Raw genomic sequence first — 56,757 nt, forward strand, 5'->3', positions numbered from 1 at the left:
GTATCCTTGCACAGAATCAGCACGAGAGAGATTATACCGGCAAAGTATCCGCTGGTCTTAGATAGCTTTCCAGACTATCGTTAAATTAAGGATGTTGTGATGCTTCGGTCTCTAAAAAATATATTTATTACAGCTGCACTGTATCTGCTTATGACGGTAACCAGTCATGCTGCCAACACCGGGAATACCATGATCAAAACGTATAGTACTTATAATTACCAGCAGACCAGAGAGCATCTCATTGCTGCCATTGAGAGTCATAATCTTGTTTTTTTTGGCGAATTTGATCATGCGAAAGAGGCTAAAAATGCTGGACTAACCATGTTACCCACAACCGTCATTATTTTTGGCAATCCTAAAGGTGGCACACTATTAATGCAGGCATATCCTGATATGGCGCTCGACCTTCCCTTTAGAGTATTGATTCGGGAAGAGTCGGATGGACGTGTAGTCGTTGGATATCACCCGGTTGAGATATTACAGACTTATGGACCAGATACTGCGGCAATTCAACCCTTAAAAAATCTGGAAAAATTAGTTCAGAAAGCCATTCAGTGACCTGGCGACCAGGGTTCATCTGACGAGGCCTGGTCGTCACCCCCTCATTAAATAGATGTTAGTTTTTTACAATTACATAAAAATTCTGATAGTATACCCCCCTATAGTATATGGAGGGCGTATGCCGCATTCACCCGAAGATAAAAAACGCATTCTCACCCGTGTACGCCGTATTCGCGGTCAGGTTGATGCGCTTGAGCGCGCACTGGAATCTGGCGAACCATGCCTGGCGATCCTGCAACAAATTGCCGCCGTACGCGGCGCATCCAATGGTCTGATGGGCGAAATGGTTGAGATCCACCTGAAAGATGAACTGGTCAGTGGGGAGACAACACCAGACCAGCGAGCTGTGCGCATGGCTGAGATCGGCCATCTTCTGCGTGCTTATCTAAAATAACACCATCACCTTGCAATAATGGGAAGAGACAAATGAAATCACGTGCAGCAGTTGCATTTGGCCCCGGCCAACCGTTAAAAATTGTTGAAATCGACGTCGCACCACCAAAGAAAGGTGAAGTGCTGGTTAAAATTACCCACACCGGCGTGTGCCATACTGACGCTTTTACGCTCTCAGGCGACGATCCGGAAGGCGTGTTCCCGGCGGTACTGGGCCATGAAGGCGGCGGCATTGTGGTTGAAGTGGGGGAAGGCGTCACCAGCCTGAAACCGGGCGATCATGTGATCCCGCTGTACACCGCAGAGTGCGGCGAGTGCAAGTTCTGTAAATCGGGTAAAACTAACTTGTGTCAGGCCGTGCGGGCGACACAGGGCAAAGGTCTGATGCCTGATGGCACAACGCGCTTCTCGTATAACGGCGAGCCGATTTATCACTATATGGGTACCAGTACCTTCAGCGAATATACCGTTTGCGCAGAGATCTCGCTGGCGAAGGTTAACCCGCAGGCTCCGCTGGATAAAGTGTGTCTGCTGGGATGTGGCGTGACCACCGGTATCGGAGCGGTCCATAACACCGCGAAAGTGAAGGAAGGCGATACCGTAGCCGTATTTGGTCTGGGCGGTATTGGCCTGGCGGTGATTCAGGGCGCGGTGCAGGCAAAAGCCGGGCGTATTCTGGCTGTTGATACCAATCCGGAGAAATTCAAATTGGCTGGTGAAATGGGCGCGACCGATTTCATCAACCCGAACGATTACGATAAGCCGGTACAGGACGTGATTGTTGAGCTCACCGACGGTGGCGTGGACTTTAGCTTTGAGTGTATCGGCAACGTTAACGTGATGCGTGCGGCGCTGGAGTGTTGCCATAAAGGGTGGGGCGAAAGCATCATCATTGGCGTGGCGGGTGCCGGTCAGGAGATCAAAACACGTCCGTTCCAGTTAGTAACCGGTCGCGTGTGGCGTGGTTCCGCGTTTGGCGGCGTAAAAGGGCGCACTCAGTTGCCGGGTATGGTCGAAGAAGCAATGAGCGGAAAAATTCAGTTAGATCCGTTTATTACGCATCGCCTGCCTCTGGAGCAGATTAACGAAGCGTTCGATTTAATGCATCAGGGTAAATCCATCCGTACCGTTATCCATTTTGGTGATAACTGATTCATTGGCCAGCGGATTTCACCGCTGGCACTTTCCTGAATTTTTTAGAATTATGTTGTGAAAGTGTGACGAATCCGGCGCTTTTCACGGTAAGTAAACTTCCCGGATTGCCGATGACTATCTAACGGGCGTGTTTTCACGCATAAACCCTACAAGAGAGTCGACGGTCATGGACAACACTACATCGATGCAAGCCCTGCATAAACTGGGCTTTCTGCATCAAATCCGACTGGTTCCGCTGTTTTCCTCCATTCTCGGTGGCATCCTTCTGCTATTCGCCTTAAGTTCCGGGCTGGCAGGTTATTTTCTTATGCAGGCCGATCGCGATCAGCGCGATGTAACCGATGAGATTCAGGTCCGGATGGGGTTATCTAACAGCTCTAACCACTTACGCACCGCGCGTATCAACATGATCCATGCTGGTGCGGCGAGCCGTATTGCTGAAATGGATGACATGAAGGCCAATATTGCCGAGGCAGAAAAACGTATTAAGCAATCGCAGGACGGTTTCAATACTTATATGGCTCGTGCGGTGAAAACTACTGCCGGAGAGGCGTTAGACGCTGAACTGAGCGCCAATTTCAAAGCCTATATCGATGGCTTACAGCCTATGCTCAAGTACGCTAAAAACGGCATGTTCGAGGCGATCATCAACCATGAAAATGAACAGGCCAGACCGCTGGACTCTGCTTACAACAAGGTATTGTTAAAGGCGATCGATATTCGTACCGCCAGGGCGAATCAGTTAAGCGAACAGGCGCACCAACGTACACAGCTTGGCATGGCCTTTATGCTGGGGGCATTCGTTCTTGCGCTGGCACTGACCGTGATGACGTTTATTGTTCTGCGCCGTACCGTTATTCATCCTCTGTTACGTGCGGCCCAGCGCATTGAGCAAATTTCAGAAGGGGACCTGACAATGCCAGAGGAACCCACCGGGCGCAGCGAAATTGGGCGCCTGAGCCGTCATCTGCAGACAATGCAACGGTCGCTGGCGAAAACAGTGGGCACGGTACGTCAGGGCGCGGAAGAAATCTACCGCGGTACCAGTGAGATTTCGGCGGGTAATACCGATCTGTCTTCACGTACCGAACAACAGGCCGCGGCGATTGAACAAACGGCGGCCAGCATGGAAGAGCTGACGGCTACGGTGAAGCAAAACGCCGACAACGCGCATCATGCGAGTACGCTGGCGGAAGATGCATCCGGCAAGGCCAGCCGGGGCGGTCAGATGGTCTCTGGTGTGGTGAAAACCATGGGCAATATCTCAACGAGCTCGAAGAAAATCTCTGAAATTACCGCCGTTATTAACAGCATTGCCTTCCAGACCAATATCCTGGCGCTGAACGCGGCGGTTGAGGCGGCGCGGGCAGGAGAGCAGGGGCGTGGGTTTGCAGTGGTGGCTAGTGAGGTCCGTACGCTGGCAAGCCGCAGCGCTCAGGCGGCAAAAGAGATAGAAGGATTGATCAGCGAATCAGTCCGACTGATTGACCAGGGTTCCGGAGAAGTCGTCGCGGCGGGCAATACGATGACGGATATTGTCGATGCGGTAAAACGCGTGACCGACATTATGCTGGAAATTGCGGCGGCCTCTGATGAACAAAGCCGGGGCATCGTCCAGGTAAGCCAGGCGATTTCAGAGATGGATAAGGTCACGCAGCAAAACGCCTCATTGGTTGAAGAAGCATCGGCTGCTGCGGCCTCTCTTGAAGAGCAGGCCGCACGCTTAACGGAAGCCGTCGGCACATTCCGTTTAACCGGGACAAGCGCAATAAAACGCGTTCCGGTAACTACTACGCCGGGTCATTCACGTCCGCAGGCGGCAACGGCCAGCGGCGATAATTGGGAAACGTTTTAATCATCAATAAAGGGACCATCTGGTCCCTTTATTTTTGGCATCAAAATGGTACGGTTTTGCGTATTGCGGCGATAAGGATCTGCGCGGCCTGAGAGAGTTGCACATCGACACGAGTAAGAATCCCGATGGGTTCACCCGCCCCGTGGGTAGGTATCGGCAACGATACCAGCGTCGCCTGGCGTAAATCCTCTCTAACCGCACCTGAAGGGACAAACCATACATAGTCGTAATCAACCGTCAGTTGGCGGGAGAGCGATGCTGAAAGTGTTTCAATGCAGCCTGGCGGCATTTTACAACCCTGACTTTGCAACAATGCTTCTGCGTGCTGGCGAGGCGCGGTTCCTTTTGGCGAAACCACCACCGGCCACTCCATTACCCGGCTTAATGTGATGGTTTCCTGCAACAACGGGTGGTTAGGGCGCACGACCAGTTTAAGTGATTCCAGAAACAACAATTCATAATTCAGACCGACCATCAATTCCGGATCGGCCATGCGACCAATGCCAAGGTCGATTTCCCCGGATTTTAAACCTGCCAGAATCATCGGATTGCTCATGGTGGCGACTTGTAGCGTGGTCTCCATTTGCTGCTTGTGGAAAGGACCAATTACCGCAGGCAGAATGCCCAGTGCCGCGGTGGGTAAGGCCCCAATCCGTACGACATCAGTCTGCGATTCTTCGCGCTGATTTAACGCTTGCCCGGCAGTGTTGAGCGCATCCAGCACTCTTACCGCGTGGGTAAGAAACTGCTCTCCTGGCAGCGTTAACTGTGCGCCAAGGCGGCCACGCTCAAAGAGCCGGGTCCCGGTCAGTTGCTCCAGTTCATTTAGCGTTTTGGAGAGAGCCGGTTGACTCAGGTTAAGGGTCTCAGCCGCGCGCCCCAACGTTCCCTGCTGTGCAACGGCGACAAAAGTATGAAGATGGCGCAAGCGAATGCGCTGATTGAACAGAACATTTTTTTCCATAAGCGATGTTAAAAACAGAGCCGTATCGGTGACAAGTAAAGTTGTTTGTTTTTGATAACCTGATAGCAAAATATTATTAACATTTATCATGTTTTACTTACAACTGATTTATTTTGCTTATGTTTTGTACAGCGTTGCTGGGTGGTGGGATCATGGAAGGGAGTATGTTCAGTCGTTATACTTTGGTTATTGTTTACTTTTGAACGATTTCTCTTCACAAGGCACTGATGAATGATACATGTAATAGGGCACCTTAATCCCGATAGCGATGCCATCTGCACCGCCGCAATGACGGCTCGTTGGCTTAGTTTACGTGGCCAGCAGGCGACGGCATGGCGTTTGGGCGAGCCTAACCGCGAAACGCAGTTTATCTTTGAGCATGCGGGGCTGACGATGCCTGAACGGTTGACGTTTGAACTGACCGATCGTGATGTCTGGCTGGTCGATTTCACCGAGCCTGCCCAGGGGCCGGAATCGTTGACAGAAAGTAACGTGGTGGGAATTATCGATCATCACCGACTTGGTGGGTTAGTCACCCGTCTGCCACCGGAAGTGTGGGTGAAGCCCGTCGGCAGTAGCGCAACCCTGCTGTGGCAACTGATGACGGAAGATGAACGCAACCAGTTATCTTCCGCTGAGGCTATTTTACTGCTCGGTGCCGTATTGAGTGACACTGTCACGCTTCGTTCACCAACGACCACCACTGACGATCGCCTGGCGGTTGATGCGCTGGCCCAAAAAACCGGAGTGGATCTTGACGCTTTCAGTCGCGACCTGCTGTCAGCCAAAACAAGCGTGGAAGGGATGAGCGCCCGCGAACTTTTGCAGAAAGACATTAAAACCTTCACCATCCATGGACATTCAGTCTGTGTAGCGCAGCTTGAACTGTATGCGCTGCAACAGGTGGATGCGGTGCTGGACGATCTCCGTCAGGAAATGGGGCGCTATGCAGAGGAAAAGAATGCTGCGTTGGTCGTGCTGATGCTCACCGACATCAATCTGGGTGACACCAGCCTGTGGTTTGCTGGAGCAGAACTTTCAGACATCCCGCAACCCTGCAAGGTAGAAGGTATGCTTAGCCGTAAAAAACAGATGCTCCCCTGGCTGGAAAGTCATTTGAAACCCCGTCAGTAGGTACTGTTCATCGTTTATATGGGTGGGAAGTTTACGCGGGGTCACACTTTGTAAATTCTTCCCACCGGAGTCAGCGGTGTTTTCTACACTCCAGGTAATATTCACTGGAGGCATGACATTATGGCGAACACCATCACGACAGATGAGATTCGGGAACAATTTTCGCAGGCAATGTCAGCAATGTACCAGCAGGAAGTCCCGCAATACGGCACGTTGCTGGAACTTGTCGCTGATGTGAATCTGGCGGTACTGGAAAATAATCCGACGCTGCATGAAAAACTGGCGAATGCGGATGAACTGGCCCGGCTAAACGTTGAGCGCCATGGCGCTATTCGAGTGGGTACCGCGCAGGAGCTTTCTACGCTGCGCCGAATGTTTGCCGTTATGGGCATGTATCCGGTGAGTTATTACGATCTCTCCCAGGCAGGCGTCCCCGTACATTCCACAGCCTTTCGTCCCATCGACGATGCCTCGCTATCGCGCAACCCGTTTCGGGTATTCACCTCGTTATTACGGCTCGAACTAATCGAAAACGCCGCGCTGCGGCAAAAAGCCGCTGAGATCCTCGCGAAACGCGATATTTTCACTCGCCGTTGTCACGAGCTGCTGGATGAATTTGATGCGCAGGGCAGTTTTACATCTGAACAGGCGCAAGAGTTTGTGCATGAAGCGCTGGAAACATTCCGCTGGCATCAGCACGCCACGGTCGATGAAGAGACCTATCACGCATTGCATAACGAACACCGGCTGATTGCTGATGTAGTGTGTTTCCCCGGTTGCCATATCAACCACCTGACGCCGCGTACGCTGGATATCGACCGGGTGCAGTCGATGATGCCGGAATGCGGCATTGAACCGAAAATACTGATTGAAGGGCCGCCACGCCGCGAGGTGCCCATTTTATTACGTCAGACGAGTTTCAAAGCGCTGGAAGAACCGGTGTTGTTTGCCGGTGAAATGCGCGGCACTCACACGGCACGTTTCGGTGAAATCGAACAGCGCGGTGTGGCCCTGACGCCGAAAGGCAGAGCGTTATACGACGAATTGCTGAATAAAGCGGGAACGGGGAAAGACAATCTGACGCACCAGTTACATCTTCAGGAGGTGTTCAAGGCGTTCCCGGACAGTGAGTTTCTGCTGCGCCAGCAGGGACTCGCCTGGTTTCGTTATCGACTGACGCCATCAGGCGAAGCGCATCGCCAGGCAATCCGTCCGGATGACGACCCGCAACCGCTCATTGAGCGAGGGTGGCTGGTTGCGCAACCCATCACTTACGAAGATTTTTTACCGGTGAGCGCCGCAGGGATTTTCCAGTCCAATCTGGGGAATGAAACGCAGGCTCGCAGCCACGGGAATTCCAGCCGCGACGCGTTTGAACAGGCGCTGGGTTGCGCGGTTTATGATGAGTTTGCGCTGTATCAGGAGGCGCAAGAGCGAAGTAAACGTCGGTGTGGTTTACTTTAATGGAATTTACATGGGATTCGGTCTGTTCCCATCGACATAAAATATTTTCGATTTTGTACAGATAATCGGCGACCAACAATTGGATTATTAATGAATTTTGTCTAGAGTGAGCGGTCAGAAATGTGCACTCTCTTGCCGCTGATTTTGACCGGCGCGGGACCATTTACACGACCAGAAGGACTCACTTTCAGGCATGAATCGCAGACGATTTATTAAAGGTTCAATGGCAATGGCCGCCGTGTGCGGAACCAGTGGTATTGCATCACTCTTTTCCCGCGCCGCCTTTGCGGCAGAGTCTGACATTGCAGACGGAAAAACCGTACGTTTTGATTTTTCCGTTCTGCAATCGATGGCCCATGACTTAGCACAGAAACCCTGGGGCGGCGCACCGCGCGCGTTACCGGACACGCTGGCGAAACTGACGCCGCAGGCCTACAACAGCATTCAATATGACGCAGAGCAGTCTCTGTGGAACAACGTTGAAAATCGTCAGCTTGATGCGCAGTTCTTCCACGTGGGAATGGGTTTTCGTCGCCGTGTACGTATGTTCTCGGTTGATGGCAGTACGCATATGGCGCGTGAAATTCACTTCCGTCCGGAACTGTTTAAATATAACGATGCGGGCGTGGATACCAAACAGCTGGAAGGGCAGACTGACCTCGGATTCGCCGGGTTCCGTGTTTTTAAAGCGCCAGAACTGGCCCGCCGCGATGTCGTTTCTTTCCTGGGGGCCAGCTATTTCCGCGCCGTGGATGACACCTATCAGTACGGTTTATCGGCCCGCGGTCTGGCGGTAGATACCTACACCGACAGCAAAGAAGAGTTTCCTGATTTCACCTCTTTCTGGTTCGAGACGGTTAAACCGGGCACAACCTCCTTTACCGTGTATGCACTTCTCGACAGCCCAAGCGTAACCGGTGCATTCAAGTTCGTGATCCACTGCGAGAAAACGCAGGTGATTATGGATGTACAAAACCACATCTATGCGCGCAAAGACATCAAACAGCTCGGCATTGCGCCGATGACCAGCATGTTCAGCTGCGGCAACAATGAGCGTCGGATGTGCGACACTATTCACCCGCAAATTCATGACTCCGATCGTCTGGCGATGTGGCGGGGCAATGGCGAGTGGATCTGCCGCCCGCTGAATAACCCGCAAAAGCTGCAGTTCAACGCCTATACCGATAACAACCCGAAAGGGTTTGGCTTGCTGCAACTCGATCGCGACTTCTCCCATTACCAGGACATCATGGGCTGGTATAACAAGCGTCCAAGCCTGTGGGTCGAACCGCGCAACCAGTGGGGCAAGGGGACCATCGGCCTGATGGAGATCCCGACGACCGGCGAAACGCTGGATAACGTTGTCTGCTTCTGGCAGCCTGAGAAGAAGATCAAAGCCGGCGATGAGCTGGAATTCAAATATCGCCTGTACTGGAGTGCTCAGCCGCCGGTGCGTTCACCGCTGGCTCGCGTGATGGCGACCCGGACAGGCATGGGCGGTTTTCCGGAAGGATGGGCGCCGGGCGAGCACTACCCGGAAAAATGGGCGCGCCGTTTTGCCGTTGATTTTGTTGGTGGCGATCTAAAAGCTGCTGCGCCGAAAGGCATTGAACCGGTGATTACGCTCTCAAGCGGTGAAGCGAAACAGATTGAGATCCTCTACGTGGAACCAATCGACGGTTATCGCATTCAGTTTGACTGGTATCCGACCTCTGACTCAACCGATCCGGTAGATATGCGTATGTTCCTGCGTTGTCAGGGTGACGCCATCAGCGAAACCTGGCTGTATCAGTACTTCCCACCAGCGCCGGATAAACGTCAGTACGTTGACGACCGCGAGATGCGTTAATCACTCTCTTTACGGCTCTCCTGATGGGGAGCCGTATCTGCATTCATCCTCATAACGATTCTGTACACTATTTACTCGATCCTGTTCGCATTTTTCTGTATGGCAAATGGGTACTCTGTGAGTGTGTATTTCTTATACACGTTCTTGTCCACTAACAGGGAGAAAGTATGTTTCCAGAATACAGAGACCTTATTTCCCGACTGAAATCCGAGAACCCTCGCTTTCTGTCCTTATTCGAAAAACACAACAGCCTTGATCATGAGATCTCCAGACTGGAAGGTTCGGATGGTCGGGGGTATAGCTTGGACATTGTTCGTCTTAAGAAACAGAAACTCCACCTGAAGGAAGATTTGCTCAAAATTTTGCAAAGAGAGAGTGTCAGTGAGAGCTAAGTAGAATGGCGCTTGCTGTGTAAAAGGGCTTCCAGCGAGAAAAGGAAGCCCTTCCTGTTTTAGGTGTTAATCGACCATCACGCGTTTGTTCGTCGCCCCCCAGAGGATCGACATTTCAGTGAACAGCGCGCCGCTAATTTCTTCGACTTCTTCTGCGCTAACCTGCGCATTTCCCTGTTTACCGAACAGTACCACTTCATCTCCAGATGCAACCTGCGGTAAATCGGTCACATCGACGATCACGGTATTCATGGATGTTTTACCCAGGACCGGAACCCGCTGGCCGCGGATCAGCACGTGTCCCGCGTTACTGAATACACGGCGATAACCATCGGCATAACCTGTCGGGATATTGGCCAGAACGGAATCACGTTTAAGGGTATAGGTTCTGTCATATCCGACGGTGTTTCCTTTGGGGTAATGGTTTACCGACGCGATGGCGGATTTAAATGTCATGACGCGTTTGTATTCGGTGCTGGCGATGGTATCGCCATAAAAAATACCGCCAACACGGACCATGTCGAGCCAGGATTCAGGAACGGTCAGGGTGGCGAACGTATTCGCGACATGCAAGGTGACATCTTCGCGTTTAAGCCCGGTAATTTTCAGTACCTGGGCCGATTGTGTATTGAAACGGGCCAGATCGCGTCTAACCACCGCAGCATCTTCTTCCGGGAAATGCGACATGATGCCAACAATTTTCAGGCCGGGTAATGCGGAAATGGCGCGGGCTTCTTCCAGACCTGCAGCGGTACTGACTTCCAGACCGTTACGCGACATACCGCCAGAGTTCAGTGCCAGATGAATACGAATAGTTTTACCTTTCTCCTGAGCAATGGCACTCAGACGCTTAGCCATATCCAGATTACCGATCAGCTCTTCGGTATCGAAGTCCGCTGCCTGGCGCATCTCTTTTTCCGTCGCGTTGCGAACGCGCATGAGCTGTGATGTATAGCCTGACCGGCGAACGGTTCTAATCTCCTCATTGCTGGCGATGCCAATACATTGCACGCCGTTTTGCATCATCACCGGTGTTACCAGTGAGAGATCGTGGCCATACGCGTCTCCTTTAAGAATGGCGCACATCCGGGTTTTATCTGCCAGCAGTTGCTGAACTTTATGAATGTTATATTCCAGTGCGCTACGGGAAATTTCCAGCGTGGTATTATCCACGACCTGTTGCTGATTGACTGCAAAGGGAACGGGGCCTGCTTGAGTGGAGGAAACGGGTTGGTGACAGGCGGTAATCAGTAAAAGCGGAATAAGTGCTAAACGACCCAAAGGTGCTGCCATGCTTGCTCCTTAGCAATAAAGTGAAAGTGTTATTGTCATCATTACGGTCTATCCATGAAGGGATACCCGGATCACCAGAGTAACGGGTTCCACGCCAGAGATTCTTTCTAAGTGATTGCTGTTACAGCATAAAAATAAGACTTCCCCGACTCTAAACAGAGTAATATCGGCTACTGCCAGTCAGAAATGCCCCGTTTACGATTGCGAAGGAGATAAACATGTCAGAAATAATAATCGTTAGTGACGCGCTGGAACTGCGTGCCGTCGAAGAACAACACGTCACCCCTCTGCATCAATTGGTGCTTAAAAATAAAGTCTGGCTCCAGCAGTCGCTGAACTGGCCGCAGTTTGTGACTTCTGTGGAGGACACCCGCAAGAATGTGCAGGGCAATATGATGTTGCACCAGCGCGGCTACGCCAAAATGTTCCTTATTTTCGAACAAGGGGAGGTGGCTGGCGTTATCTCGTTTAACCAGATAGAACCGCTGAACAGAGCCGCTTATATTGGTTATTGGCTGGACGAAGATCACCAGGGCAAAGGTATTCTGTCTCAGGCGCTACAGGCATTGATTCAGCATTATGCGCAGCGCCAGGAGATTCGCCGCTTCGTGATTAAATGTCGTGTAGATAACGTCAAGAGCAACCAGGTGGCGTTGCGTAATGGCTTTCAACTGGAAGGATGCTTACGACAAGCGGAGTTCCTCAATGGCGATTACTATGATGTGAATCTCTATGCCCGCATCATTGATGACTCTTCAGAATAAACCGGCGATAGGGGTGCGCGTAATACGTTGTTCGCCGTTGATCACTTTTGGCCCGCGCAGATGGATCGCATCGCCATCAAAGGCTTCAACTTGGGCCTGACCGGTTATCTCAATATGATGCTCGATCAGCACTTCACCCAGAATACAGGCGTGGCCTTCAATCAGGATGTGCCCATCCAGCAGAATTGGGCCGCCGCGTAATTTTGCATGCCCCCCGACCAGCACATGGTGTTTCAGCACACAATTACCTTCAACCTCCGCGTGTTCCGCCACCTGCGAGCTATAGCGCAGGGTAGGAATGGCGTCTTCATCAGTTCCGGCGATGACACGCGCATGTCCATAGACTTTAGCGCAATCGCAGATCCAGACATTATTCTCTTCGTTACCTTCTACCCGTGCAAAATCAAAAACTTCAGCCCGATGTTCTATAAAGGCATAGTTAATCATCGCATCACCATAGATCTGCACCTGATGCACCACGCGTGAATTGCTGACTGTCGCCCGATCGTAAATTTGCAGGAGCTGGTCGTTTTCACGAGTTAGTCCTTTGGCGGCGATAATTTCAGAGTCACACACAACGCGCGCATCACCGCAGAGAAGGCACTCTCCGCGAACAACAGAATCCCGAATGGTGACGTTGTCACGTATTTGCGCGTTATCGCTGATTTCTGCTCGGTCAATCCAGGCGGCATCACCAATCTGCGCGCCATCTCTGACCACGCTTGCCTGTGTAATACGGGCATTTCCGGATATCGTCGCGCCGGAAAACGCGAGCGCATTCTCATCGTAAATCCAGCAATCACCACTTTGCGAAAGCACGCTTTCATCATCAATCCAGCCACCGAGCGTACCGGCTTTAACATCATTAAAATCAATGAGCGCAATTATCTGGCGTAGTAATACGCTCTTTTTATTGCCATTATCCTGGTAACTAAAGGCGCGAGGTTCATCGCCCAGACGATATTTGGTCATAGCTCATTTCCATGTTGCGCACCTTAGTTAAACGTAGCAAAGTTTTCCGTACTGGCTAAATTCGTGGAAATTCCATAAAATGCATTTCAAATATACTTTAAAAAATAAACAAAATGAGTAAGAGCAAGCAAAGTGAGCGAGTCCTCAATCTTCCGGCCGGTTATTTTGGCATGGTACTGGGCATCATCGGGATGGGGTTCGCGTGGCGATATGCCAGCCAGGTATGGCCTGTAAGCCACTGGATTGGCGACGGTTTAGTGATCCTTGCGATGGTCATCTGGGGATTGTTGACGCTGGCCTTTATTAGTCGTTTACTGCGTTTTCCTCATAGCGTACTGGCGGAAATTCGTCATCCGGTGATGAGCAGTTTTGTCAGTCTGTTTCCGGCTACAACGATGCTGGTCGCGATTGGTTTTGTCCCGTGGTATCGACCGCTGGCAATTGTGTTGTTCAGCATCGGCGTGGTGATACAGCTGGCGTATGCAGCCTGGCAAACGGCTGGATTATGGCGTGGCGAGCACCCGGAAGAGGCCACCACACCGGGCCTGTATCTGCCAACCGTTGCCAATAACTTTATCAGCGCCATGGCCTGTGGTGCGCTTGGCTTCAACGATGCCGGGTTGGTGTTTTTGGGCGCAGGGGTATTTTCCTGGCTCAGCCTCGAGCCGGTTATTCTGCAGCGTTTACGAAGCTGCGGCGAGCTGCCAACGGTTTTACGGACTTCACTTGGTATACAACTGGCGCCTGCGCTGGTCGCCTGTAGCGCGTGGCTTAGTGTGAACGGTGGCGAGGGAGATACGTTAGCCAAAATGCTGTTCGGCTATGGTCTGCTGCAACTTCTGTTTATGCTACGCCTGATGCCGTGGTATTTGTCACAGCCGTTTAATGCGTCTTTCTGGAGCTTCTCGTTCGGCGTATCGGCACTGGCGACTACGGGGCTGCATTTAGGGCACGGCAGCGAGTCAGGTTTTTTTCATACGCTGGCGATCCCGCTGTTTATTTTTACCAATTTTATCATTGCGCTATTACTGATACGTACGTTTGCATTGCTGATGCAGGGAAAACTGCTTATTCGCACCGAACGTGCTGCATTACTGAAATCTGAGGATAAATAATGATCCGTTGTGACGAAAACTACTTTACTGAGAAATATGATTTGACCCGCACGCATTCCGATGTCGTCGACGCGGCAAAAATTGTTGCCCCGGGCAAAACGTTAGATCTGGGCTGCGGGAATGGCCGTAACAGTCTGTACCTGGCGGCCAACGGTTATGACGTTACCGCATGGGACAAGAATCCGATGAGCATCGCCAATCTGGAACGCATTAAAAACGCGGAAGGGCTGACTAATCTGCACGCTGAGGTGGCGGATCTCAATGCGCTAAACTTTGACGGTGAATACGATTTTATTCTTTCTACCGTGGTGATGATGTTCCTGGACGCGAAAACCATCCCGGGCCTGATTGAAAATATGCAGCGCTGCACCAACCCAGGTGGGTATAACCTGATCGTCGCGGCAATGGATACCGATGATTTTCCGTGCACCGTTGGGTTCCCGTTTGCGTTTAAAACAGGGGAGTTACGCCGCTACTACACAGGTTGGGATCTGCTGAAATATAACGAAGACGTAGGTGAACTTCATCGTACGGATGAGCACGGCAACCGAATTAAACTACGCTTTGCAACAATGCTGGCGCGTAAAACGGTCTGACCTGCCCATTTGTGATAACTCTTTCTACGTTCAGCATTTTTTTCGTGCTGAATATTAAGAAAACGTTAAGATAAAATTGTGCGGGCCTTACCATTTTTAGTTCATCCAAAATGATTTCCTTTTGCTATTATTTCAGATGCATATCTGCAAATACTAAGGGATCGTTCCATGCGTGCTCAAACTTTATTTAAAGTTGCAGTGCTTACGGGTTTACTGGCGTTATCAGGCTGTGCTTCAAAAATTACGCAGCCTGATAAATATTCAGGTTTTTTAAAAGATTACTCCGGCCTGAAGGAAACAAAATCTGCAACCGGACAGCCGGTGCTGCGTTGGGTTGATCCCAACTTTAATGAGTCTAAATACGATAACATCGTTTATAACCCGATCACGTATTATCCGGTTCCTAAACCAACCACCCAGGTCGGTCAGCAGGTTCTTGATAAGCTGTTGAGCTATACCAATACCCAAATGAAAACTGCCCTGGCAAAACGTAAACCGCTGGTTACGACGCCAGGCTCGCGCAGTCTGATTTTCCGCGGGGCAATCACCGGTGTTGCTACCAGCAAAGAAGGGCTGCAGTTCTATGAAGTGGTCCCGGTTGCACTGCTCGTTGCGGGTACGCAAATGGCGACGGGGCACCGTACCATGGACACGCACCTCTTTTTCGAAGGTGAGTTGATTGATGCGGCAACCAATAAACCTGTCATTAAAGTTGTACGTCAGGGTGAAGGTAAAGACCTGAACAACGAAAGTACGCCGATGGCGTTCGAAACGTTGAAGAAAGTTGTTGATGACATGGCGACTGATGCTTCCATGTTTGACGTAAATAAAAAACAATAATAACGAAGAACGCACCATCCCTGGATGGTGCGTTTTTTTATGCCGCCCGGCGACGATATACGAGTTTACCCATCAGCGTTTCTGGTCGGGCAAACATCACCAGATTCCCCAGCAAAATCAATACTAATCCCACAATCGCATTAACCTGCCAGACATACCCTTCATACAACGTAGACAGCGTTAGCGCCACCAGTGGAAAAAGAAGTGTACTGTATGCCGCTTTACTGGGACCAATGCGTCCGACCAGCGTGAAATAGGCGCCGAAGGCGATTACCGAACCAAAAATAGCCAGATACAACAGCGCACTGAGATAACTGAAGGTCCACTGTGGCGTGAAGCTGTCGCCGCGCACCAGCGCAATGGTAGCAATCAACACGGTGCCGTACAGCATCGCCCAACTGTTGGTGGTCATCACCTCGAGACCTTTTTTCTGATGACGCAGACTTATCATATTGCCCAGTGAGAAACCAAAAGTGCCGAGGGCGCTTAAACCAATCCCCAGCAGCAGCGAGTGATTCAACCCGCTGTTGACCAAATCCTGCCAGAACAAGGTGACGATACCTGTCAGCCCCAGCCCGGCGGCAATATAAAAGCGTCCTGGTGGTTTTTGACCAAAAAACAGGTAGCTATTAACCGCATTGAACAGGACCGCCATCGAGAAAATGACGGATTCGAGACCAGTATTGATCCACGCAGCGGCAGTGTAAAAACACCAGAAGTTAAAGCAAAAAACGCATCCACCTTGTAACAGACAAAACAGATGGTCGCGTCCGGAAAGCTTACGCAATTTCCCGCTGATCAGCAGGATGGCTATCATCACGGTGCTGGCGATGGCAAAGCGCCAGAAGATGGAAACCGGCGCCGCAACCGGGCCTTGTTGCAGGTAAATCGCAATCCATGTCGTTCCCCAAATCACCACCACCAGGCAGTACAACAGTCCGTTCATACAACTCTCTCTTTTTGGTCTTCAGGCGCACACTGTGCCACGTCGGGTAGCAGGGGGCTTTCATCGGCTTGCGGTGGACTTGCAAAATCTTGCGCTTTTTTTAGTGTAAAGGTGAAAAGGAAGCTGTTAACGATATGTAGCTGATATAGACTGAAAGCCTGCTAACTTATTTTGAATGTGATGGTATGTCTCAGCCCTACGGTGCCTTTGAAAACTTACGCAAACACAATGCCGTGCTGCATGAATCAGTTGCGTTACATTCGGGGATCCAACTGGCTGCCTGGTCAAACAAGCGCGACACCATTACCCAGTATTGCGATCACCACACGCTCAGTTTATACATCGCGGATGGCTACGAGAGTTATCACAAAACGGCGGGAGGCTGGAAGAATGGCGGCGGACCGGATCGTTTTTGCCTGATGCCAAAAGAGAGCGAATCCAGTTGGGATATTCGCGACGATCTTTCCTTTGTTCATCTCTATTGTACTGACGCTCACCTGCGCGAAGTGGGTGAAAAAGTCTGGGACAAAAGCCCCTATAGCTTCACGCTGGACGAGCATACTTTTGGCAGCGACCCGGGGATCACGGCGGTTTACCGTCAGTTTTTGCTTGGTAACGACTGGCTGCAACCCGCTAATCACCTCACGCTTAGCGCGGCATCTTCACTACTGTTAACGCATCTGATCCAGCATTACAGCAACGTTCAATGGCGACTTCCCGTTGTTACCGGAGGGCTTGCACCTGCCACCTTGCGCAACGTGCTGGCCTATATTGAAGCACATCTGGCGTATCCCATAACGTTGAGCGATCTGGCTGGTGAGGCAGCGCTAAGCGAATTCCATTTTGCCAGAATGTTTCGCCAGTCGATGAATATGGCGCCGCATCAGTACGTCATGCAACGCCGTATGGCACTGGCGCAGCAACTGGTCTGTTATTCATCACGCAGCCTGTCGGATATTGCAATGGCCTGCGGATTTAGCTCGGCGAGTCATTTCAGTAACCGGTTTAAACAAGTGACAGGTAAAACACCAACGCAGCTACGCGCGGCGAAATAACGTCAACACTGCGTAGCAAATACCGCCTACAACCAGCCCCCAGAATGCAGACCCAATGCCAAATACCGTCAGACCACTGGCCGTAACCAGAAAAGTCACGATGGCCGCATCGCGTTCAGCTTCATTATGTAAGGCTTGATATAAACTACCGCTAATCGTGCCGAGTAATGCAAGACCAGCAAGCATCTGGATCCAGCTTACGGGCAGGGCTGCCATCAGTCCTGTAACCGAACCGCCAAACACCCCAGCCAGAAGATAGAAGACGCCTGCTGCCGCTGCGGCGAGCCAGCGCCGATTTGCATCCGGATGCGCTTCAGGACTTTGGCAAATTGCGGCGGTTATGGCGGCGATGCAAATGGAATAGACGCCAAAAGGTGAAAATAGCAGCGCCAGTAGACCCGTAAAAACTATCAGAGGGGAAACGGGTAACGAATATCCTGATGCTTTCATGGTCGCAATACCGGGGGCATTTTGCGAAGCCATAGTGACCAGAAATAACGGTAGTGCAATGCTGATACTGTGGGCTAATGAAAAGTGCGGGGTAACAAACGCTGGGATAACCGGTGACAGATTAACATCATTAGTGACAATGTCACCTTTCATCAAGGCGATGGCAATACCCACTAACATCGCAGCGATAACGGCATATCTTGGGGCAATAACTTTTAGCACCAGCCATGCCACCAGCATACTACCGCACAAAATAAGCTCACTGTTCAGGCTATTAAATGCCTGCAAACCAAAACGCAGTAAGATCCCAGCCAACATGGCTGATGCCAGCGAGTGGGGAATGATTTTCATCAGGCGGGCAAACAGTCCGGTTACGCCGCACAGCACAATCAGCGCGTTAGCCACGATAAAAACGCCGATGGCATCCTGAATAGATACCCCGTGCAGGCCCGTCACCAGCAGCGCGGCACCGGGCGTTGACCATGCGGTAAGTACAGGAGCGCGATACCACAATGTCAGCACCAGCGTACTGACCCCCATTGCTAACCCCAGTGCGGTCATCCAACCTGCAATTTGCCCGGTAGTCGCACCTGCGGCGAGTGCCGCTTGCCAGATAATGGCCGCCGAACTGGCATAGCCAACCAGGACCGCCACAAAACCCGATAATACAGTGGGCAGGGGGATGGAGAATGCACGCATATTCACTCCGTGTGCGTTATAACGGTCAATCACTGTAGCACTGTGCGTTATAGCGTACAAGTGCTAAACTGTAGCCCCGAGTAAGGAGAGCGACGAAGGAGAAAATGGACAACTTAACCCACTATCTGGCCACAACGCTCAGGACATTACGTCACCAGCGGGAATGGAGTCTTTCGCGTCTGGCGGAGGAAACTGGCGTCTCAAAAGCGATGCTGGGGCAGATTGAACGTAATGAATCCAGTCCAACGGTGGCGACATTGTGGAAAATCGCCACTGGGCTGAACGTCCCGTTTTCAACGTTTATTTCACCACCAGAGTCAGACGGCACGCTAACATTCGATCCCCAGCAGCAGGCAATGGTCGTCACGCCGTTGTTCCCGTGGGATCCTCAACTGTGCTTCGATCATTTTTCGATACTATTGGCGCCCGGCGCGCTCAGTGAATCTACTCCGCATGAGACCGGCGTAATAGAGCACGTGGTGGTGATTAATGGTCTGCTGGATATGTGTATTGAGGGGCAGTGGCGCACCCTTAAATCTGGTGAGGGTGTCCGTTTCGCCGGAGATATGGCACACAGTTACCGTAACAGCAGCGAACAAACGGTGCACTTTCATTCGCTGATCCATTACCCGCGCAGTTAATCGGGAAAACTATTCCGAAAAGCTGCGCTTGTGACTACAATAGCCGCCATTTTTACCGCTTGTGGATGGTAACAACTGTATGCGCCAGCAGCCTCATCACCTTGAATTGTTAAGCCCGGCTCGGGATACCGCCATTGCGCGCGAAGCCATTTTGCACGGCGCAGACGCCGTTTACATTGGTGGACCGGGTTTTGGCGCGCGCCATAACGCCAGTAATAGCCTGAAAGATATCGCCGAACTGGTGCCTTTCGCCCATCGCTATGGGGCGAAAATCTTTGTGACGCTAAATACTATCTTGCACGATGATGAACTGGAACCCGCGCAGCGGTTAATTACCGATTTGTATCAGACCGGTGTTGATGCTCTGATCGTACAGGATATGGGGATTCTGGAACTGGATATTCCCCCGATTGAACTGCATGCCAGCACCCAATGTGATATTCGCAGCGTTGAGAAGGCGAAATTTCTTGCTGATGTCGGATTCACCCAGATTGTCCTTGCGCGCGAACTGAGCCTTGAGCAAATTAACGCCATCCATCAGGCTACCGATGCGACCATTGAGTTTTTCATTCACGGCGCGCTGTGCGTTGCCTATTCAGGTCAGTGTTATATTTCACATGCGCAAACCGGACGCAGTGCTAACCGTGGCGACTGTTCCCAGGCTTGCCGTCTGCCGTATACCCTGAAAGACGATCAGGGACGCGTGGTGTCCTATGAAAAACACCTGCTGTCGATGAAAGACAACGATCAGACCGCCAACCTCGGCGCATTGATTGACGCAGGTGTGCGTTCCTTCAAAATTGAAGGGCGCTATAAGGACATGAGTTATGTAAAGAATATTACCGCGCATTATCGCCAGATGCTCGATGCCATCATTGAAGAGCGCGGCGACCTGGCCCGTTCATCAGCGGGACGTACCGAACATTTCTTTACCCCATCCACGGAGAAAACCTTCCATCGTGGCAGCACCGATTATTTTGTGAATGCCCGTAAAGGGGATATCGGCGCATTCGACTCACCAAAGTTTATCGGTTTGCCGGTCGGCGAAGTCCTGAAGGTGGCGAAAGATCATCTCGATGTTGAGGTAACAGAACCGCTGGCTAACGGGGATGGCCTGAACGTGCTAATCAAACGTGAGGTTGTTGGATTCCGCGCCAACACCGTGGAAAAAACGGGGAACAATCGTTATCGGGTATGGCCGAATGAAATGCCTGCCGATCTGCACAAAGTGCGTCCACATCATCCGCTGAATCGCAACCTCGATCATAACTGGCAGCAAGCGTTAACCAAAACCTCCAGTGAACGCCGTGTTGCGATCGATATTGAGCTCGGCGGCTGGCAGGAGCAGTTGATTCTGACGCTCACCAGTGAAGAGGGCGTGAGCATCACCCATACGCTGGATGGCCAGTTTGAGGAAGCGAACAATGCGGAAAAAGCGTTGAGTAACCTACAGGACGGACTGGCAAAACTTGGGCAGACGATGTACTACGCCCGCAATATTCAGGTGAATCTGCCGGGCGCGCTGTTCGTGCCAAACGGTCAACTAAATCAGTTACGACGTGAAGCCGTTGATATGCTGGATACAGCGCGCCTGCAAAGCTATAAGCGCGGCAGCCGCAAACCAGTATCCCAGCCAGCGCCGGTTTATCCGCAAACGCACTTGAGTTTCCTGGCTAACGTCTACAACCAAAAAGCGCGTGAGTTTTATCACCGTTATGGCGTTCAGTTGATTGATGCAGCTTATGAAGCGCATGAAGAAAAGGGCGAAGTACCGGTGATGATCACCAAACATTGCCTGCGCTTCGCCTTTAACCTGTGTCCGAAACAGGCGAAAGGGAATATCAAGAGCTGGAAAGCGACACCAATGCAACTGGTTAACGGCGATGAAGTCCTGACGCTGAAATTTGATTGCCGACCGTGCGAAATGCACGTGATCGGCAAGATGAAACATCACATTCTGAAGATGCCGTTGCCGGGTAGCGTCGTGGCTTCGGTCAGTCCGGAAGAACTGATGAAGACACTGCCGAAGCGTAAAGGTTAATCGTTAGCTCAGATGCGTATCGGGTTTGCGTGATTTTTGCCAGTGATGGTGTTCACGAAGATCGGCGGCGGATTCTTCCGCCGTCACTCGCAGCTCATCACTGTCGGCCGTGTGTCGTAGTAAATGATCGGCATCTTGCACCTGAAGATATTCATGTCCCTGATTAGTAGCGAAAAGTTGACCGGAAAAAAGCGCGCTGGCCAGCAATAACACTGTTAACCCTTTCTTAAACATCATGCACCCTCTGGTACGTTAGCTGCGGAATTGGCGATAATTTCGCCTGGTGACTATTCAATATTTTAATCGGGATAATGACAATCTCTGTTTTGTCATTTCGATGTTTTTTACATTTTTGTTTAGTCGATGTTGGGTTTTGTAACACCCGGGCAGTGCAGCGCTGCCCGGGTGTTATCACGGAGAGATTCAGGACTTAAATCCGGCGGCCGTCATCAGGAGACGAAAGAACATGCCAACAGCGGCGAGGGCCAGCACGCTGCCGCCCCAGAGGATCACCAGCCACATCAGGCGTTTCCAGATTGTTTGTTGCATCAATGATACCCCTCACCATGTTGAACTTTGCCGCGGAAAACGTAGTAGCTCCAGAAGGTGTACACCAGGATTATCGGGATAATCAGCAGTGCGCCAACCAACATAAAGCCCTGACTTTGTGCCGGAGCCGCCGCTTGCCAGAGCGTAATGGACGGCGGAATGATGTGTGGCCAGATACTGATCCCCAGTCCGCTAAACCCGAGGAAAATCAGCCCCAGTGTCAATACAAAAGGCAGCGTATGGCAGTTATGTTGCCCCAGTGAACGCCACAGCCAGATACTGATAAGCGCAACCAGCAGCGGAACCGGCATCAGGAACCACAGGTTGGGCAGACTAAACCAACGCTCGGCAATCGCGCTATGCGCCAGTGGTGTCCACAGGCTGATAATGGCAATCACAATCAACATTGCCAGCAGCAGTTTTTTGGCCACGCGACGCATTTTATCCTGCAACGGATTTTCACTTTTCATCACCAGCCATGTCGCCCCCAGCAGGGCATAGGCTACAACCAGGCCAACGCCGCAGAACAACGTGAACGGGGTCAACCAGTCGAAAGGACCGCCGCTGTAGCTGCGTCCGGTAACGGAAAATCCGTTGAGTACGGCACCCACCACCACGCCCTGGGTGAATGTCGCCAGGATTGAACCGCTGAGAAAGGCTTTATCCCAGAATGGTCGATGCGCCGGCGTGGCCTTGAAGCGAAACTCAAACGCGACGCCGCGAAAAATCAGGCCGATTAGCATCAGGGTCAACGGGATCGTCAGCGCATCGACAATCACCGCATAGGCCAGCGGGAACGCGCCAAATAACCCGGCCCCGCCCAACACCAGCCAGGTTTCATTCCCATCCCATACGGGAGCGACGCTGTTAACCATCACATCGCGGTCATCAGCGTCCTGAATCGCGGGGAATAAAATGCCAATCCCGAGATCAAAACCGTCCATCACGATATACATCAGCGTGGCGAATACGATAATCACAAACCAGATAACTGATAAATCGATACCCATTAGCGATGAGCCTCCGGTTGAGAATCAAGGACGGCAGCCGAAAGCGGCCGGGCAGGCGTGCCGGTTGGCGGAATTGTTGGGTCATCTTCATGTGGCCCCTTGCGGATCAGGCGTATCATGTAGCTGTAACCCACACCAAACACTGAGCTGTACACCACAAAGAAGGACAGCAGGCTGATGCTCATATGTAAATCACCATGTGCGGAAACCGCATCCGCCGTACGTTGCAGACCGTAAACCACCCACGGTTGACGGCCAACTTCAGTGGTCACCCAACCGGCAAGGATGGCAATCAGACCTGAGGGGCCCATCCACAAGGCAAAGCGCAGGAAAGGGCGCGAGGTGTATAAACGCTGCTTATAGCGCAGCCACAGGGCAAAAGCGCCCAGCAGGATCATCAGCATGCCTAGCCCGGCCATTATGCGAAACGACCAGAACACCATAGTTGAGTTAGGCCTGTCTTCTTTAGGAAACTCTTTTAGTGCCGGGACCTGTTTGTCCAGGCTATGGGTCAGGATCAGACTGCCCAGCGCCGGGATTTCCAGCCCATAGCGGGTGCGTTCCTGCTCCATATCCGGCCAGCCGAAGAGTAGTAGCGGGGTCGGTTCGCCGGGCGGATTTTCCCAGTGCCCTTCAATCGCAGCAATTTTTGCCGGCTGATGCTTTAGCGTATTCAAACCGTGCATATCGCCAATCAAAGCCTGCAGCGGGGCGACGATTAACGTCATCCATAGCGCCATTGAGAACATCGCGCGAATAGCCGGGGTGTTATTCCCGCGCAATAAATGCCATGCACCTGACGCTGCGACAAACAACGCGCTGCTGAGGAAAGCGGCAACGGACATATGCAGTAAACGATAAGGGAATGAAGGATTGAAAATAACGGCGAACCAGTCAACGGGAACGACCTGGCCGTTAACTATTTCATAGCCTTGCGGTGTCTGCATCCAGCTGTTAGAGGCGAGGATCCAGAAGGTTGAAATAATGGTACCCAGTGCGACCATGCAAGTGGCAAAGAAGTGAAGCCCTGGGCCAACCCGGTTCCAGCCAAACAGCATTACCCCGAGAAAACCGGCTTCAAGGAAGAAGGCAGTGAGCACTTCATAGGTCAGAAGCGGCCCGGTGATGCTACCGGCGAACTCGGAAAAACCACTCCAGTTGGTACCGAACTGATAAGCCATCACCAGCCCGGAAACTACACCCATACCAAAGTTTACGGCGAATATTTTCGACCAGAAATGGTATAGCGAACGCCAGGTGGGATTTTTCGTCTTTAGCCATAACCCCTCAAGTACTGCCAGATAACTGGCGAGGCCGATGGTAATGGCCGGAAAGATGATGTGAAAGGATACCGTAAACGCGAACTGGATCCTCGCCAGGTGAAACGCGTCAAGACCGAACATGCTTAACTCCGCAGGCAAAATTGATTTGGCGCAATTCTAAGCCTGAGAAGCAATGCGGGGCAGAAACAGAACAGTTCTTTTTAACCATAACAGTTGCAGTGCTGTTATAGGTTGTACACGCTGATATGAAATCTGGAAGCTGGATTCCTGTTATTAAATAGCGTCCTCCCCACGTTAGTGATTTTGCGATATTAATAGCAAGGTAATTAAAAGGTAATCATAAATGTTTACTTTGTGTGTATAATAGACGACAGGGAGGCGCAGTGAAGCAAAGTGAGTTTAGACGCTGGCTTGAATCTCAGGGAGTTGCTGTTACAAACGGCTCAAATCATCTGAAACTGAGATATCAGGGAAGGCGTAGCGTTATGCCCAGACATCCAGGTGATGAAATAAAAGAAGCCTTGCGAAAAGCGATTATTAAGCAGCTTGACTTACAGTAATCATCATCACTACAAGGTTGATTATATGAGAGATTTTGAAAATCCTATGCGTTATCCTGTTACTCTAACACCGGCAGTGGAAGGTGGGTTTGTGGTTTCTTTCCCGGATATTCCGGAAGCATTAACTCAGGGAAATACTCGCCATGACGCTTTGCAGGCCGCGCAGGCGGCATTGATTACCGCTTTTGAATTCTATTTCGACGACAACGAGGCGATTCCACTCCCTTCGGCGGTTAGCGCTGAAGATGACTACGTAGAAATACCGCTGAGCGTTGCGTCTAAGGTTCTTCTGCTGAATGCCTTCCTTGAATCAAAAATCACCCAGCAGGAGCTGGCGAACAGGATCGGCAGACCTAAGCAGGAGATCACCCGTTTATTTGATTTAAAGCACACGACGAAAATTGATGCCGTGCAGATTGCTGCGCGCGCCTTAGGCAAAGAGCTGGCGTTAACGATGTTGTAAAACTGTTAACTATAACAGTTATAAAAAACACCCTGATTATGTAAACTGATATACACAGTGATTGTCACCGACACCGGTAATCGGGATCAAAAATGAAAAAGTACCAGCGACTGGCAGAGCAAATTCGTGATCAAATTGCGTCTGGCGTATGGCAGCCAGGCGATCGCTTGCCTTCCTTGCGTGAGCAAGTGGTCAGCAGCGGAATGAGTTTTATGACCGTCGGACACGCATACCAGTTGCTGGAAAGCCAGGGGCGGATTATCGCCCGGCCGCAGTCTGGTTATTATGTCGCCGCGCGCCCCGAACGTGAACTGGCAGCGCCGCAGGTGCAGGTCACGCGCGACGAAGCGGTGGATATCAATACCTATATTTTTGATATGTTGCAGGCCAGCCGGGATGCGTCAGTGATGCCCTTTGCCTCCGCATTCCCCGACCCGCGTCTGTTTCCACTTCAACAGTTGAACCGCTCGTTGGCACAGGTGAGTAAAACCGCCACCGCCATGAGTGTGATTGAAAACCTGCCGCCGGGGAATGCTGAGCTGCGTCATGCCATTGCCCGTCGCTATGCTCAACAGGGGATGACGATTTCACCGGACGAAATCGTCATCACCACCGGCGCGCTGGAAGCCCTCAACCTGAGCCTGCAAGCAGTCACTGAACCGGGTGACTGGGTGATTGTCGAAAACCCCTGTTTTTATGGGGCGTTGCAGGCCCTGGAGCGATTACGTCTGAAGGCGCTGTCGGTAGCCACCGACGTTAACGAGGGGATCGATCTTGCCGCGTTGGAGCAGGCGTTACAGGAGTACCCGGTAAAAGCCTGCTGGCTAATGACCAACAGCCAAAATCCGCTGGGTTTTACGCTCAGCGCAGAGAAAAAGGCGCGTCTGGTTGCCTTGTTGGAAAAATACCACGTAATGCTGATTGAAGATGATGTTTACAGCGAGCTGTACTTTGGCCGCGAAAAACCGCTACCAGCCAAAGCCTGGGATCGTGCAGACAGCGTTCTGCATTGTTCGTCTTTCTCGAAGTGTCTGGTGCCAGGATTTCGTATTGGCTGGGTGGCAGCAGGGAAACATGCCCGGCGTATTCAGCGACTCCAGCTAATGAGCACCTTATCTACCAGTTCGCCCATGCAGCTTGCACTTGTTGATTATCTTTCAACCCGGCGCTATGACGCGCATTTGCGACGCTTGCGTCGGCAACTGGCTGAACGTAAACAACAGGCCTGGCAAACGCTGCTGCGTCATCTTCCGGCGGAAGTCAAAATTCACCACAACGACAGTGGTTATTTTCTGTGGCTGGAGCTGCCGGAACCGCTTGATGCTGGTGTGCTCAGTACCCATGCGCTGGCACACCATATCAGCATTGCGCCGGGGAAAATGTTCTCGACCTCGGGAAGCTGGACACGTTTTTTTCGTTTTAATACTGCATGGCACTGGGGAGAGCGCGAAGAGCAGGCCGTAAAACAGCTTGGCAAATTAATTCGTGAAATGATGAAATAAACCATAACGCGCTATTCAATATAAATGAATAGCGCATTCTTATTTTCGAAATAGTGAATGCTGAACCACGGTATTATTTATATCGGGTGCGGCCATACAAAATATCAATAGTTAATACTATTGCCACCTCTGCGTCTAACTCCTTGTCTATACTCCAGAAGATTACCCCCTTGGTCAGAGTCTGTAGCGTAATGAGCGTTAGCTCACAACCTGATTAAATTTCCTTGCACCAGCAGGAACGCTTACCACACCCCGACTATTTTTAGAAAAGGACATATATTTACGGCAAGGCTGCCGCTCAATATTTTTTCGACAGGAGTAAGACGTTATGAGCAAGCAACTTGCCCTCAGTAGCCTGTGTGCCTTCAGCATGACGCTGATGACTGCGCAGGCAGCCGAACCCCCCACATCATTAGATAAACCGGAAGGCCGCCTGGATATTATTGCCTGGCCGGGTTATATCGAACGTGGGCAAACCGATAAACAATATGACTGGGTCTCGCAGTTTGAGAAAGATACCGGCTGTGCGGTCAATGTAAAAACGGCGGCCACCTCTGATGAGATGGTCAGCCTGATGGCTAAAGGCGGTTACGACCTGGTAACCGCTTCTGGTGATGCCTCACTGCGCCTGATAATGGGAAAACGCGTTCAGCCGATTAATACTGCGCTTATCCCTAACTGGAAAACCCTTGATCCGCGAGTGGTAAAAGGGGAGTGGTTTAACGTTGGCGGTAAAGTTTACGGTACGCCATACCAGTGGGGACCAAACCTGCTGATGTATAACACCAAAACCTTCCCAACGCCGCCGGACAGCTGGAACGTGGTATTCGTTGAACAAAATCTGCCTGATGGGAAAAGCAATAAAGGTCGCGTTCAGGCTTACGATGGCCCGATCTATATTGCCGACGCCGCATTATTCGTTAAAGCCACCCAGCCGCAGTTGGGTATTACCGACCCCTATCAGCTCACTGAAAAACAGTATCAGGCGGTGATCAAAGTCCTGAGCGATCAGCACGCGTTGATCCATCGCTATTGGCACGATACCACCGTGCAAATGAGCGATTTCAAAAACGAAGGCGTAGTGGCGTCAAGCGCCTGGCCTTATCAGGCTAACGCCTTGAAAGGCGAAGGTCAGCCAATTGCCACGGTCTTCCCAAAAGAGGGGGTTACCGGATGGGCTGATACCACCATGCTGCACAGTGAAGCGAAACACCCGGTTTGCGCTTACAAATGGATGAACTGGTCATTAACCCCGAAAGTACAGGGCGACGTAGCCGCCTGGTTTGGTTCTCTGCCAGTGGTGCCTGAAGGTTGTAAAGCCAGCCCGTTACTGGGTGAAAAAGGCTGTGAAACCAACGGCTATAGCTATTTCGACAAAATTGCCTTCTGGAAAACGCCAATTGCCGAAGGTGGAAAATTCGTTCCTTACAGTCGCTGGACGCAGGATTACATCGCCATTATGGGTGGTCGTTAATTCCGCTGGGGGTTTTATGACGTACGCAGTGGAGTTTCATAACGTCTCGCGTTTGTATGGGGATGTTCGTGCAGTGGATGGGGTGAGTATTGCGATTAACGACGGTGAGTTTTTCTCTATGCTGGGGCCATCCGGCTCCGGCAAGACCACCTGTCTGCGCCTGATTGCCGGGTTTGAGCAACTGTCAGGCGGCGCAATCACTATTTTTGGTAAACAGGCCAGCGAATTGCCGCCCTGGGAACGGGACGTCAATACGGTATTTCAGGATTACGCGTTATTCCCGCACATGTCGATCCTCGACAACGTAGCCTATGGGCTGATGGTTAAAGGTATTGATAAAAAACAACGCCACGCGAAAGCACGTGAAGCACTGGATAAGGTCGCACTCGGTTTTGTTTATGAACGTAAACCGTCGCAGCTTTCCGGTGGGCAACGTCAGCGTGTGGCTATTGCCCGGGCGCTGGTCAATGAACCGCGCGTCCTGCTGTTGGATGAACCGCTCGGGGCATTGGATCTCAAACTGCGTGAGCAGATGCAGCTGGAGCTGAAAAAATTACAGCAATCCCTTGGCATCACCTTCATCTTTGTCACCCACGATCAGGGTGAAGCCCTGTCGATGTCCGATCGGGTGGCGGTGTTTAATAACGGTCGCATCGAACAGGTGGATTCTCCGCGTGAACTTTACATGCGTCCGCGGACGCCGTTTGTGGCAAGTTTCGTCGGAACGTCAAATGTCTTTGATGCGACGATGTCGGCGAACGTTTGTGGGCTACAGGGTATGTTCTCCCTACGTCCCGAACACATTCGCTTGAATGATGCCGGAGGAGAAGTCCAGGCCCGGGGTGTTATTCAGGCGGTGCAGTATCAGGGGGCGGCGACGCGGTTTGAGCTGAAACTCGCCGGAGGGGAAAAACTGCTGGTTAGCCAGGCGAACCTGACGGGAGAAATGCTACCGTCAACGTTGTCGCCGGGTCAGCAGGTGATGGCATCGTGGTCCCGCGACGTGATGGTACCGCTGGTTGAGGAGAGGTGAATGGCTATGAACGTCTTACATTCGCCTCCACAGTCGACAAGCCTGAACCGGATCTCAGGTTACTTCTGGCGTAATCCGGGGATGGGGCTGTTTTTGCTGCTCCTTGGACCACTGATGTGGTTTGGCATTGTCTACTTCGGCTCATTACTGACGCTGTTGTGGCAAGGTTTTTATACCTTCGACGATTTCACTATGTCGGTCACGCCGGACCTGACGCTGGCGAATTTGCAGGCGCTGTTTAATCCTGCTAACTACGACATCATTTTGCGTACCCTTACGATGGCGGTGGCGGTCACCATTGCCAGCGCGATTCTGGCGTTTCCGATGGCGTGGTATATGGCGCGCTATACCAGCGGCAAAATGAAAGCCTTTTTTTACATTGCCGTAATGTTGCCAATGTGGGCCAGTTACATCGTTAAAGCCTATGCGTGGACGCTGCTGTTAGCTAAAGACGGTGTGGCGCAGTGGTTTTTAACCCATCTTGGGCTGGAGCCGCTACTGCTTTCGTTCCTGACGCTGCCTGCGGTAGGCGGCAATACGTTGTCGACTTCAGGCTTAGGGCGCTTTCTGGTGTTCGTCTACATCTGGCTGCCGTTTATGATCCTGCCGGTACAGGCCGCGCTGGAGAGACTTCCGCCGTCACTGTTACAGGCCTCCGCTGATTTGGGCGCGCGTCCGCGTCAAACCTTCCGCTATGTGGTCCTTCCGCTGGCAATACCCGGTATCGCTGCGGGATCTATCTTTACCTTCTCTCTGACGTTGGGCGACTTTATCGTGCCACAGCTGGTGGGACCACCAGGCTATTTCATCGGCAACATGGTGTATTCGCAACAAGGGGCGATCGGCAATATGCCGATGGCGGCGGCATTTACTCTGGTGCCGATTGTGTTAATCGCACTGTATCTGGCGTTCGTGAAGCGTCTGGGAGCTTTTGATGCACTCTGAACGCGCGCCCTGGTTACTCAAACTGGCGGCATGGGGTGGGGTTATTTTCCTGCACTTTCCCATCCTCATCATCGCCACCTATGCTTTTAATACTGAGGAGGCTGCTTTTAGTTTTCCACCGCAGGGATTAACGCTGAAGTGGTTTAGCGTTGCGGCGCAGCGTAGCGATATCCTGGAGTCTGTGACGTTGTCACTTAAGATCGCTGCGTTGTCGACCGCTATTGCCCTTGTTCTGGGGACGCTGGCCGCGGCCGCGCTGTGGCGAAGGGACTTTTTTGGCAAAAGTGCAATATCGCTGTTGCTACTGTTGCCGATCGCGCTGCCGGGCATTATTACCGGCCTTGCGCTGTTGACGGCGTTTAAAACCATCAACCTGGAACCGGGTTTTCTCACGATCGTAGTGGGCCATGCGACGTTTTGCGTGGTGGTGGTGTTTAACAACGTTGTGGCGCGTTTTCGCCGTACCTCATGGAGTCTGGTTGAAGCGTCTATGGATCTTGGCGCCAACGGCTGGCAAACCTTTCGTTACGTCGTGCTGCCCAATCTGGCATCGGCACTACTGGCGGGCGGGATGCTGGCGTTTGCCTTGTCGTTTGATGAAATCATCGTGACAACGTTCACCGCCGGACATGAAAGAACACTTCCTCTGTGGCTGCTCAATCAATTGGGCCGTCCACGGGATGTGCCGGTCACCAACGTTGTGGCATTGCTGGTAATGCTGGTGACAACACTGCCAATTTTAGGGGCCTGGTGGCTAACGCGTGAAGGCGACACTCTCGCCGGAAACGGTAAATAAACGACGATATGGGAAATTGCTATGCAACATCAATTACTGATTAATGGCGAGCTGGTCAACGGTGAAGGTGAAAAGCAGCCAGTCTATAACCCTGCCACTGGTGAACTCATTCTGGAGATTGCTGAGGCGTCAGCCATGCAGGTTGATGCCGCGGTGCGTGCGGCAGACACCGCGTTTGCCACCTGGGGGCAAACCACGCCGAAAGTCCGCTCTGAACTGCTGCTGAAACTGGCGGACGCTATTGCCGATAACGCGCAAACCTTCGCTGAGCTGGAATCACTTAACTGCGGTAAGCCACTGCACTGTGTCCTCAACGATGAAATTCCAGCTATTGTCGACGTTTTTCGCTTCTTTGCCGGGGCGGCTCGAACTCTGCAAGGACAGGCGGCCGGAGAGTATCTGGAAGGACATACGTCGATGATTCGCCGTGATCCGCTCGGCGTGGTGGCCTCTATTGCTCCGTGGAACTATCCGTTGATGATGGCGGCGTGGAAGCTGGCTCCAGCGTTGGCAGCGGGAAACTGTGTGGTGATTAAACCATCAGAAATTACCCCGCTGACGGCGCTTAAATTGGCCGAATTTGCCAAAGATATTTACCCGGCTGGCGTTATCAACGTCCTGTTTGGTCGCGGTAAAACGGTGGGCGATCCGCTGACCGGCCATGAAAAAGTCCGCATGGTTTCTCTGACTGGCTCCATTGCAACCGGTGAACACATTATTCAGCACACCGCGCCGTCAATTAAGCGCACACATATGGAACTGGGCGGCAAAGCCCCGGTGATCATTTTTGATGATGCCAATCTGGATGCGGTAGTGAGCGGCGTGCGGACCTTTGGTTATTACAATGCCGGGCAAGACTGTACCGCCGCTTGTCGAATCTATGCCCAAAAAGGCATTTATGACGCGTTGGTTGAGAAACTCGGCGCCGCGGTTGCCAGCCTGAAAATTGGTGCGCCGAACGACGAATCGACGGAACTGGGACCGGTAAGTTCGCAGGCACATCTTGATCGCGTGACTAAAGCGGTCGATGAGGCCAAAGCCCTGGGGCATATCAAAGTTATCACCGGCGGCAAGAAAGTGGATGACGCAGGCTACTACTTTGCCCCAACGCTGCTGGCCGGGGCGAAGCAAGAAGATGCCATCGTGCAGCGGGAAGTTTTCGGCCCGGTGGTCAGTGTGACCGTATTTGATGATGAAGACCAGGTGCTGGCGTGGGCAAATGATTCGAAATACGGACTGGCATCTTCCGTCTGGACCCGGGATGTTGGGCGTGCGCATCGCTTTAGCGCTCGCCTGCAATATGGTTGCACCTGGGTCAATACCCATTTCACGCTGGTTAGCGAGATGCCGCACGGTGGGCAAAAACAGTCTGGGTATGGCAAGGATATGTCGGTTTATGGGCTGGAAGATTACACGATTGTTCGCCATGTCATGATCAAGCATGAGTAATCTTTTAAGCGCGAGCGGTAAATGGGGCACGGATAGCTAAATCTCGGCAAACGTGTGCCTATACTATTCGCGCCACTGGCCTCGTCGCCATCGGACGGCGGTAAGTTGGAAATATCCGCGAGGTCAGGCTAATTGATAAAATAAAGCCCCAGCATATTGCCGGGGCTTTGTGCTTTCAGGAGCGCCATCGGGTTTATCAGCGGCCCAGGCTGCAAAGCCAGGCGAGTAGGGCACAGACGCTCAGTACTAGCCCCAGTTGTTGCACCATGCCTGCAAATCCCAGCATCATTCCCAGCAACAGGTAATAGCTTAATCCAAACAATGCCCCCGCGGCTCCGGCCTGTTCACGATAATGACGCAGCGCCTGACTCAGCACATTGGGAATGGCGATACCATAGGCAATCACCACGCCGAATACCGGAATCAGGATCCACGCAGAGTGCTGTAAGCACCACGCTACGAGACCTGACAACGCTGCCAGCGCACAGGCATAACGTACCAGTTGCTCCGGCGTCAGACCTGTCGTTAACAGTCTTTGGTTCAGCAGGCTACCCGACAGAGAAGCAAACGCAAGTAGCAACCCCGTCAAGCCAAAAGCTCTGGAACTCCATCCCAGTTGCCCAAAAAGAAACGGCGCCAGGCTGTAATAGCTAAACAGCATGGTGTTCAGTAGAGCAACCAGCATGGCGTTTTTCCACAGCTCATAGTCACGCGCCATGCGGGAGAGTAGCGCAGCAAGCCTTGGTCTGAGCGTATGTTCGGGCCGGGTTTCTGGCAGCATGGTTATGGTCAGCATCAGCAGTAGTAGCGCCAGCAGCACAAGGGCAACAAATACCCCGGTATGACCATACAAACTGACCAACCATCCTCCGCTTAGCAGACCGAAAACCGGACTCAATGCCAACGCGGCGCCCATCACAGAAAAGACGCGGGATAGCGCAGTTGATTCATAGCTGTCCCTTAGCATGGTCTGTACCACTACAGATCCGGCAGCCGCTCCAATGGCCGAGACCATCCGTGCCAGCAGCAGAACGCTGAAATCAGTGGCAACAACGGCCATGAGGGAACCCGTGGCGTAGCACAGGAGTCCAGCCATCATCGCCCGGCGTCGTCCGATGCAGTCGCTCAGCCATCCCCACATCGCCACGCCGACGGCGAAGGCAACAAAATAAACGGAGAGTGTTTGAGCCGCGCGCTCACTGCTGACGTGATAAGACGTCGCAATACCTGGCAATGCCGGGCTGTAAATGGTTTCCACCAGTTGTGGAAACATAATCAGGAGTGTGAGAAGCCACAGCGGCGGTCGATGAAGTGTGTTCATAGCAATATCCAGAGAAACAGAAAACAGGCGGGCATTATTGCTGAAAGGAAAATGTCGCATTACCATTATCAAGACTTTAAATGTCAAATATCGGACAGAAGATGAAAATTGCCCCGGATGATGCTTTTGATGCGGACAGCTTTGATAAACCGGTAATCGGGATTGCTTCCGAGATGGGCGTACACGATTCAGGACGGCACAGCCATCTTCGTCATCAGCTACTTTATTCGGCAGCGGGAAGCATAACGATTGAGCTGGAACAGGCGTTGTGTCTGCTACCGCCACGTCGTGCGGTCTGGATCCCAGCCGGTACGGTACATCGCGCCATAATGCGCGGCGTGATGGCTTATCGTTCTTTGTACTTCTCAACCACGTTGCCGTTATCTGATTTACCGCTGCAGATAGTCGACGTTAACCCTCTCTTTTTTGAGGTGATAGAACGTATGTCTTTCTGGTCATGGGAGATGCCTGCCGCGCAGCAGACCAGTCTCATAACCGTATTTTGTGAGGAAATGCGTGCCGCCCACAGTGAAAACTGGACATTGCAGTATCCCTCAGATCCGCGACTTAACGTGTGGCTTGAAGGATTACGCATGGGCGAACTGCCACCACGACTGAATCAATTGTCCCGACAGGTTGGGGCATGTGAAAGGACAATAGGTCGAATATTTACCCGGGATACCGGGATGAATTATCAGGACTGGCGGCAGCAATTTAGGCTGTTAAAAGCCATGGAGATGTTGGCTGACGGATGCCATATCAGCCAGGTCGCGCAATATCTGGAGTTTGTCAGCGACAGTGCTTTTATTGCTTTCTTCCATCAGCATACCGGCACAACGCCAGGCCGTTATTCAGGCAATATAATGCCGCAGAAGGATTAGGGGTATTACATATTAAGGATAATTTACCTGGTGATGGCAGAGTGGGAAGATCGTTTACTGATGGCAGAGAGATGAACCTCTCTGCCAGCGGACGCTGCAATTAATCAAGAAGAGTTACATCAAGCAAACCAGCCGAACCTTGCGGAAATCAGACTGAAAAGTCCTACAGCAGCAAATATATTTATCAGCACCACCGTTTTACTGGAAACATTCATTTGTGCCACCTTTCGTTTTAACCCATATGGGTATAGTACGGGTTATAACTATCCGCAATAGTACGAATTCTGAACATAATGAAAATGGGTTGTTTTACAGCCGCTTTTCTTAAATTAATTAATAAAACTTGATGTAAGTCATAAAAAAGAGCATATTGCGCGCGATTTCACCTTTCGGCCCGGATGCCTTACATGTCTTTGTACCAAAAAATGTTGGTTTTTTATGCGGTGATGGCCGTTATCACGGCAATCATCACCTGGTTTCTTTCCCGCGATAAAAAGCGAATTCGCTTTCTCAGCGCGGTATTAGTCGGTGCGACCTGGCCGATGAGTTTTCCCGTCGCGTTAATGTTCTCTCTCTTCTGATGACGGCGTAAACACCGCTTCAGGCGGAAAGCAGGGCATCTAATCGCTTTTTGTCGACTTCGCTGACATCCTGTGGATGCTGATACCCCACGTTCTCATTCGCACGGGTATACAAAGCGACCAGCCAGTCGTATACGTAGCGGCTTGCGCCGTGCGAAGGTTGTTCATCCAGCTTCGTCAGGCGTAACATCGGCTGTTGCTTCGGCGCGCTAAAAATAGCCGATCCTTTCAGGATCCTGCTGGCAGGCCGCTGCTCCTCAGCAACGTCGGCAAATCCAAGCCAGGTAATAAAATCACCGATATCGGCGTATACCTGCGCGGCACAGACGTTTTCGCGCTGCATAATGCGCTGTAAGCGTTGCGGCATCTCCAGGCGATAGCTGGTGGTGACGAGGATGTCGGCAACCTGTCTTAACGTACGGGGATCGAGTCGTAAACGGCGGGCATTATTTTCATCGCGACACCACTGGCGCACGTGGTTAATCCACATTTTGTGAGCCTGATATCCGGTCTCCTGGCTTTCCGGTGAGTGCATTGTGTCACGCACCTCGGCAAACAGGTCAATCTCTTCATTAAATAAACCACTTACCTGCTCCTCGCGCGGTTGCTGAATACGCAGCAGCGATTCAAAAATGCGCATCGGCGGGAGCAAACCATCCAGCAGTTCGCCATGCTTTGCCGCCTGAGCCTGTAGCTGGCGGATCACTGACTCATTGCTTGCTGATTCGGTCTCAACGGGATTAATCCAGCCGATTAGGGTTTCGCGTACGCGCTGCTGGTGCTGTTCACGCAGGGAGGTCAGCCTGGCCTGGCGCTGCTGTGGTGAGGTTGCCTGAGTCAACCATTCGACGAGGCGTTGTAAGCTGTGTTTATCCAGCGCCTGCAGCGTGCCCCAGTGCAGTCCGGGTTTGCCCATTAATTGCTGCACGGATTCGTCAAGATTTTGCTGGGTACTAAAACGCGCATCCTGCGGGGTAATGGCCCAGACCACGCCTGGCAATGCGGCGTCGTGGACGGGTTGAGTATCGTTAACCCAGCCCAATAGCTTGCGGGTGATGGTGGGCGTCTGGGCGCGGGTAGAGACAGCGTTGCAGATTAAGAGCACATCCGGTTGCAGGTGTTGGCGGTAATGTTCCAGCATCCAGCCTAATTTTGCCTGCCACAGTGGATGCGGGTGAGTATCCGGGGCGAGGGGAATATCGAGCAGATCGACATTCTCCAGCACCGCGTCTTCAACCGTCAGGACCAGTTCGCGCGTGAGCAGCGCCAGTGACGACAAAGAAAGGCTGACTGCATTGAGCAACTGATGATTTTCAATCGGATGAACCACCAAATCGCTTTGCGCCTCATTATTGCCGGTCAATGCCACCTGGGTCAGGAAACTTTCGGCAGGTAAACCAAAATGATCAACCAGCAGACTCAGCGGGGCCGCTAATTCTTGCGCGTGTCCGGTTTGTTGCAACGTGTGCGCCAGAGTCAGCCACTGCTGCGTCAATTCTGGTTGTTCTCCCCACAGTAGTGCCCAGGCGTTTGCCCGGGTAGTCAGATCCAGTGCGGGCAGCAACGTGGCAAACTGGTGCCATAGCGCATCGTCAATTTGCTGCTGGTTTGCCGGTACGCAGGAGCGCCAGAAACGACCGATTGCCGCAACATCATGTGCGGTAATGCCCGGCACAGGGTGACGCTGACGCAGCGTTTGCCATTTTTCCAGGCGCGCCTCAATAATCGATTTCTCGACCTGCCGGTTATCCGGGAGCGCGCTGAACTGGGTGATAAATAGCTGTACCAGTTCCGCTTCACTGAGTAACCGCAGACGCAACGGCCATTCGCTATCATGCTGATTTTCATCGCGCGTAAAGCGGATCACCATATTGGTTGGCGCATGGCCAGGATTAATATGCGAGAAATAATCAAAGCTGCGATCCGGAGTAACAATATTCACTTTGCCAGTGGCATTGCTGCACAATGCCGCAAGCAGATGTGCTTTTGCCGATTGTGAATGTCCGTATAACCCTATACATCCTTGCGATGAAAAGGTTGTCTCCAGCGCAGATTCACTCACTGCGGCTAGCGTAAGCTGTGCCAGCAGGGCATCCGCTTCATCATCAAGACGCGCCGCACGTTGACGGGTATCTACCACCCACTCGATGGCGGCCTGCGCGGTATTTAACATCTTACTCATTTCAGGTACACGCTCCCGCTATCGATCCAGTAATGGCTTCCGCTATGGCGACGGTCTGCCAGCGTATTCAGTTTTAACGTTAAGGCATTGGCGGCAACGGGGGTGCCATCCTGTAACCAGGCATCGCTTAGGACGAAGAATTCTGGGCCACTCTCTTTGCTGCCGCCGCGTAGCTGCAGCCGTACATTCAACACGCCATCTCCGGCGATGGTTTTTGCCAGTTCGGCGGAATTTATGCTGAGCGTATACAGCGGCGTGGCAGGCCAGCGGCTGTTTGCCAGTTGCCGGAATCCTAACGTCACGTTGCCACGTAACGGGAAGTGCAACCGGGCATCCAGCTTCGCACCGGGTTTATCCAGATCAATATCGTGATACCAGATGTTCTCATCGCGCAGGGTATTGACCGTGTTATCCAGTACGCCAAGATAACGTACGGTCGAGTAAGCGCCGATATCGGCAGCTTTAAAGTTAAAACGCGGCAAACGCAAATCTAGCGCCAGGCTACACAGCATGGCGCCGACTGCCGCGGTGGATTTGGGATTACCAATCCGCCCTTGTTGGCTGAACGGATACCACTCATGCACGCGGTAGTTATCCATCCAGATCATACGGTTAACCGGAACAGGTTGCAGATGGCGGATCAACGCCTGCACGCCCGGTAAACAGGCGGGCCTGCCGGTCACTAATAAAATATCGCAGCGATAATGTGAAATAGCCTCACAAACCGCGTGCAGCGGGGAAGTCAGGGTAAATTGCCCCGCTAACAGAGCTTCTTGTAACTGCCTGAACTGTACCTGCAACGGCACGCTCAGAACATCAAACGCTGGCGAACCTGCTGGCAACGCATGGTCGATAGCCTGCTGGATGTAGTTCATCACGTTGCGCGTTGGTCGTTGGCTCAGGAGTTCTCCGAATGTGGCATGCAGACCAGCGACCGGATCGTTAATATCGCTTTGTTCCCAGGCACTGAGTACCGCATGACCGAGCGGCATAAAGAGCTGCAATGCCGTTTGTTGACGCAAAATCGCCTGGGTATCGATGCGACCGGAATCGCCAAACAGCGTGGCCAGTAATGCAGCGGCATCGGTCACGCCAGCTTGTTGTAAGCGGGTTTGCAGCGCAGGCAACACGCAACGCTGAATCACGTCCAGAAGCATGTCATCGCCTGCCACCTTAAAACCCTCACGGAACAGCAAATGCGGGGTAATTTTAACGTTCGCGCCGACGCCGTCATCAAGCTGATAATGGACGACGGCCATATCCGTTGTCCCGCCGCCAATGTCGATCGATGCCACGCGCAGCGCCCGACCTTTAGTCTCACCGGGTTCCGGCAAACGGTCCGGGCGGGCAAGGGCGTTAAAGAATGATTCGGTGTGGCCATCGTAGTGAGAGATAGCCTCGTTATACAGCCACACCAGTTGCCCGCAACTGGCTTCATCCCATTCCATCTGAATTTCAGGTACGGGAACCACACTCTTTTCCTGCTGTTTACGGGTAGTGAAGTCTTCATCCTGCGGGTGCCAGCCCATTGCTTTCCAGACCAGGGCAATAGCTTCAAACATGCGCAGGCGGAAAATCTCGCGTTCCTGTTTGGGCATCGCCGACGGTAGGGTCAGGATCAGCGTCCGTAACTGACGAGGAGATGCCGGGAATCCGAGGCGCAAACGCGTCGCTACGCTGTTAATTTGCCCCAGCGCCTGGGCCAGTATTTCGCATAACATATGCGTCATCAGCGTACTGCGGCTGTATTGCGGTGAGAATACCGGCAGACGATCGTCCTGCGGCAGGCTGAACAGCGGTTGCCCGTCATCGTTCATCAGGTTCATCAGTGGGAAGGCGGTAGCCAGCGGTTCGCGCTGGGTTTTTCCATTCATCTGGCTAAAGCGCCAGTCATGTAACACCGGCGTTTCATCCCACAGATAACGGCGCGGGCTGGAGATCCCACTATTGCCCTCGGTGCCCATACGCTGCATTGCCAGCTTACGGGCTTCATCACCCACACGCACAATCGACGGCCAGATAAAGGCGTCATCACGTCCGCTCTCAACGGAAAAATGCTGCTTACCAAAGCGAGCTTCGGAAAACTCCAGCCGACTGGTGAACAGCGGATCGTTGAGGAACTGCGGCTCGCTTAACGAACGGACCTGCAATTCAGCGGTCTGACGCAGCCCGTCATTGGCATCCCCGTGATCTTCAATCAGGACGCCACAGGTATGGGTATTACCGATATCTAAAATAAGATCGACGGGAATAGCGGGTGTGCTAAGGGTATGTGTAACCAGTTTCACTTCCGGGACAGAAAGCTGCTCGCCTAACAGGGTCAGCACATTCAGCCAGTGCGCCTGGTATTCAAAGTTACGCAGCGCCAGCTGGATCTCTTGTTCTGAGCGATTCTCATGTTGGGTGACATGGTGCATAAAAGATTCGCGCAACCAGCCGTCAATCCAGGTCTGGTCAAGGAAATCAGCAATTTCGCTGTCATGCCAGGCCAGCGCGAATCGTGTCCCGTTGAGCAGGTCGTTTTCATTGGGCGTTAACGCTGCAGGGGCATTTTCAGTGAGCTGGCTATCCAGCGCCACGGTAACGCGGTGGGTGTTGCCCGCGCTGTCGGGTTGCGCCAGTTTTCGTACCTGCACGCGCGCCCAGTTATCCGGGCCTTCAACAAACGTGCGCGGTGGGTTAAAGCGCAGAAACGGCAGCGGCAGCCAGACACCGTCGAGGACATCCAGAGAATAATGCAGCGTCTGGGTACTTTCCGGTTTCACCACTTCGGGCTGACCGCCAGTGCTGCCAGGCAAGGTATAGCGACCCGTTGCCAGATCGAAATCCAGCCGTAGCAGGGGACCGTTTGCCGTTTTGCGCACAAAGCGGCCATGGTGCGCAGATTCCTGCGGCGTCAGGCCAAAATCCAGGAATTGAACACCGCTATTGGCGATGAGCGTCACGCTCTGCTTGTAATCACACAGATTCACCAACATAGAATCAGGCACCTATCTTTTTGATTGTCAGAGGGATTTCCGCGTGATCGTCATAACGCGCGGTACAGGCGGCGACGTCGTTGGTTCCCGCTTTGCAGGTAATTTCAGGCATCGGATAACGTGACCCGTCTGTACAACGGGCATTGCCGCGACTCTTAATCATTAATTCACCCGACTGGTGCAAACCGGAGAAAATCTCGGCACGACAAACAATATTGTCACCATGAACCACGCGAGCAGTGCCTTTATTAGCCTGGATCTGATAGCGCAGCGACGGCGCTTTGCCGCTCACCGGATCTTTAACATCGACCAGGACGCGCCAGTTACCATTGAGGAAACGCGTCGTTCCTGCCTTCATCTGATTGGCATCCATCACCAGCGCATCTTTTGGAATCGCGGCGATCACCACCGGTCCTTCTACAGGTTTCTCTTTCTTCGCAGCTGGAGTCACTTCAGCACGATGCAGGGGCAGTGCAGATGCCAGTGCTGGCAGCGGTGCCATATCAATCTTAGCGACTTCAACAGCGGCGGCTGCGGGTACGGGCTGGGTGGTCTGTACCCGCAGCAGCGGCCCAACGATGGCGGCAATGATGACTGCGGCAACGGGCAGGCTCCACAGAGGCAGGCGGCGCGCAGGTTTCTCTTGTGCCAGCGGCGGTGTAACCTCCGGTTCGTTAACTATAACCGGTGGCTGTGGTTCGGGTTCAGCCGGTTTAGCCAGCTCGACGACTGGCGTCAATAAAGGCGCATCAGCCTCGGCGAAGGTGATTTCCGGGGGGATTTCTTCTTCCTGTTCCGGCTCTGCTACGGTAACGACAGGAGGAATATCGGCAAGTCGCAGGCAATCGAGCACATCGTCGCGGGGATTTTCATTCAGATTGACGAAGCCCCAGAACGTAATAACGGGTTTGCCATCAACCAGAAACACGTGGTTTTCACCGGGAAACTGGATGGCTTTTTCGAGCAGAGAGCCAAACAGCTGTAGGGAGGTTTTTCCCGACTGCAGGCTTTTACGGCTCAGAGCCGCCGCATTTTCCAGCGTGCTCCCCAGATAGCGCAGCGCACGAAAACGTGCTTCTTCATCAGCGGCTTTCCACGCCACGGCTTTCCCTTCTATCGGGGAATACCAGTCAACCCGATCGCCGTTGTCGTTAATTTGTGGGATCGCCAAACAATCCACCATCGCCTGCTGTTTACGCAGACGAAGCGTTTCACGTATTTGCAATGCTGAATCAAACACGGCCTGACCACCGCCGCCCACGGCCTGATAGTCATCCAAATTGCCGCTGCGCAAGAGAGTTTTTGCCACGTTGTTACCCCTTAGACTTCTTCACGTATCTACTTTACGTTTTATAAAAACGAGCAAACGGAGAAAGAGAGGCAAAAAGGGGCTAATTTTCATGGCATAGAGTGCCGGGAAAAATCTTGACGTTTTGAAAAAGACTTAAGGGAAATTAATTCGCTTAGGGTGATGAATTATTCAGCGAAATACACCTGATTAGAATAACCTGATAGTGATTTGTTATTGGTCAGTTTTTGTCAGCTATGCTCTGATATCTCGGTTAATAATAAAATAAGAAGGCTTATAACCATGATTGCAAGGAAAACGTTACTCGCGCTGGCTCTCAGCACCGTCATACCGTCAGGCGTTGCGTTCGCGGCCAATACTGACACCATCATCTATTGCTCGGAAGCATCGCCGGAGTCATTTAACCCGCAAATTGCCAGTTCCGGTCCCTCATTTGTGGCCAGTTCACAAGTGCTCTACAACCGACTCATCAACTTTGATCCGGTAAAGAATACCCCGGTACCATCTCTGGCAACGGACTGGACGATTTCTCCTGACGGTAAGACTTATACCTTTACCCTGCGTCAAGGCGTGAAATTCAACAGTAATAAATTCTTTAAACCGACCCGCGACTTCAACGCTGACGACGTGATTTTCTCGGTATTACGGCAGAAGGATGCCGATCATCCGTATCACAAGGTTTCTCAGGGAAGCTATGAATACTTTAACGATGTCGGTCTGGATAAACTGATTAAAGAAGTGAAGAAGCTCGATGATTATCACGTTCAGTTTGTCCTGAATGAACCTAACGCTGCGTTTCTTGCCGACTGGGGAATGGATTTTGCCTCGATTCTCTCTGCGGAATATGCCGACGCGATGCTGAAAAAAGGTACACCGGAAAACGTCGACAACTGGCCGATTGGCACCGGGCCTTACGTGCTGCAGCAGTACAAGCAGGACTCGCAAATCCGCTATCTTGCCAACCCTAACTACTGGGATGGCGCCGTTCCAACGAAACACCTGATCTTCTCAATCACGCCAAACGTCCAGACGCGGCTGGCAAAACTGCAAACCAATGAATGCCAGATAATCCCAGCACCTGCGCCCGTACAGTTTGACGAGATTAAAAAGAATAAGGATTTGACGCTGCATTCGGTTGACGCGCTGAACGTCGGGTATCTGGCATTTAATACCGAGAAAAAACCGTTTGATAACGTACTGGTGCGTCAGGCGCTAAACTACGCGACCGATAAAAAGGCCATTATTAACGCCGTCTTCTTAGGTTCCGGTACGGTGGCAAAATCGCCGATTCCACCGAATATGATGGGGTTCAATAAAGATCTGCAGGATTACGCTTACGACCCGCAAAAAGCGAAAGACCTGCTGAAGCAGGCTGGACTGGAAAATGGCTTTGAAGCGACGCTGTGGTCAATGCCGGTCCAGCGCCCATACAACCCGAACTCCCGACGGATTGCCGAGATGATCCAGAGCGACTGGGCAAAGGTGGGCGTGAAGGCGAAAATTGTATCGTACGAGTGGGGTGAATATCTCTCCGGAATGCGTAAAGGTGAGCACGACACCGCGTTGTTTGGTTGGATGTCAGACAACGGCGATCCGGATAACTTCGCCGATGTGCTGCTGGGCTGCGACAGCATAAAAACCGGATCTAACGCCGCGCGCTGGTGCGATAAAGAGTATAATTCGCTGGTTGAAAAGGCGAAACTGGTGAGCAAACCGGAAGAGCGCGCCGCGCTTTACCAGCAGTCACAAGAGATTTTCTATCAGCAGGCTCCTTGGATAGCCCTGGCAAACGGTAAAACGTTCTACGCTACGCGTAGCAACGTCAGCGGATACAGCGTTAGCCTGATGGGCAGTGATTTTTCAAAAGCAAAATTAAATTAATGAGTTAAGGAGAGGTTATGTCGCATCTGGATGAGGTCAGCGCACGTGTTGATGCCGCCATTGAGGAGAGCGTCATTACGCATATGAATGAATTGCTGATTGAGCTCAGCGATGATGTCGCGTTGAGCCGGGAAGACCGCTATACCCAGCAACAGCGTTTGCGTACGGCTATCGCCCATCATGGCCGTCAGCATAAAGAAGATATGGAAGCCCGTCGCGAACAGTTGACCAAAGGCGGCACTATTCTTTGATATTTCCTCGCCGGATCTTATCCGGCCTACAGGCGCGTTCTGTAGGTCGGATAAGCGCAATTAAAACGAACGTCTCGCCACCAGCCATGCCCCGATCACCAACATTACCGCGCCACAAATTGGGCCCACTAGCGCCCGTAGCGGCACGCCGTGACTGCGCAGAATATCCAGTATCAGTCCCCCGATAAGCTGGCTGGCAACCAGTACCGCAATCGTCGTGGCAGCGCCTACATTTTGATATCCACTAATGCTGGCGAAAACAAAGAACGATCCCAACAAGCCGGGGATGAGTGTCCACCAGCGTATGCTGGAAACCAATTCACCAAACCCTGCTAAACCTTGCTTAAACCACAATATGCTGACAAACAGCACGATCCCGACCAGCGAGTTAAGTAACATGGCGATAAGGATCGTCGAGGACGTCTGCGTAATGCGCACCATCAAGGTATTTTGCACCACCAGACCAATACCCGCCGCAATCAGAAAGGAGAGGGTCAGCGTCTGGTTCATCTAAGGGTATCCGGTTCACGACGATCGTCTAACTGCAACTGCATGAAGGTCAGATCCAGCCACCGCCCAAATTTGGTTCCAACCTGTGGCATTTGCGCGGTGGTTTTAAAGCCCAGCAAGCTGTGCAGATGCAGTGATGCCTGATTCTGAGACTCAATACCTGCCACCATGACATGCTTGCCGCATGCGCGGGCTTCGTCTATCAGTCTGCTGAGTAGTGCTCGTCCGAGTCCTTTTCCCTGATGTTCTGGATGGACATACACCGAATGTTCAACGGTATGACGGAAGCCATCAAAGTTACGCCAGTCGCCAAAGGAGGCGTATCCCGTAACCACGCCATTCTCTTCACTCACCAGTACCGGATACCCCATCAATTGTCGGGATTCATACCAGGAAATACGGTTTTCGGCATCGACCGTTTGATCATTCCAGATAGCCGCCGTATGCAGTACCGCATGGTTGTAGATTTCTGCAATGGCGGCGCAGTCTTCTTTGCTGGCAAATCGAATTGACATGTTGAACCTCAGGGCTTGTTCACTATAGTATTACAATATGAATACTATTGAAGACAGTATAAATCAACGGATCAGTGCAAGAATTCGCATTGAGCGGGAATCTCGCGGTTGGTCACTCACGGAACTTGCCGAGCGCGCGGGCGTGTCGCGGGCGATGATCCATAAAATAGAACGCGGCGAGAGTAGTCCAACGGCTACGCTGCTGGGTAGACTTTCCGGTGCGTTTGGCATCAGCATGTCTACCCTGATTGCGCGGGCTGAAATGCAGGAGGGCAAGCTGCTGCGCTTCGCTGACCAGCCCGTCTGGCACGATCCGCAAAGCCACTATCTGCGCCGCCATGTTTCACCGCGCAGCGATCTACCTATCGATCTGGTGCAGATTGAATTACCCGCCGGAAGTGATATCCCGATGCCAGCTTCTTCCTATGTGCAGGCCAGACAACTTATCTGGTTACAGCAGGGGGAATTAGTCTTTGTGGAAGGGGACATACGCCATGAAATGCAGGCAGGTGATTGCCTGGAACTTGGCCCGCCGAATGACTGTCGGTTTATCAATGAAACCGCGAAACCCTGCGTTTACCTGGTTGTGCGGTTAAACCACGTCGTCAGCTAAATAGCAGGCGCAGACTGCTACTATTGATGGATTCATGCCAAAAGCAGAGGAGCACATCATGGGTCAACAGACTAATCGTAACCGTCGCTGGGTACTGGCTTCCCGTCCACATGGCGCGCCAGTCCCAGAGAACTTCCGTCTTGAAGAAGATGAGGTGGCATCCCCGGGCGAAGGCCAGGTTTTGCTGCGCACTGTTTATCTTTCCCTCGATCCCTACATGCGTGGCCGCATGAGCGATGAGCCATCTTACTCACCACCAGTAGAGATTGGCGGTGTTATGGTGGGTGGTACCGTAAGTCGCGTGGTGTCATCCCGCCATCCGGACTACCAGCCAGGCGAATGGGTATTGAGCTACAGCGGTTGGCAGGACTATGACATCTCCGACGGTAACGGACTGGTGAAGCTTGGCGCTCATCCCGAACATCCCTCCTGGGCGCTGGGTGTTATGGGTATGCCGGGGTTTACCGCTTATATGGGCCTGCTGGATATCGGTCAGCCGAAAGCGGGAGAAACGCTGGTGGTAGCCGCCGCAACCGGGCCGGTTGGCGCAACGGTTGGGCAGATCGGTAAGCTTAAAGGCTGTCGGGTAATCGGTGTGGCTGGTGGGGCAGAGAAATGCCGACATGCCACAGAGGTGCTGGGCTTTGATGTTTGCCTCGATCACCACGCACAAGATTTTGCGCAACAACTGGCAAAAGCCTGCCCGCAAGGAATTGATATTTATTATGAAAACGTCGGCGGAAAAGTATTTGATGCCGTTCTGCCATTGCTCAATACTTCAGCGCGGATTCCGCTTTGTGGCCTGGTCAGTGGTTATAACGCAACGTCGCTTCCGGCCGGACCTGACAGATTACCGCTGTTAATGGCAACGCTGCTGAAAAAGCGTATCCGGATGCAGGGTTTTATCATTGGTCAGGATTATGGTCACCGCATTCAGGAGTTTCAGCGGGAGATGGGGCGCTGGCTTAAAGAGGACAAAATCCACTACCGCGAGCAGGTGACCGACGGTCTGGAAAATGCGCCACAAATCTTTATCGGTCTGCTGACCGGCAAAAACTTCGGCAAGGTAGTTATTCGTCTTGCTGAGGATTGATGCGTAAGAGCGGAAGACTGTGAATGTCTGTAACCAGGCCTGCTTCGTACGAAATGTAGGCCTAGTAAAATGCCAATGACGTTATCTGGATGAAAAGCGATTATTCATGGAGAAAATGAGAAGGTTACAACCCGAAAGCGAATAAATACTCCACATTGAGATAAATAATGATTACTATTCTCATTCTTAAAAAGGCAAAACCATGATTTTGCTCATTGAAGCTATGTGAAGCAGTAACAAACGAATTTATCAAAGGGAGTCGTCATGTCTTTACGTCATCTGTTTTCACCGCGTCTGCGTGGTTCTTTACTGTTAGGTTCACTGCTCGTTGCATCATCTTTTACTACGCAGGCTGCAGAAGAACTGCTGCGCAAAGCCGTCGGTAAAGGCGCTTATGAAATGGCATACAGCCAACAAGAGAACGCGCTGTGGCTGGCGACCTCACAGAGCCGCAAACTGGATACCGGCGGGGTGGTTTACCGCCTTGACCCGGTCACCCTCGAAGTGACTCAGGTGATTCATAACGATCTCAAACCGTTTGGTGCCACCATCAATAACGCCACGCAAACGCTGTGGTTCGGCAACACGGTAAATAGCGCGGTAACGGCGATGGATGCTAAAACGGGCGCGGTGAAAGGACGTCTGGTGCTGGATGCGCGTAAGCGTTCTGAAGATGTTCGCCCGCTGCAGCCGCGTGAGCTGGCCGCAGATGACGCCACTAACACGGTATACATTAGCGGTATTGGTAAAGAGAGCGTGATTTGGGTGGTGGACGGCGACGCCATTAAACTGAAGGACACCATCCAAAATACCGGCAAAATGAGCACCGCTCTGGCTGTCGACAGCAAGGCTAAGCGCCTGTACACCGCCAATGCGGACGGTGAATTCATTACCATCGATACCACCACCAACAAAATTATCAGCCGCAAAAAACTGCTGGATGATGGGAAAGAGCATTTCTTTATCAACCTGAGCCTGGACACAGCGGGCAACCGTGCATTTGTCACCGACTCTAAAGCGGCGGAAGTGCTGGTAATCGACACCCGTAATGGCAACGTACTGGCAAAAGTCGCCGCGCCGGAATCCCTTGCCGTGCTGTTCAACCCGACGCGTAATGAAGCCTACGTGACTCATCGCCAGGCCGGTAAAGTGAGTGTGATCGACGCGAAAAGCTATAAAGTCGTCAAAACATTCGAGACCCCAACATTCCCGAATAGCCTGGCGCTCTCTGCCGATGGTAAAACCCTGTACGTCAGCGTGAAACAGAAATCTACCCGCGAGCAGGAAGCTACCCAGCCGGACGATGTTATTCGTATTGCGCTGTAAAAAATCAGGAGGGGGAAACCCCTCCTGTCATTTCTCTAAACCCCACGATACGCCTCGTTACACCCCGCCAGTAGCCCGACCCACTTCAGGGACTTACACTACGCCCTCAACGGCTAACTGAATAACACGGGAATACCATGAAAAAGCCATTTATCTGTCTTTGTGCAGGCGTAATGCTGTTTACTCTGGCAGGATGCACCACTGATTACGTCATGACGACCAAAAGCGGACAAACCATTACCACCCAGGGTAAGCCAAAACTGGATAAAGATACGGGAATGACGAGCTATACCGATCAGGATGGAAACGCGCGGGAAATTAACAGCAACGATGTAGCGCAGTTGATTGAAGCGAACTAAAAAAGAAGGCCTGAAGGGTTAACCTGTCAGGCCTTCAGCCATTACGGCGCGGTGCGGTGGATTTCCGCGACGCGCTTACGCACGCCGAACCAGCCTGCCACCAGCAGGATGGCAATCAACGGTAATGACGCGATAGTGTAGGTGCCGTTTGGATAGTCAAACGCCATCAACACCAGCACGCTCAACAGGAACACCAGGGTTAGCCACGAGGTAAACGGAGCGCCCGGCAGTTTAAAGCTAACGTCTGCCGTTTTACCTTCTTTTATGGCCCGGCGCAGACGCATCTGACAGACCATGATAAAGCCCCACGACGCAATAATGCCCAACGACGCGAAGTTCAACACGATCTCAAACACCTGCGACGGCACCAGATAGTTAAGAAATACCCCGACGACATAGACGACCAGCGTGGCGAGGATCCCCGCCCAGGGTACCTGTTGGCGGCTCATTTTAGCCATGAATTTCGGCGCCGATCCGCCCATCGACATGGAACGTAAAATACGTCCGGTACAGTACAGCCCAGAGTTAAGGCTGGAAAGCGCCGCGGTGAGCACCACGATATTCATGATACTGCCGATATACGGCACGCCCAGTTTGGAGAAGAAGGTAACAAACGGGCTTTGCCCTGCCTGATAGGCATTCCACGGCAGTAACAGAACCAGCAGCACGACAGAACCCACATAGAACAGACCAATACGCCAGATAACGCTATTGATCGCTTTCGGCACCATGGTTTGTGGATCTTTGCATTCTCCAGCAGCGGTGCCCACCAGTTCAATGGAGGCAAACGCGAAAACCACCCCCTGAACCAGTACCAGCGCCGGCAGCAAGCCATGTGGGAAGAATCCACCGTTGTCGGTGATCAGGTGAAAACCCGTGGCGTTACCATCCAATGGCTTTCCAGTGCCTAAAAAGACGGTACCCACCACCAGGAAAATCACAATCGCCAACACTTTGACCAGTGCAAACCAAAACTCCATCTCCGCGAACCACTTCACGCCGATCATGTTCATGGTGCCGACAATGGCCAGCGCGCCGAGGGCGAATACCCACTGCGGTACATCACCAAATGCGCCCCAGTAATGCATATACAACGCCACCGCGGTGATATCGACAATGCCGGTCATCGCCCAGTTGATAAAGTACATCCAGCCAGCCACATAGGCGGCTTTCTCACCTAAAAATTCACGGGCATAGGAGACAAAGCTGCCGCTGGAAGGGCGATGTAAAACCAGTTCGCCAAGCGCGCGCAGTATAAAGAACGAAAAAATACCGCATACCAAATAAACCAGCGCCAAAGCAGGACCAGCCATCTGCAAGCGTGCGCCAGCCCCTAAAAACAACCCGGTACCAATTGCGCCGCCAATGGCGATCATCTGTACCTGTCGATTTCCCATCGCTTTGTGATACCCCTCTTCGTGGGCATTCAACCAGCGTCGTTTCGCCGCATGTTGTTCCGCGGCTTGCGTGTTGTTTGTGTTCATTACTTTTCCTGTTGACCTGACAAAAATACAAATCCTTTTTGCCGCACCTGCTGCGGCGAAAACAGCCTTACCCTTCATTGTGTTACGGGGGAAAACTGCCGGCCGAGCATCCTACATTCAATTGTTCGGTTCCGCAAAGCCCCGATAACAAGAATTCAGCATTTTTGTACAGCCTGCACTGGCGCGGTGTGGCCTCGATTCAGCCAATAAAAGAAAAGGGCGTAAATACCTGGAGAGGAGTGCGCTTATCGAGACATTCACCCGATAAGCGCCGTAAGGTTATGCTGATACGCCAAAGACCTGAACGGCCTGCTGTAAGCGCGATGAACGTTGAGTCAGATCGGCGGTAGCATCGGTGACACGTTCCACCATCTCGGCATTATTGTGTGTCATGGTGCCAACGCGTGAAATCGAATCGTTAATCAGATCCAGCGCCAGGGTTTGCTCACGCGTCGCCAGACTAATATCTTTGATCATCATCGACATCTGCAGGACATCGCCAATCATCCCGGTAAGATGCGTCTCCGTTTGTTCTACCATTTTGACGCCGCTATTCACGTTGGCGACGTTCTTCTCAATCAACTGTTTGATCTCTTTTGCTGCAGACGCTGAGTGCTGTGCCAGATTACGGACCTCTGCCGCCACAACGGCGAAACCGCGTCCTGACTCTCCGGCTCGCGCGGCCTCGACCGCGGCATTGAGCGCCAGAATATTGGTCTGAAAGGCGATACTATCAATGACGCCGATGATGTCGACGATCTGCCCGTTGTCACGCGATATCGCCTGCATCATGGCGATAGTTTGTTTCATGATATCGCCGCCTTCTGCCGCATTGGCGCTGGTTTTATCGGCCATGGTCATAGTATGTGCCGCAGTCTCAGCAGTTTGCTGTACCGCGCTACCAATTTCTTCAATGGCGGCAGCGGTTTGTTGCAGGTCGGCGGAGGTTTCTTCGGAACGCTTATGCAGCGCCGTACCTTCTTTTGATACTCGCTGACTGATAGCGCGAATACCGGATATTTGCGTACTGACATCATCGACCAGTGAATTCAGATTAAGCCCGGACTGATTAACCAGGCGCATCAACATTCCGATCTCATCCACCCGATTTAAATGACAGTTATCAGGTTTTCTCCCGGATACCACTTTCTTCATTTGCGTCAGTAGCGTATTAACTGGCTGACAAATTTGATACTTAAGGTAAATAGCAAGCATCAGAAATAAGAACAGCAACCCTCCCGCCTGAATAAATGGATTAACAGGAGCAAAAAGAAATAGCACAGCGAGCAGGGCGATTACCCCTAAAGAATAATTGACGCGCTGGCCAATGCTCAGCCATTTAAACATTGATGCCCATGACAATATGCCGCGGCGAATGATAATGCCTTTAAAAAGTCGAAACCCTTTAAACTGCTGGTTATTAATTTTTTGATATAAACTTTCGCTTTGAGTTATTTCATCGCGCGAAGGAACGGTACGCACTGAAATGTAGCCAGTGAGCTTTTCATTGTGCCAGACCGGTGTAACGTTGGCGCGAACCCAGTAATGGTCGCCATTCTGCCGACGGTTTTTCACCATTCCCGTCCAGCTGTCTCCCTGCTGTAGCGTGTACCACATATCGGCGAACGCCGCGGGAGGCATATCAGGATGGCGAATAATATTATGCGGTTCGCCCATTATTTGCTGTTCGTTAAATCCGCTGGCATCAATAAATGCGGAGTTGGCGTAGGTAATATGACTTTCTTTATCCGTCGTAGAAAGCAGCGTCGTTTTATCGTTAAGTGCGTGCTCAATTTGTGTAACGGGCATGTTACTTTTCATAGAGGTCCCATGATGCTATGTATAATCCATACAAAAATCCCCGCAATGAAATCGGGGGATATTAGAAATCTGTTTTAAACCGTTTTAATAAGAAACGTTGCATTCTCTACTAATCATCATTTCTGTGGAAGTAGTTAAAATAAAAATTTCCATGTAAATCATTCATCCCGCGTCATAAAAGTGAAACAATTAATACAAGCGCATAACGTTACAAGTCGTTTAAACTGACTTAACGTAAATTGCGCTAAAAAACCATTTCGAAAAAAGAAAACTGGCATGAAAAGATTTTGATGTTATTACCGTGATATCAACGACCCTATTATATTTTGTAGGCTATTAATTGCGGGTGTTTTTCAGTTTAGCGGTACAGGACGCTCCAAATTTTAACCCTGGCTGCGGTAGGGTTTGTTATCTACTTTTTAGCTGAGTAAATGTGAATTAAATGTTTCAGTATGGCTATTTGATAAATTAATAATAAAGACATGTTAACAAACATAGGCTCGTAACATGTCATATCGCCTGAGTGTTCTGGATAAAAGCCCCATCGGGGAAGGTGAAACTGCCGCGACCGCGCTTTCCCGGACGTTGCGTTTGGCGCAACTGGCAGAAGAGTGGGGGTACCATCGTTTCTGGATCGCGGAACACCATAATACGCCACAGCTGGCCAGTCCATCGCCGGAGCTGGTGATCGCCTGGATCCTCGGGCAAACCCAGCGTATCCGCGTTGGTTCCGGCGGCGTGATGCTGCAACATTACAGCCCGTACAAAGTGGCGGAAAACTTCAATCTTCTGGCATCGCTGGCTCCTGGACGTGTCGATCTCGGCGTAGGGAAAGCCCCTGGCGGCTTACCGCTGTCGACTCAGGCGTTACAGCATGGACTGCATCAGGAAGAAAAAGGCAGCTTTGCCGATCAGCTTTCTCAGCTTAACGGCTGGCTGGCGCTGAACGGAACGGAAAGCGGGGAAACGGTATTCCCGACGCCAATCCCACCAATACCGCCAGAAGGATTTGTACTCGGAGCCAGTGTGCAAAGCGCACAGTTAGCAGCGCAATCCGACTTGAATTTTATCTTCGCTGCGCACCTCAACGGTGACAAAACGTTATTACGTGAGGTTTTGTCCTTCTGGCAGACCCACAGCGACCGCCCGACAATAGTCGCCGTTCAGGTGATTGTGGCTGACAGTCACGATACCGCTGCGCAACTGGCGGAAAACGTGCAAATCTGGGGCGTTGAGCTGGAAAATGGTCAACGCGTTACAGTCGCCAGCGAAGAGCAAGCCCTGGCATTCGCCGTACAGGCGGGTAGTTCGCCACGCAAAATCGCGCGTCGTGAACTGGCGTTGTTACACGGCACCGCTCAAGAGGTGATGGTAAAGCTGAATGCTCTGCATACGCAATTTGGTATTGATGAGTTCATTATCGACACGCCAGTGGCGGAGGGCCACGCGCGTCTGACATCGCTGCGTTTGTTGGCACAAGTCCATAATGCCGTGGAGGTGCTCTGATGACCCTCAGCTCAACGCTTATCAACTGGCGTCGTGAATTACATCAGCACCCGGAGCTTTCCCTGCAGGAGGAAGCAACCACCAGGCGCATTCAGGCCTGGTTGCACGCTGCGGATGTCGACATTCTGCCGTTCGAGCTGAAAACCGGTCTGGTCGCGGAAATCGGCCAGGGAGAAGATGTCATCGCGCTGCGAGCGGATATCGATGCGCTACCGATAGAAGAAAGCGCCGACGTTCCGTTTCGCTCCCTCACACCGGGCGTGATGCATGCCTGCGGGCATGACGTCCATACCAGCGTGATGCTTGGAGCAGCACTGCTGCTTAAACAACAGGAAACAACCTTACCGGGGCGAGTACGTATTTTGTTTCAACCAGCTGAAGAGAGTTTCGGCGGCGCAAAAACGTTGATCCGCGCCGGTGCGCTGCAAAACGTAGCGGCTATTTTTGGTATGCACAATGAGCCCGGTTTGCCGGTGGGCGAATTTGCCACACGCGGCGGTGCGTTCTATGCCAATGTCGATCGCTTCGTGCTGCGCATAAATGGCAAGGGCGCACATGCGGCGCGTCCGCATGAAGGCAAAGATGCCATCCTGCTTGCCAGCCAGTTGGTAACCGTGTTGCAAAGCGTTGCCAGTCGCGACGTTAACACGCTGGATTCGGTGGTACTCAGCGTGACCCGTATTCAGGGAGGAAATACATGGAACGTACTGCCAGAGTCCGTTGAACTGGAAGGGACGCTCAGAACGCACCGGACTCAGGTACAGCAGCAGGTTAAAGCACGGGTTAATGACATCGCTGCCGGATTTGCCCATGCCTTTGGCGCACAAATAGACGTTATCTGGCATGCGGGGCCGACCGCGTTGGTGAACGATGCGCGTTGGGCCGATATCGCCACCACGGTGGCGAAACAGTCAGGCTACACCACTCACCATGCCGACCTGCATATGGGCGGGGAGGATTTTGCCGTCTACCTGCAAAATACACCAGGCGCATTTCTCAGTATTGGTAGCGCCAGTGAATACGGATTACATCACCCGGGATTTAATCCGGACGAGCGTTTAATTGAACCTGCCGCACATTACTTTGCGCAGTTAGCAAAAACGGCATTCGCACACCTTTAAGTTTACCTGTTGGGTAGGGGTTATTATGGCTGGAAATCGGCAACTACGGCTTGGAACTATTCTGCATGGCGCATCGGGAAATATGTCCGCATGGCGCCACCCGGCGGCTCAGGCCGATGCCAGTATTAATTTTGATTTTGTCAAAGAGACGGCGCTTATTGCGGAAAAAGGGAAGCTGGATTTTATTTTTGTCGCCGATGGTCTGTATATTAATGAAAAATCAATCCCGCACTTTTTAAATCGTTTTGAGCCGCTGACAGTATTATCCGCTTTGGCCAGCATCACCCAGAATCTGGGACTGGTTGGCACAGTGTCTACATCATACAGCGAGCCGTTTACGACCGCACGACAGTTCGCCAGCCTGGACCATCTCAGCAACGGGCGTGCAGGCTGGAACGTGGTTACGTCGCCTCTGGAAGGATCGGCAAAAAACTATTCTCGCGCTGAGCATCCGGAGCATGCTCAGCGTTATCGTATTGCCGATGAATATTTACAGGTAGTGAAAGGACTGTGGGATTCCTGGGAAGACGATGCTTTTACCCGTAATAAAACAAGCGGGGAATTTTTTAATCCGCATAAACTGCACACGCTAAACCATCATGGAGATTATTTTCAGGTCGCCGGGCCGTTAAATATTGGGCGTACGCCACAAGGTCGTCCGATTATATTTCAGGCGGGAGCTTCAGCAGATGGCAAGAAATTAGCGGCGCAGCATGCTGATGCCATTTTTACCCATCAGGAGTCTCTGGCAGAGGCTAAGGCGTTCTATCAGGATGTAAAAAGTCAGCTGGAAATCGCCGGACGACATCCCGATCAACTGCATATATTCCAGGGCGTCAGTATTATTGTTGGCGACAGCGCAGAGGACGTTGAGCAGCAGTATCAGACTACCGCTGCGCTGGTCTCCGTTACCGACGCGCTGAACTATCTTGGCCGCTACTTTGAACATCATGATTTTGCCCAATATCCGCTGGACGCACCGTTCCCGGATCTTGGCTCTCTCGGACAAAACAGCTTTCGCAGTACGACTGATGAGATCAAACGCAACGCGCGCGAGCGTGGCTTAACACTCCGTCAGGTTGCTCTGGAAGCGGCCAGCCCACGTCCGCGTTTCAGCGGCACGCCGGAACAGGTCGCCGACGGCCTGCAGCAGTGGTTCGACGAGAAAGCCGCAGACGGTTTTATTATCCAGGGCGGAACGCCGGATACCTTCCCGCGTTTTGTCGAACAGGTTGTCCCTGTGCTTCAGGCGCGGGGCCTGTTCCGCCATGAATATCCCGGTACGACCCTGCGCGCAAGCCTGGGATTAACGACACCTGCAAATCAATTCGCACAATAAGAGAAAAACGCTATGCAGAAAAAATCAGTATTCCTCGCGCTGTCGCTGGCTTTCAGCGCGACTGTCTGGGCAAATGATGTGACGATTAACGGCACGGGCGTAAGTCTGGAAGCCAATAAAACGCCGATCAATACGGCAAAGAATCCGCAGGCGATTGCGCAATTGCCCGCAAACCTGCACCTGGCCGTACCTGGCAAATTCACCGTGGCGATTGCCGGGCTCAGTCAACCGCCGCTAACCGTCTTTGCCGATGACAATAAGACGCTGATCGGCAGCGAGGCGGACATCGCGCGTCTGGTGGCTGACAGTTTGGGGCTGGAACTCAACGTCGTACCTACGTCATGGGAAGACTGGCCGCTGGGCGTCACTTCCGGCAAATACGATGCCGCGATCAGCAATATTACCGTCACCAAAGCACGCAAAGAAAAATTCGATTTCGCGACGTATCGGAAAGACTCTCTTGGCTTTTATGTCAAAACCGGTAGCAAGCTGAAGAAAATCGAGCAGGCGGAAGATATCGCTGGACTGCGCATTATCGTCGGTTCAGGGACGAACCAGGAAGCCATCCTGCTGGCCTGGAACGATGAGAACGTGAAGAAAGGGTTACAGCCGTTTACGCCGGTGTATACCAAAGATGATGCCGCGCAAACCCTGGCCCTACAGTCAGGTCGCGCCGATGCCTACTTCGGTCCTAATGTAATCGGCGCATGGAAAGCTGCACTCAACGGTAAAACGCAATTGGTGGGTAGTGTTGATGGCGGTTGGCCAAAAGCGGCACACATCGCTGTGACGCTGAAAAAGGACAGCGGTCTGGTTCTGCCGGTACAAACCGCCCTCAACGGCGTAATTGGCAACGGCGCCTATGACAAGGTGCTGAGTCGCTGGGGAGAAGGGGTGGAACGCATTCCGCAATCTGAAATCAACCCGGCCGGTTTAGGCGACTAAGGAGGTTATCGTGAGCGATCAATTTCGCGTGGTCTCACCTGAAGCCAGCGAGCTACAGCCCATTTTGAACGGTCTGTTCGGTGAGTATGCTGCCCGCTATGGCGATTATTTTTCTCGCGACGCTGAAGTGGAACTGACCGAATGGTATCTGGCACCTCAGGGACTTTTTGTGGTCCTGGAGCGTGGCGGAGAAATTATCGCCACCGGGGCTTACAAACCTTACGACAAGGACACTGCCGAGATTAAGCGTATCTGGACAAAAAGCAGCCTGCGTCAGCAGGGACTGGCGGCGCGTGTAGTGCAGGAACTGGAACGTCGGGCGCTACTCGCGGGCTACAGCCGGATATATCTGACCACAGGATTTCGCCAGCCGGAGGCGGTCAGACTTTATTTAAGCCAGGGCTACGATCCGCAATTTGATACGACGCGCAACCCCGAAGAGTACAGCCAGCCACCGTTTGATGGACGGCTGCGCTTTACCAAACTGCTGACTATTGC

Annotated in this window: 55 protein-coding genes (2 of these 55 cut by a window edge); 37 read left to right on the forward strand and 18 right to left on the reverse strand. The window is 52.1% G+C overall.

Annotation, left to right across the window (positions count from 1 at the left end; translation table 11 throughout):
• The 5 genes from rclC to OGV74_RS10805 all read left to right on the forward strand — a co-directional run.
• Positions 1–65, forward strand: partial view of a reactive chlorine resistance membrane protein RclC gene (gene rclC / locus OGV74_RS10785; protein WP_032932627.1) — the 3' end only. Its footprint begins 535 nt before the window's first position; the window shows 65 of its 600 coding nt (coding positions 536–600); the start codon falls outside the window, past its left edge; it ends in the stop codon at positions 63–65.
• A 34-nt stretch (positions 66–99) separates the two neighbouring features.
• A complete protein-coding gene (locus OGV74_RS10790; protein WP_226999288.1) occupies positions 100–558 on the forward strand; it encodes a DUF302 domain-containing protein in 459 nt (152 codons plus the stop codon).
• 121 nt (positions 559–679) lie between these two features.
• Entirely contained in the window at positions 680–955 is a 276-nt protein-coding gene (locus OGV74_RS10795; RefSeq protein ID WP_003833178.1) for a metal/formaldehyde-sensitive transcriptional repressor, read from the forward strand.
• A 32-nt stretch (positions 956–987) separates the two neighbouring features.
• The gene (locus OGV74_RS10800) at positions 988–2,106 is read left to right on the forward strand and encodes an S-(hydroxymethyl)glutathione dehydrogenase/class III alcohol dehydrogenase (protein ID WP_003020293.1); all 1,119 of its coding nucleotides are present in this window, start codon (positions 988–990) and stop codon (positions 2,104–2,106) included.
• A 169-nt stretch (positions 2,107–2,275) separates the two neighbouring features.
• A complete protein-coding gene (locus OGV74_RS10805; protein ID WP_032949364.1) occupies positions 2,276–3,964 on the forward strand; it encodes a methyl-accepting chemotaxis protein in 1,689 nt (562 codons plus the stop codon).
• A gap of 40 nt (positions 3,965–4,004) precedes the next feature.
• Here the strand turns inward: OGV74_RS10805 and pcaQ are convergent, their stop codons facing one another.
• Positions 4,005–4,928 (reverse strand): pca operon transcription factor PcaQ, encoded by a 924-nt coding sequence (gene pcaQ, locus OGV74_RS10810; protein ID WP_003020288.1) that lies wholly within the window; start codon positions 4,926–4,928, stop codon positions 4,005–4,007.
• A 231-nt stretch (positions 4,929–5,159) separates the two neighbouring features.
• Here pcaQ and OGV74_RS10815 point away from each other — a divergent pair, with 231 nt between their 5' ends.
• The 4 genes from OGV74_RS10815 (at position 5,160) to OGV74_RS10830 (ending at position 9,767) form a co-directional block, all read left to right on the forward strand.
• Positions 5,160–6,062 carry a manganese-dependent inorganic pyrophosphatase gene (locus tag OGV74_RS10815; RefSeq protein WP_048217783.1) on the forward strand — a complete coding sequence of 301 codons (903 nt, stop codon included), beginning with the start codon at positions 5,160–5,162 and terminating at the stop codon, positions 6,060–6,062.
• 120 nt (positions 6,063–6,182) lie between these two features.
• Positions 6,183–7,526: a 2-oxoadipate dioxygenase/decarboxylase HglS gene (hglS, locus tag OGV74_RS10820; RefSeq protein ID WP_286520786.1), complete on the forward strand. Its 1,344-nt coding sequence runs from the start codon at positions 6,183–6,185 to the stop codon at positions 7,524–7,526.
• A 193-nt stretch (positions 7,527–7,719) separates the two neighbouring features.
• Positions 7,720–9,375 (forward strand): glucan biosynthesis protein D, encoded by a 1,656-nt coding sequence (locus tag OGV74_RS10825; protein ID WP_086504113.1) that lies wholly within the window; start codon positions 7,720–7,722, stop codon positions 9,373–9,375.
• 167 nt (positions 9,376–9,542) lie between these two features.
• Positions 9,543–9,767, forward strand: a complete 225-nt coding sequence (locus tag OGV74_RS10830; protein ID WP_003020276.1) for an HP1242/YdcH family protein — start codon at positions 9,543–9,545, stop codon at positions 9,765–9,767.
• Between the two features lie 66 nt (positions 9,768–9,833).
• Here OGV74_RS10830 and alr read toward each other — a convergent pair whose 3' ends face one another.
• Positions 9,834–11,060: an alanine racemase gene (gene alr / locus OGV74_RS10835; protein WP_048217781.1), complete on the reverse strand. Its 1,227-nt coding sequence runs from the start codon at positions 11,058–11,060 to the stop codon at positions 9,834–9,836.
• Positions 11,061–11,278: 218 nt separating this feature from the next.
• On the opposite strand from alr, the gene rimL reads away from it, so the two are divergent.
• The gene (rimL, locus tag OGV74_RS10840; RefSeq protein ID WP_003836113.1) at positions 11,279–11,824 is read left to right on the forward strand and encodes a 50S ribosomal protein L7/L12-serine acetyltransferase; all 546 of its coding nucleotides are present in this window, start codon (positions 11,279–11,281) and stop codon (positions 11,822–11,824) included.
• Here rimL and ydcK read toward each other — a convergent pair.
• Positions 11,816–12,796: a YdcK family protein gene (gene ydcK, locus OGV74_RS10845; protein WP_086504112.1), complete on the reverse strand. Its 981-nt coding sequence runs from the start codon at positions 12,794–12,796 to the stop codon at positions 11,816–11,818. The genes rimL and ydcK overlap by 9 nt on opposite strands.
• Positions 12,797–12,909: 113 nt before the next feature.
• Between ydcK and tehA the strand changes: the two genes are divergently transcribed.
• The 3 genes from tehA (at position 12,910) to OGV74_RS10860 (ending at position 15,347) form a co-directional block, all read left to right on the forward strand.
• Positions 12,910–13,911 carry a dicarboxylate transporter/tellurite-resistance protein TehA gene (gene tehA / locus OGV74_RS10850; protein ID WP_003020259.1) on the forward strand — a complete coding sequence of 334 codons (1,002 nt, stop codon included), beginning with the start codon at positions 12,910–12,912 and terminating at the stop codon, positions 13,909–13,911.
• Complete coding sequence (tehB, locus tag OGV74_RS10855) at positions 13,911–14,507, forward strand: tellurite resistance methyltransferase TehB (protein WP_003836119.1); 597 nt, start codon at positions 13,911–13,913, stop codon at positions 14,505–14,507. Before tehA ends, tehB begins: the two co-directional genes overlap by 1 nt.
• Before the next feature lie 168 nt (positions 14,508–14,675).
• Complete coding sequence (locus OGV74_RS10860; RefSeq protein WP_003020253.1) at positions 14,676–15,347, forward strand: DUF3313 domain-containing protein; 672 nt, start codon at positions 14,676–14,678, stop codon at positions 15,345–15,347.
• Positions 15,348–15,384: 37 nt separating this feature from the next.
• Here OGV74_RS10860 and OGV74_RS10865 read toward each other — a convergent pair whose 3' ends face one another.
• A complete protein-coding gene (locus tag OGV74_RS10865) occupies positions 15,385–16,293 on the reverse strand; it encodes a DMT family transporter (protein WP_086504111.1) in 909 nt (302 codons plus the stop codon).
• Positions 16,294–16,478: 185 nt separating this feature from the next.
• On the opposite strand from OGV74_RS10865, the gene OGV74_RS10870 reads away from it, so the two are divergent.
• Positions 16,479–17,348: an AraC family transcriptional regulator gene (locus OGV74_RS10870; protein WP_003836123.1), complete on the forward strand. Its 870-nt coding sequence runs from the start codon at positions 16,479–16,481 to the stop codon at positions 17,346–17,348.
• On the opposite strand, the gene OGV74_RS10875 is transcribed toward OGV74_RS10870, so the two are convergent.
• On the reverse strand, positions 17,331–18,497 hold the full coding sequence (locus tag OGV74_RS10875) for a benzoate/H(+) symporter BenE family transporter (RefSeq protein ID WP_199880179.1): 1,167 nt from the start codon (positions 18,495–18,497) through the stop codon (positions 17,331–17,333). The two genes, OGV74_RS10870 and OGV74_RS10875, sit on opposite strands and share 18 nt — an antisense overlap.
• 104 nt (positions 18,498–18,601) lie before the next feature.
• Between OGV74_RS10875 and OGV74_RS10880 the strand changes: the two genes are divergently transcribed.
• Complete coding sequence (locus OGV74_RS10880) at positions 18,602–19,138, forward strand: helix-turn-helix domain-containing protein (RefSeq protein WP_003836127.1); 537 nt, start codon at positions 18,602–18,604, stop codon at positions 19,136–19,138.
• A gap of 79 nt (positions 19,139–19,217) precedes the next feature.
• Positions 19,218–21,179: a peptidase U32 family protein gene (locus OGV74_RS10885; protein WP_003020237.1), complete on the forward strand. Its 1,962-nt coding sequence runs from the start codon at positions 19,218–19,220 to the stop codon at positions 21,177–21,179.
• A gap of 3 nt (positions 21,180–21,182) precedes the next feature.
• Here the strand turns inward: OGV74_RS10885 and OGV74_RS10890 are convergent, their stop codons facing one another.
• The 4 genes from OGV74_RS10890 to OGV74_RS10905 all read right to left on the reverse strand — a co-directional run bounded on the left by OGV74_RS10890 (position 21,183) and on the right by OGV74_RS10905 (position 24,141).
• On the reverse strand, positions 21,183–21,413 hold the full coding sequence (locus OGV74_RS10890; protein WP_003020233.1) for a DUF2554 family protein: 231 nt from the start codon (positions 21,411–21,413) through the stop codon (positions 21,183–21,185).
• A gap of 189 nt (positions 21,414–21,602) precedes the next feature.
• A complete protein-coding gene (locus OGV74_RS10895) occupies positions 21,603–21,728 on the reverse strand; it encodes a DUF2474 domain-containing protein (protein WP_003020230.1) in 126 nt (41 codons plus the stop codon).
• Positions 21,728–22,738 (reverse strand): cytochrome d ubiquinol oxidase subunit II, encoded by a 1,011-nt coding sequence (gene cydB, locus OGV74_RS10900; protein WP_003020227.1) that lies wholly within the window; start codon positions 22,736–22,738, stop codon positions 21,728–21,730. Before cydB ends, OGV74_RS10895 begins: the two co-directional genes overlap by 1 nt.
• Positions 22,738–24,141, reverse strand: coding sequence for a cytochrome ubiquinol oxidase subunit I (locus OGV74_RS10905; RefSeq protein WP_003020224.1), 1,404 nt, complete (start codon positions 24,139–24,141; stop codon positions 22,738–22,740). Before OGV74_RS10905 ends, cydB begins: the two co-directional genes overlap by 1 nt.
• 263 nt (positions 24,142–24,404) lie before the next feature.
• Between OGV74_RS10905 and OGV74_RS10910 the strand changes: the two genes are divergently transcribed.
• The 8 genes from OGV74_RS10910 to patD all read left to right on the forward strand — a co-directional run bounded on the left by OGV74_RS10910 (position 24,405) and on the right by patD (position 32,243).
• Complete coding sequence (locus OGV74_RS10910; RefSeq protein WP_003020221.1) at positions 24,405–24,581, forward strand: type II toxin-antitoxin system HicA family toxin; 177 nt, start codon at positions 24,405–24,407, stop codon at positions 24,579–24,581.
• A gap of 46 nt (positions 24,582–24,627) precedes the next feature.
• Positions 24,628–25,044: a type II toxin-antitoxin system HicB family antitoxin gene (locus OGV74_RS10915; RefSeq protein ID WP_123924900.1), complete on the forward strand. Its 417-nt coding sequence runs from the start codon at positions 24,628–24,630 to the stop codon at positions 25,042–25,044.
• A gap of 92 nt (positions 25,045–25,136) precedes the next feature.
• Positions 25,137–26,546, forward strand: coding sequence for an aminotransferase-like domain-containing protein (locus OGV74_RS10920; RefSeq protein WP_016150280.1), 1,410 nt, complete (start codon positions 25,137–25,139; stop codon positions 26,544–26,546).
• 328 nt (positions 26,547–26,874) lie between these two features.
• Positions 26,875–28,020, forward strand: a complete 1,146-nt coding sequence (ydcS, locus tag OGV74_RS10925) for a putative ABC transporter substrate-binding protein YdcS (protein WP_003020212.1) — start codon at positions 26,875–26,877, stop codon at positions 28,018–28,020.
• 16 nt (positions 28,021–28,036) lie between these two features.
• Positions 28,037–29,053 carry an ABC transporter ATP-binding protein gene (locus tag OGV74_RS10930; protein WP_003020210.1) on the forward strand — a complete coding sequence of 339 codons (1,017 nt, stop codon included), beginning with the start codon at positions 28,037–28,039 and terminating at the stop codon, positions 29,051–29,053.
• Positions 29,054–29,998, forward strand: a complete 945-nt coding sequence (locus OGV74_RS10935; RefSeq protein WP_003843727.1) for an ABC transporter permease — start codon at positions 29,054–29,056, stop codon at positions 29,996–29,998. It abuts the gene before it with no gap.
• Positions 29,988–30,794, forward strand: a complete 807-nt coding sequence (locus OGV74_RS10940; protein ID WP_003020204.1) for an ABC transporter permease — start codon at positions 29,988–29,990, stop codon at positions 30,792–30,794. Before OGV74_RS10935 ends, OGV74_RS10940 begins: the two co-directional genes overlap by 11 nt.
• A 21-nt stretch (positions 30,795–30,815) precedes the next feature.
• Complete coding sequence (gene patD / locus OGV74_RS10945; protein ID WP_086504108.1) at positions 30,816–32,243, forward strand: aminobutyraldehyde dehydrogenase; 1,428 nt, start codon at positions 30,816–30,818, stop codon at positions 32,241–32,243.
• A gap of 196 nt (positions 32,244–32,439) precedes the next feature.
• On the opposite strand, the gene OGV74_RS10950 is transcribed toward patD, so the two are convergent.
• Positions 32,440–33,564 (reverse strand): multidrug effflux MFS transporter, encoded by a 1,125-nt coding sequence (locus OGV74_RS10950; protein WP_071696152.1) that lies wholly within the window; start codon positions 33,562–33,564, stop codon positions 32,440–32,442.
• 101 nt (positions 33,565–33,665) lie between these two features.
• On the opposite strand from OGV74_RS10950, the gene OGV74_RS10955 reads away from it, so the two are divergent.
• Positions 33,666–34,445 (forward strand): AraC family transcriptional regulator, encoded by a 780-nt coding sequence (locus OGV74_RS10955; RefSeq protein ID WP_071696151.1) that lies wholly within the window; start codon positions 33,666–33,668, stop codon positions 34,443–34,445.
• 119 nt (positions 34,446–34,564) lie between these two features.
• On the opposite strand, the gene yncL is transcribed toward OGV74_RS10955, so the two are convergent.
• Positions 34,565–34,660 (reverse strand): stress response membrane protein YncL, encoded by a 96-nt coding sequence (gene yncL, locus OGV74_RS10960; protein WP_071524268.1) that lies wholly within the window; start codon positions 34,658–34,660, stop codon positions 34,565–34,567.
• Between the two features lie 192 nt (positions 34,661–34,852).
• Here yncL and OGV74_RS10965 point away from each other — a divergent pair, with 192 nt between their 5' ends.
• Positions 34,853–35,026, forward strand: coding sequence for a GhoT/OrtT family toxin (locus OGV74_RS10965; protein ID WP_003020198.1), 174 nt, complete (start codon positions 34,853–34,855; stop codon positions 35,024–35,026).
• Positions 35,027–35,045: 19 nt separating this feature from the next.
• Here OGV74_RS10965 and OGV74_RS10970 read toward each other — a convergent pair whose 3' ends face one another.
• The 3 genes from OGV74_RS10970 to OGV74_RS10980 are packed head-to-tail and all read right to left on the reverse strand — an operon-like array spanning position 35,046 to position 41,495.
• Positions 35,046–37,208 (reverse strand): virulence factor SrfC family protein, encoded by a 2,163-nt coding sequence (locus OGV74_RS10970; RefSeq protein ID WP_086504107.1) that lies wholly within the window; start codon positions 37,206–37,208, stop codon positions 35,046–35,048.
• Entirely contained in the window at positions 37,205–40,186 is a 2,982-nt protein-coding gene (locus OGV74_RS10975; RefSeq protein WP_061548290.1) for a virulence factor SrfB, read from the reverse strand. Before OGV74_RS10975 ends, OGV74_RS10970 begins: the two co-directional genes overlap by 4 nt.
• A gap of 4 nt (positions 40,187–40,190) precedes the next feature.
• Entirely contained in the window at positions 40,191–41,495 is a 1,305-nt protein-coding gene (locus tag OGV74_RS10980) for an SrfA family protein (RefSeq protein WP_286520788.1), read from the reverse strand.
• Between the two features lie 282 nt (positions 41,496–41,777).
• On the opposite strand from OGV74_RS10980, the gene OGV74_RS10985 reads away from it, so the two are divergent.
• Together OGV74_RS10985 and OGV74_RS10990 are read left to right on the forward strand one after the other, a co-directional pair.
• Positions 41,778–43,376: an ABC transporter substrate-binding protein gene (locus tag OGV74_RS10985; protein WP_048217763.1), complete on the forward strand. Its 1,599-nt coding sequence runs from the start codon at positions 41,778–41,780 to the stop codon at positions 43,374–43,376.
• Between the two features lie 17 nt (positions 43,377–43,393).
• Positions 43,394–43,627, forward strand: a complete 234-nt coding sequence (locus OGV74_RS10990) for a YdcY family protein (protein ID WP_003020183.1) — start codon at positions 43,394–43,396, stop codon at positions 43,625–43,627.
• 60 nt (positions 43,628–43,687) lie between these two features.
• Here OGV74_RS10990 and OGV74_RS10995 read toward each other — a convergent pair whose 3' ends face one another.
• Together OGV74_RS10995 and OGV74_RS11000 are read right to left on the reverse strand one after the other, a co-directional pair.
• A complete protein-coding gene (locus OGV74_RS10995) occupies positions 43,688–44,137 on the reverse strand; it encodes a DMT family transporter (RefSeq protein ID WP_003836163.1) in 450 nt (149 codons plus the stop codon).
• The gene (locus OGV74_RS11000; protein WP_086504105.1) at positions 44,134–44,652 is read right to left on the reverse strand and encodes a GNAT family N-acetyltransferase; all 519 of its coding nucleotides are present in this window, start codon (positions 44,650–44,652) and stop codon (positions 44,134–44,136) included. Before OGV74_RS11000 ends, OGV74_RS10995 begins: the two co-directional genes overlap by 4 nt.
• Before the next feature lie 37 nt (positions 44,653–44,689).
• Here OGV74_RS11000 and OGV74_RS11005 point away from each other — a divergent pair, with 37 nt between their 5' ends.
• The 4 genes from OGV74_RS11005 (at position 44,690) to OGV74_RS11020 (ending at position 48,043) form a co-directional block, all read left to right on the forward strand.
• Entirely contained in the window at positions 44,690–45,265 is a 576-nt protein-coding gene (locus OGV74_RS11005) for a helix-turn-helix domain-containing protein (RefSeq protein ID WP_003020168.1), read from the forward strand.
• A gap of 58 nt (positions 45,266–45,323) precedes the next feature.
• Complete coding sequence (gene curA / locus OGV74_RS11010) at positions 45,324–46,358, forward strand: NADPH-dependent curcumin/dihydrocurcumin reductase (RefSeq protein WP_060854903.1); 1,035 nt, start codon at positions 45,324–45,326, stop codon at positions 46,356–46,358.
• Between the two features lie 264 nt (positions 46,359–46,622).
• Positions 46,623–47,684, forward strand: coding sequence for a 7-bladed beta-propeller protein YncE (yncE, locus tag OGV74_RS11015; RefSeq protein ID WP_003843717.1), 1,062 nt, complete (start codon positions 46,623–46,625; stop codon positions 47,682–47,684).
• Between the two features lie 137 nt (positions 47,685–47,821).
• Positions 47,822–48,043: a YgdI/YgdR family lipoprotein gene (locus tag OGV74_RS11020; RefSeq protein WP_003020157.1), complete on the forward strand. Its 222-nt coding sequence runs from the start codon at positions 47,822–47,824 to the stop codon at positions 48,041–48,043.
• Positions 48,044–48,084: 41 nt separating this feature from the next.
• Here OGV74_RS11020 and ansP read toward each other — a convergent pair whose 3' ends face one another.
• Both ansP and OGV74_RS11030 read right to left on the reverse strand, forming a co-directional pair.
• Entirely contained in the window at positions 48,085–49,527 is a 1,443-nt protein-coding gene (gene ansP, locus OGV74_RS11025; RefSeq protein WP_003843715.1) for an L-asparagine permease, read from the reverse strand.
• 279 nt (positions 49,528–49,806) lie between these two features.
• The gene (locus tag OGV74_RS11030) at positions 49,807–51,348 is read right to left on the reverse strand and encodes a methyl-accepting chemotaxis protein (RefSeq protein WP_086504104.1); all 1,542 of its coding nucleotides are present in this window, start codon (positions 51,346–51,348) and stop codon (positions 49,807–49,809) included.
• 507 nt (positions 51,349–51,855) lie between these two features.
• On the opposite strand from OGV74_RS11030, the gene OGV74_RS11035 reads away from it, so the two are divergent.
• The 5 genes in view from OGV74_RS11035 to OGV74_RS11050 are tightly spaced (at most 25 nt apart) and all read left to right on the forward strand, a layout consistent with a single transcriptional unit that may run on beyond the window.
• Positions 51,856–52,854, forward strand: a complete 999-nt coding sequence (locus tag OGV74_RS11035; protein WP_086504103.1) for an MsnO8 family LLM class oxidoreductase — start codon at positions 51,856–51,858, stop codon at positions 52,852–52,854.
• Complete coding sequence (locus OGV74_RS11040; protein ID WP_086504102.1) at positions 52,854–53,975, forward strand: amidohydrolase; 1,122 nt, start codon at positions 52,854–52,856, stop codon at positions 53,973–53,975. Before OGV74_RS11035 ends, OGV74_RS11040 begins: the two co-directional genes overlap by 1 nt.
• A gap of 25 nt (positions 53,976–54,000) precedes the next feature.
• Positions 54,001–55,314 (forward strand): LLM class flavin-dependent oxidoreductase, encoded by a 1,314-nt coding sequence (locus OGV74_RS23385; protein WP_086504101.1) that lies wholly within the window; start codon positions 54,001–54,003, stop codon positions 55,312–55,314.
• Between the two features lie 12 nt (positions 55,315–55,326).
• Positions 55,327–56,259, forward strand: coding sequence for an ABC transporter substrate-binding protein (locus OGV74_RS23390; RefSeq protein ID WP_046670707.1), 933 nt, complete (start codon positions 55,327–55,329; stop codon positions 56,257–56,259).
• A gap of 10 nt (positions 56,260–56,269) precedes the next feature.
• Positions 56,270–56,757 carry the 5' portion of a GNAT family N-acetyltransferase gene (locus OGV74_RS11050; protein ID WP_048217555.1) on the forward strand. Its footprint extends 22 nt past the window's final position, so only the first 488 of its 510 coding nucleotides appear in the window; it begins with the start codon at positions 56,270–56,272; its stop codon lies off the right edge, out of view.

Source organism: Citrobacter sp. Cf116, from assembly GCF_030336505.1.
Lineage (GTDB): Bacteria > Pseudomonadota > Gammaproteobacteria > Enterobacterales > Enterobacteriaceae > Citrobacter > Citrobacter freundii.

What these genes read in the sequence shown, in the direction of transcription:
- OGV74_RS10790 (WP_226999288.1), top strand. Translation starts at nt 100, where the DNA reads ATGCTTCGGTCTCTAAAAAATATATTTATTACAGCTGCACTGTATCTG.
- OGV74_RS10795 (WP_003833178.1), top strand. Translation starts at nt 680, where the DNA reads ATGCCGCATTCACCCGAAGATAAAAAACGCATTCTCACCCGTGTACGC.
- OGV74_RS10800 (WP_003020293.1), top strand. Translation starts at nt 988, where the DNA reads ATGAAATCACGTGCAGCAGTTGCATTTGGCCCCGGCCAACCGTTAAAA.
- OGV74_RS10805 (WP_032949364.1), top strand. Translation starts at nt 2,276, where the DNA reads ATGGACAACACTACATCGATGCAAGCCCTGCATAAACTGGGCTTTCTG.
- pcaQ (WP_003020288.1), bottom strand. Translation starts at nt 4,928, where the DNA reads ATGGAAAAAAATGTTCTGTTCAATCAGCGCATTCGCTTGCGCCATCTT.
- OGV74_RS10815 (WP_048217783.1), top strand. Translation starts at nt 5,160, where the DNA reads ATGATACATGTAATAGGGCACCTTAATCCCGATAGCGATGCCATCTGC.
- hglS (WP_286520786.1), top strand. Translation starts at nt 6,183, where the DNA reads ATGGCGAACACCATCACGACAGATGAGATTCGGGAACAATTTTCGCAG.
- OGV74_RS10825 (WP_086504113.1), top strand. Translation starts at nt 7,720, where the DNA reads ATGAATCGCAGACGATTTATTAAAGGTTCAATGGCAATGGCCGCCGTG.
- OGV74_RS10830 (WP_003020276.1), top strand. Translation starts at nt 9,543, where the DNA reads ATGTTTCCAGAATACAGAGACCTTATTTCCCGACTGAAATCCGAGAAC.
- alr (WP_048217781.1), bottom strand. Translation starts at nt 11,060, where the DNA reads ATGGCAGCACCTTTGGGTCGTTTAGCACTTATTCCGCTTTTACTGATT.
- rimL (WP_003836113.1), top strand. Translation starts at nt 11,279, where the DNA reads ATGTCAGAAATAATAATCGTTAGTGACGCGCTGGAACTGCGTGCCGTC.
- ydcK (WP_086504112.1), bottom strand. Translation starts at nt 12,796, where the DNA reads ATGACCAAATATCGTCTGGGCGATGAACCTCGCGCCTTTAGTTACCAG.
- tehA (WP_003020259.1), top strand. Translation starts at nt 12,910, where the DNA reads ATGAGTAAGAGCAAGCAAAGTGAGCGAGTCCTCAATCTTCCGGCCGGT.
- tehB (WP_003836119.1), top strand. Translation starts at nt 13,911, where the DNA reads ATGATCCGTTGTGACGAAAACTACTTTACTGAGAAATATGATTTGACC.
- OGV74_RS10860 (WP_003020253.1), top strand. Translation starts at nt 14,676, where the DNA reads ATGCGTGCTCAAACTTTATTTAAAGTTGCAGTGCTTACGGGTTTACTG.
- OGV74_RS10865 (WP_086504111.1), bottom strand. Translation starts at nt 16,293, where the DNA reads ATGAACGGACTGTTGTACTGCCTGGTGGTGGTGATTTGGGGAACGACA.
- OGV74_RS10870 (WP_003836123.1), top strand. Translation starts at nt 16,479, where the DNA reads ATGTCTCAGCCCTACGGTGCCTTTGAAAACTTACGCAAACACAATGCC.
- OGV74_RS10875 (WP_199880179.1), bottom strand. Translation starts at nt 18,497, where the DNA reads ATGCGTGCATTCTCCATCCCCCTGCCCACTGTATTATCGGGTTTTGTG.
- OGV74_RS10880 (WP_003836127.1), top strand. Translation starts at nt 18,602, where the DNA reads ATGGACAACTTAACCCACTATCTGGCCACAACGCTCAGGACATTACGT.
- OGV74_RS10885 (WP_003020237.1), top strand. Translation starts at nt 19,218, where the DNA reads ATGCGCCAGCAGCCTCATCACCTTGAATTGTTAAGCCCGGCTCGGGAT.
- OGV74_RS10890 (WP_003020233.1), bottom strand. Translation starts at nt 21,413, where the DNA reads ATGTTTAAGAAAGGGTTAACAGTGTTATTGCTGGCCAGCGCGCTTTTT.
- OGV74_RS10895 (WP_003020230.1), bottom strand. Translation starts at nt 21,728, where the DNA reads ATGCAACAAACAATCTGGAAACGCCTGATGTGGCTGGTGATCCTCTGG.
- cydB (WP_003020227.1), bottom strand. Translation starts at nt 22,738, where the DNA reads ATGGGTATCGATTTATCAGTTATCTGGTTTGTGATTATCGTATTCGCC.
- OGV74_RS10905 (WP_003020224.1), bottom strand. Translation starts at nt 24,141, where the DNA reads ATGTTCGGTCTTGACGCGTTTCACCTGGCGAGGATCCAGTTCGCGTTT.
- OGV74_RS10915 (WP_123924900.1), top strand. Translation starts at nt 24,628, where the DNA reads ATGCGTTATCCTGTTACTCTAACACCGGCAGTGGAAGGTGGGTTTGTG.
- OGV74_RS10920 (WP_016150280.1), top strand. Translation starts at nt 25,137, where the DNA reads ATGAAAAAGTACCAGCGACTGGCAGAGCAAATTCGTGATCAAATTGCG.
- ydcS (WP_003020212.1), top strand. Translation starts at nt 26,875, where the DNA reads ATGAGCAAGCAACTTGCCCTCAGTAGCCTGTGTGCCTTCAGCATGACG.
- OGV74_RS10930 (WP_003020210.1), top strand. Translation starts at nt 28,037, where the DNA reads ATGACGTACGCAGTGGAGTTTCATAACGTCTCGCGTTTGTATGGGGAT.
- OGV74_RS10935 (WP_003843727.1), top strand. Translation starts at nt 29,054, where the DNA reads ATGGCTATGAACGTCTTACATTCGCCTCCACAGTCGACAAGCCTGAAC.
- OGV74_RS10940 (WP_003020204.1), top strand. Translation starts at nt 29,988, where the DNA reads ATGCACTCTGAACGCGCGCCCTGGTTACTCAAACTGGCGGCATGGGGT.
- patD (WP_086504108.1), top strand. Translation starts at nt 30,816, where the DNA reads ATGCAACATCAATTACTGATTAATGGCGAGCTGGTCAACGGTGAAGGT.
- OGV74_RS10950 (WP_071696152.1), bottom strand. Translation starts at nt 33,564, where the DNA reads ATGAACACACTTCATCGACCGCCGCTGTGGCTTCTCACACTCCTGATT.
- OGV74_RS10955 (WP_071696151.1), top strand. Translation starts at nt 33,666, where the DNA reads ATGAAAATTGCCCCGGATGATGCTTTTGATGCGGACAGCTTTGATAAA.
- yncL (WP_071524268.1), bottom strand. Translation starts at nt 34,660, where the DNA reads ATGAATGTTTCCAGTAAAACGGTGGTGCTGATAAATATATTTGCTGCT.
- OGV74_RS10965 (WP_003020198.1), top strand. Translation starts at nt 34,853, where the DNA reads ATGTCTTTGTACCAAAAAATGTTGGTTTTTTATGCGGTGATGGCCGTT.
- OGV74_RS10970 (WP_086504107.1), bottom strand. Translation starts at nt 37,208, where the DNA reads ATGAGTAAGATGTTAAATACCGCGCAGGCCGCCATCGAGTGGGTGGTA.
- OGV74_RS10975 (WP_061548290.1), bottom strand. Translation starts at nt 40,186, where the DNA reads ATGTTGGTGAATCTGTGTGATTACAAGCAGAGCGTGACGCTCATCGCC.
- OGV74_RS10985 (WP_048217763.1), top strand. Translation starts at nt 41,778, where the DNA reads ATGATTGCAAGGAAAACGTTACTCGCGCTGGCTCTCAGCACCGTCATA.
- OGV74_RS10990 (WP_003020183.1), top strand. Translation starts at nt 43,394, where the DNA reads ATGTCGCATCTGGATGAGGTCAGCGCACGTGTTGATGCCGCCATTGAG.
- OGV74_RS10995 (WP_003836163.1), bottom strand. Translation starts at nt 44,137, where the DNA reads ATGAACCAGACGCTGACCCTCTCCTTTCTGATTGCGGCGGGTATTGGT.
- OGV74_RS11000 (WP_086504105.1), bottom strand. Translation starts at nt 44,652, where the DNA reads ATGTCAATTCGATTTGCCAGCAAAGAAGACTGCGCCGCCATTGCAGAA.
- OGV74_RS11005 (WP_003020168.1), top strand. Translation starts at nt 44,690, where the DNA reads ATGAATACTATTGAAGACAGTATAAATCAACGGATCAGTGCAAGAATT.
- curA (WP_060854903.1), top strand. Translation starts at nt 45,324, where the DNA reads ATGGGTCAACAGACTAATCGTAACCGTCGCTGGGTACTGGCTTCCCGT.
- yncE (WP_003843717.1), top strand. Translation starts at nt 46,623, where the DNA reads ATGTCTTTACGTCATCTGTTTTCACCGCGTCTGCGTGGTTCTTTACTG.
- OGV74_RS11020 (WP_003020157.1), top strand. Translation starts at nt 47,822, where the DNA reads ATGAAAAAGCCATTTATCTGTCTTTGTGCAGGCGTAATGCTGTTTACT.
- ansP (WP_003843715.1), bottom strand. Translation starts at nt 49,527, where the DNA reads ATGAACACAAACAACACGCAAGCCGCGGAACAACATGCGGCGAAACGA.
- OGV74_RS11030 (WP_086504104.1), bottom strand. Translation starts at nt 51,348, where the DNA reads ATGAAAAGTAACATGCCCGTTACACAAATTGAGCACGCACTTAACGAT.
- OGV74_RS11035 (WP_086504103.1), top strand. Translation starts at nt 51,856, where the DNA reads ATGTCATATCGCCTGAGTGTTCTGGATAAAAGCCCCATCGGGGAAGGT.
- OGV74_RS11040 (WP_086504102.1), top strand. Translation starts at nt 52,854, where the DNA reads ATGACCCTCAGCTCAACGCTTATCAACTGGCGTCGTGAATTACATCAG.
- OGV74_RS23385 (WP_086504101.1), top strand. Translation starts at nt 54,001, where the DNA reads ATGGCTGGAAATCGGCAACTACGGCTTGGAACTATTCTGCATGGCGCA.
- OGV74_RS23390 (WP_046670707.1), top strand. Translation starts at nt 55,327, where the DNA reads ATGCAGAAAAAATCAGTATTCCTCGCGCTGTCGCTGGCTTTCAGCGCG.